The 54,905-nt window shown below is 71.1% G+C and carries 55 protein-coding genes and 1 pseudogene (2 of these 56 only partly in view); 27 read left to right on the top strand and 29 right to left on the bottom strand.

Annotated features, from left to right (window positions below):
• Positions 1-697 carry the 3' portion of an SIS domain-containing protein gene (locus tag ACFYW5_RS02065; protein ID WP_389415001.1) on the top strand. It extends 377 nt beyond the left edge of the window, so the window shows 697 of its 1,074 coding nt (coding positions 378-1,074); its start codon lies beyond the left edge, outside the window; the stop codon is at positions 695-697.
• 178 nt (positions 698-875) lie between these two features.
• Here the strand turns inward: ACFYW5_RS02065 and ACFYW5_RS02060 are convergent, their stop codons facing one another.
• Entirely contained in the window at positions 876-1,628 is a 753-nt protein-coding gene (locus tag ACFYW5_RS02060) for an SDR family oxidoreductase (protein ID WP_389415000.1), read from the bottom strand.
• A gap of 97 nt (positions 1,629-1,725) precedes the next feature.
• Here ACFYW5_RS02060 and ACFYW5_RS02055 point away from each other — a divergent pair, with 97 nt between their 5' ends.
• Together ACFYW5_RS02055 and ACFYW5_RS02050 are read left to right on the top strand one after the other, a co-directional pair.
• Entirely contained in the window at positions 1,726-2,355 is a 630-nt protein-coding gene (locus ACFYW5_RS02055) for a TetR/AcrR family transcriptional regulator (RefSeq protein WP_389414999.1), read from the top strand.
• A gap of 409 nt (positions 2,356-2,764) precedes the next feature.
• A complete protein-coding gene (locus ACFYW5_RS02050; protein WP_389415619.1) occupies positions 2,765-4,231 on the top strand; it encodes a sensor histidine kinase in 1,467 nt (488 codons plus the stop codon).
• 200 nt (positions 4,232-4,431) lie between these two features.
• On the opposite strand, the gene ACFYW5_RS02045 is transcribed toward ACFYW5_RS02050, so the two are convergent.
• Together ACFYW5_RS02045 and ACFYW5_RS02040 are read right to left on the bottom strand one after the other, a co-directional pair.
• Complete coding sequence (locus ACFYW5_RS02045; protein ID WP_003992873.1) at positions 4,432-4,689, bottom strand: WhiB family transcriptional regulator; 258 nt, start codon at positions 4,687-4,689, stop codon at positions 4,432-4,434.
• Between the two features lie 318 nt (positions 4,690-5,007).
• Positions 5,008-5,976 (bottom strand): diacylglycerol/lipid kinase family protein, encoded by a 969-nt coding sequence (locus tag ACFYW5_RS02040; RefSeq protein ID WP_389414998.1) that lies wholly within the window; start codon positions 5,974-5,976, stop codon positions 5,008-5,010.
• Between the two features lie 146 nt (positions 5,977-6,122).
• Here ACFYW5_RS02040 and ACFYW5_RS02035 point away from each other — a divergent pair, with 146 nt between their 5' ends.
• Complete coding sequence (locus ACFYW5_RS02035) at positions 6,123-6,563, top strand: hypothetical protein (protein WP_389414997.1); 441 nt, start codon at positions 6,123-6,125, stop codon at positions 6,561-6,563.
• A gap of 2 nt (positions 6,564-6,565) precedes the next feature.
• Here ACFYW5_RS02035 and ACFYW5_RS02030 read toward each other — a convergent pair whose 3' ends face one another.
• The 3 genes from ACFYW5_RS02030 to ACFYW5_RS02020 form a co-directional block, all read right to left on the bottom strand.
• A complete protein-coding gene (locus ACFYW5_RS02030) occupies positions 6,566-7,651 on the bottom strand; it encodes an RNA polymerase sigma factor SigF (RefSeq protein ID WP_389414996.1) in 1,086 nt (361 codons plus the stop codon).
• A 17-nt stretch (positions 7,652-7,668) separates the two neighbouring features.
• A complete protein-coding gene (locus tag ACFYW5_RS02025) occupies positions 7,669-8,082 on the bottom strand; it encodes an anti-sigma regulatory factor (RefSeq protein WP_020130755.1) in 414 nt (137 codons plus the stop codon).
• A 258-nt stretch (positions 8,083-8,340) separates the two neighbouring features.
• Positions 8,341-8,601 (bottom strand): UBP-type zinc finger domain-containing protein, encoded by a 261-nt coding sequence (locus tag ACFYW5_RS02020; protein ID WP_389414995.1) that lies wholly within the window; start codon positions 8,599-8,601, stop codon positions 8,341-8,343.
• 86 nt (positions 8,602-8,687) lie between these two features.
• On the opposite strand from ACFYW5_RS02020, the gene ACFYW5_RS02015 reads away from it, so the two are divergent.
• On the top strand, positions 8,688-10,283 hold the full coding sequence (locus ACFYW5_RS02015; RefSeq protein ID WP_389414994.1) for a Na+/H+ antiporter: 1,596 nt from the start codon (positions 8,688-8,690) through the stop codon (positions 10,281-10,283).
• 6 nt (positions 10,284-10,289) lie between these two features.
• Here the strand turns inward: ACFYW5_RS02015 and ACFYW5_RS02010 are convergent, their stop codons facing one another.
• A complete protein-coding gene (locus ACFYW5_RS02010; RefSeq protein WP_389414993.1) occupies positions 10,290-11,183 on the bottom strand; it encodes a 1-aminocyclopropane-1-carboxylate deaminase/D-cysteine desulfhydrase in 894 nt (297 codons plus the stop codon).
• Between the two features lie 239 nt (positions 11,184-11,422).
• Here ACFYW5_RS02010 and ACFYW5_RS02005 point away from each other — a divergent pair, with 239 nt between their 5' ends.
• The 3 genes from ACFYW5_RS02005 (at position 11,423) to ACFYW5_RS01995 (ending at position 15,365) form a co-directional block, all read left to right on the top strand.
• Complete coding sequence (locus ACFYW5_RS02005; RefSeq protein ID WP_389414992.1) at positions 11,423-12,829, top strand: family 2B encapsulin nanocompartment shell protein; 1,407 nt, start codon at positions 11,423-11,425, stop codon at positions 12,827-12,829.
• 117 nt (positions 12,830-12,946) lie between these two features.
• Entirely contained in the window at positions 12,947-14,092 is a 1,146-nt protein-coding gene (locus ACFYW5_RS02000; protein ID WP_389414991.1) for a family 2 encapsulin nanocompartment cargo protein polyprenyl transferase, read from the top strand.
• Between the two features lie 682 nt (positions 14,093-14,774).
• Positions 14,775-15,365, top strand: a complete 591-nt coding sequence (locus tag ACFYW5_RS01995) for a GNAT family N-acetyltransferase (RefSeq protein ID WP_389414990.1) — start codon at positions 14,775-14,777, stop codon at positions 15,363-15,365.
• A 6-nt stretch (positions 15,366-15,371) separates the two neighbouring features.
• Here ACFYW5_RS01995 and ACFYW5_RS01990 read toward each other — a convergent pair whose 3' ends face one another.
• Complete coding sequence (locus ACFYW5_RS01990; RefSeq protein ID WP_389414989.1) at positions 15,372-15,974, bottom strand: TetR/AcrR family transcriptional regulator; 603 nt, start codon at positions 15,972-15,974, stop codon at positions 15,372-15,374.
• Positions 15,975-16,086: 112 nt separating this feature from the next.
• Between ACFYW5_RS01990 and ACFYW5_RS01985 the strand changes: the two genes are divergently transcribed.
• From ACFYW5_RS01985 to ACFYW5_RS01970, 4 genes and pseudogenes are all read left to right on the top strand, one after another.
• Entirely contained in the window at positions 16,087-16,674 is a 588-nt protein-coding gene (locus ACFYW5_RS01985; RefSeq protein ID WP_389414988.1) for a dihydrofolate reductase family protein, read from the top strand.
• A gap of 18 nt (positions 16,675-16,692) precedes the next feature.
• On the top strand, positions 16,693-16,896 hold the full coding sequence (locus tag ACFYW5_RS01980) for a hypothetical protein (protein ID WP_389414987.1): 204 nt from the start codon (positions 16,693-16,695) through the stop codon (positions 16,894-16,896).
• A gap of 411 nt (positions 16,897-17,307) precedes the next feature.
• Positions 17,308-17,931: pseudogene (locus ACFYW5_RS01975) on the top strand (DUF6596 domain-containing protein); the annotation flags it as partial.
• 9 nt (positions 17,932-17,940) lie between these two features.
• Positions 17,941-18,264: a DUF952 domain-containing protein gene (locus ACFYW5_RS01970; RefSeq protein WP_389414986.1), complete on the top strand. Its 324-nt coding sequence runs from the start codon at positions 17,941-17,943 to the stop codon at positions 18,262-18,264.
• Here ACFYW5_RS01970 and ACFYW5_RS01965 read toward each other — a convergent pair.
• The 4 genes from ACFYW5_RS01965 to sodN form a co-directional block, all read right to left on the bottom strand.
• Positions 18,261-18,995: a VOC family protein gene (locus tag ACFYW5_RS01965; protein WP_389414985.1), complete on the bottom strand. Its 735-nt coding sequence runs from the start codon at positions 18,993-18,995 to the stop codon at positions 18,261-18,263. The genes ACFYW5_RS01970 and ACFYW5_RS01965 overlap by 4 nt on opposite strands.
• Before the next feature lie 15 nt (positions 18,996-19,010).
• On the bottom strand, positions 19,011-19,424 hold the full coding sequence (locus tag ACFYW5_RS01960) for a VOC family protein (RefSeq protein ID WP_389414984.1): 414 nt from the start codon (positions 19,422-19,424) through the stop codon (positions 19,011-19,013).
• A 17-nt stretch (positions 19,425-19,441) separates the two neighbouring features.
• Positions 19,442-19,834, bottom strand: a complete 393-nt coding sequence (locus ACFYW5_RS01955) for a helix-turn-helix transcriptional regulator (protein WP_389414983.1) — start codon at positions 19,832-19,834, stop codon at positions 19,442-19,444.
• A gap of 127 nt (positions 19,835-19,961) precedes the next feature.
• Positions 19,962-20,357, bottom strand: a complete 396-nt coding sequence (sodN, locus tag ACFYW5_RS01950; protein WP_020123534.1) for a superoxide dismutase, Ni — start codon at positions 20,355-20,357, stop codon at positions 19,962-19,964.
• Positions 20,358-20,502: 145 nt separating this feature from the next.
• On the opposite strand from sodN, the gene sodX reads away from it, so the two are divergent.
• A complete protein-coding gene (sodX, locus tag ACFYW5_RS01945; protein WP_389415618.1) occupies positions 20,503-20,937 on the top strand; it encodes a nickel-type superoxide dismutase maturation protease in 435 nt (144 codons plus the stop codon).
• Here sodX and ACFYW5_RS01940 read toward each other — a convergent pair.
• Positions 20,841-21,470: a CGNR zinc finger domain-containing protein gene (locus ACFYW5_RS01940; protein WP_389414982.1), complete on the bottom strand. Its 630-nt coding sequence runs from the start codon at positions 21,468-21,470 to the stop codon at positions 20,841-20,843. The genes sodX and ACFYW5_RS01940 overlap by 97 nt on opposite strands.
• 100 nt (positions 21,471-21,570) lie before the next feature.
• Here ACFYW5_RS01940 and ACFYW5_RS01935 point away from each other — a divergent pair, with 100 nt between their 5' ends.
• Complete coding sequence (locus ACFYW5_RS01935) at positions 21,571-22,329, top strand: class I SAM-dependent methyltransferase (protein WP_389414981.1); 759 nt, start codon at positions 21,571-21,573, stop codon at positions 22,327-22,329.
• A gap of 95 nt (positions 22,330-22,424) precedes the next feature.
• On the opposite strand, the gene ACFYW5_RS01930 is transcribed toward ACFYW5_RS01935, so the two are convergent.
• Genes ACFYW5_RS01930 through ACFYW5_RS01920 form a run of 3 tightly spaced genes read right to left on the bottom strand, consistent with a single transcriptional unit; the run spans position 22,425 to position 25,164 of the window.
• Positions 22,425-23,228, bottom strand: a complete 804-nt coding sequence (locus ACFYW5_RS01930; RefSeq protein WP_389414980.1) for an amino acid ABC transporter ATP-binding protein — start codon at positions 23,226-23,228, stop codon at positions 22,425-22,427.
• The gene (locus tag ACFYW5_RS01925; RefSeq protein WP_389414979.1) at positions 23,225-24,166 is read right to left on the bottom strand and encodes an amino acid ABC transporter permease; all 942 of its coding nucleotides are present in this window, start codon (positions 24,164-24,166) and stop codon (positions 23,225-23,227) included. Before ACFYW5_RS01925 ends, ACFYW5_RS01930 begins: the two co-directional genes overlap by 4 nt.
• 38 nt (positions 24,167-24,204) lie before the next feature.
• Positions 24,205-25,164 carry an ABC transporter substrate-binding protein gene (locus tag ACFYW5_RS01920; RefSeq protein WP_389414978.1) on the bottom strand — a complete coding sequence of 320 codons (960 nt, stop codon included), beginning with the start codon at positions 25,162-25,164 and terminating at the stop codon, positions 24,205-24,207.
• Between the two features lie 607 nt (positions 25,165-25,771).
• Between ACFYW5_RS01920 and ACFYW5_RS01915 the strand changes: the two genes are divergently transcribed.
• The 4 genes from ACFYW5_RS01915 (at position 25,772) to ACFYW5_RS01900 (ending at position 29,039) form a co-directional block, all read left to right on the top strand.
• Positions 25,772-26,995 carry an NADP-dependent malic enzyme gene (locus ACFYW5_RS01915; RefSeq protein ID WP_389414977.1) on the top strand — a complete coding sequence of 408 codons (1,224 nt, stop codon included), beginning with the start codon at positions 25,772-25,774 and terminating at the stop codon, positions 26,993-26,995.
• A gap of 190 nt (positions 26,996-27,185) precedes the next feature.
• Entirely contained in the window at positions 27,186-28,151 is a 966-nt protein-coding gene (locus ACFYW5_RS01910) for a zinc-binding dehydrogenase (RefSeq protein WP_389414976.1), read from the top strand.
• A gap of 115 nt (positions 28,152-28,266) precedes the next feature.
• Entirely contained in the window at positions 28,267-28,476 is a 210-nt protein-coding gene (locus tag ACFYW5_RS01905) for an HTH domain-containing protein (protein WP_250075886.1), read from the top strand.
• Entirely contained in the window at positions 28,476-29,039 is a 564-nt protein-coding gene (locus ACFYW5_RS01900; protein WP_389414975.1) for a Clp protease N-terminal domain-containing protein, read from the top strand. The genes ACFYW5_RS01905 and ACFYW5_RS01900 overlap by 1 nt, the downstream gene beginning before the upstream one ends.
• A gap of 221 nt (positions 29,040-29,260) precedes the next feature.
• On the opposite strand, the gene ACFYW5_RS01895 is transcribed toward ACFYW5_RS01900, so the two are convergent.
• Entirely contained in the window at positions 29,261-30,304 is a 1,044-nt protein-coding gene (locus tag ACFYW5_RS01895) for a helix-turn-helix transcriptional regulator (RefSeq protein WP_389414974.1), read from the bottom strand.
• Between the two features lies 1 nt (position 30,305).
• Entirely contained in the window at positions 30,306-31,271 is a 966-nt protein-coding gene (locus tag ACFYW5_RS01890) for a DUF4097 domain-containing protein (RefSeq protein ID WP_389415617.1), read from the bottom strand.
• Positions 31,272-31,420: 149 nt separating this feature from the next.
• Between ACFYW5_RS01890 and ACFYW5_RS01885 the strand changes: the two genes are divergently transcribed.
• Positions 31,421-32,269 carry a hypothetical protein gene (locus ACFYW5_RS01885; RefSeq protein ID WP_389414973.1) on the top strand — a complete coding sequence of 283 codons (849 nt, stop codon included), beginning with the start codon at positions 31,421-31,423 and terminating at the stop codon, positions 32,267-32,269.
• Between the two features lie 328 nt (positions 32,270-32,597).
• Here the strand turns inward: ACFYW5_RS01885 and ACFYW5_RS01880 are convergent, their stop codons facing one another.
• The 5 genes from ACFYW5_RS01880 to ACFYW5_RS01860 all read right to left on the bottom strand — a co-directional run bounded on the left by ACFYW5_RS01880 (position 32,598) and on the right by ACFYW5_RS01860 (position 39,567).
• Positions 32,598-32,777, bottom strand: coding sequence for a DUF6104 family protein (locus ACFYW5_RS01880; protein WP_018544467.1), 180 nt, complete (start codon positions 32,775-32,777; stop codon positions 32,598-32,600).
• A 67-nt stretch (positions 32,778-32,844) separates the two neighbouring features.
• The gene (locus ACFYW5_RS01875; protein WP_389414972.1) at positions 32,845-36,633 is read right to left on the bottom strand and encodes a multifunctional oxoglutarate decarboxylase/oxoglutarate dehydrogenase thiamine pyrophosphate-binding subunit/dihydrolipoyllysine-residue succinyltransferase subunit; all 3,789 of its coding nucleotides are present in this window, start codon (positions 36,631-36,633) and stop codon (positions 32,845-32,847) included.
• Between the two features lie 281 nt (positions 36,634-36,914).
• Complete coding sequence (locus ACFYW5_RS01870; RefSeq protein ID WP_389414971.1) at positions 36,915-38,021, bottom strand: sensor histidine kinase; 1,107 nt, start codon at positions 38,019-38,021, stop codon at positions 36,915-36,917.
• Complete coding sequence (locus ACFYW5_RS01865) at positions 38,018-38,755, bottom strand: response regulator transcription factor (protein WP_389414970.1); 738 nt, start codon at positions 38,753-38,755, stop codon at positions 38,018-38,020. Before ACFYW5_RS01865 ends, ACFYW5_RS01870 begins: the two co-directional genes overlap by 4 nt.
• A gap of 134 nt (positions 38,756-38,889) precedes the next feature.
• Positions 38,890-39,567: a spermidine synthase gene (locus ACFYW5_RS01860; RefSeq protein WP_389414969.1), complete on the bottom strand. Its 678-nt coding sequence runs from the start codon at positions 39,565-39,567 to the stop codon at positions 38,890-38,892.
• Between the two features lie 126 nt (positions 39,568-39,693).
• On the opposite strand from ACFYW5_RS01860, the gene lon reads away from it, so the two are divergent.
• Positions 39,694-42,108: an endopeptidase La gene (gene lon, locus ACFYW5_RS01855; RefSeq protein ID WP_389414968.1), complete on the top strand. Its 2,415-nt coding sequence runs from the start codon at positions 39,694-39,696 to the stop codon at positions 42,106-42,108.
• Positions 42,109-42,174: 66 nt separating this feature from the next.
• On the opposite strand, the gene ACFYW5_RS01850 is transcribed toward lon, so the two are convergent.
• Positions 42,175-43,005: a lysozyme gene (locus tag ACFYW5_RS01850; RefSeq protein ID WP_389414967.1), complete on the bottom strand. Its 831-nt coding sequence runs from the start codon at positions 43,003-43,005 to the stop codon at positions 42,175-42,177.
• A gap of 241 nt (positions 43,006-43,246) precedes the next feature.
• On the opposite strand from ACFYW5_RS01850, the gene ACFYW5_RS01845 reads away from it, so the two are divergent.
• Positions 43,247-43,759 (top strand): MarR family winged helix-turn-helix transcriptional regulator, encoded by a 513-nt coding sequence (locus ACFYW5_RS01845; RefSeq protein ID WP_389414966.1) that lies wholly within the window; start codon positions 43,247-43,249, stop codon positions 43,757-43,759.
• Between the two features lie 1,091 nt (positions 43,760-44,850).
• Here ACFYW5_RS01845 and ACFYW5_RS01840 read toward each other — a convergent pair.
• Positions 44,851-45,636 (bottom strand): protein phosphatase 2C domain-containing protein, encoded by a 786-nt coding sequence (locus ACFYW5_RS01840; protein WP_389414965.1) that lies wholly within the window; start codon positions 45,634-45,636, stop codon positions 44,851-44,853.
• A 370-nt stretch (positions 45,637-46,006) separates the two neighbouring features.
• On the opposite strand from ACFYW5_RS01840, the gene ACFYW5_RS01835 reads away from it, so the two are divergent.
• From ACFYW5_RS01835 to ACFYW5_RS01815, 5 genes are read left to right on the top strand one after another with little or no spacing between them, the layout of a single operon-like run.
• Positions 46,007-48,739 carry a nitrate- and nitrite sensing domain-containing protein gene (locus ACFYW5_RS01835; RefSeq protein WP_389414964.1) on the top strand — a complete coding sequence of 911 codons (2,733 nt, stop codon included), beginning with the start codon at positions 46,007-46,009 and terminating at the stop codon, positions 48,737-48,739.
• On the top strand, positions 48,736-49,233 hold the full coding sequence (locus tag ACFYW5_RS01830; protein ID WP_250075916.1) for a roadblock/LC7 domain-containing protein: 498 nt from the start codon (positions 48,736-48,738) through the stop codon (positions 49,231-49,233). Before ACFYW5_RS01835 ends, ACFYW5_RS01830 begins: the two co-directional genes overlap by 4 nt.
• Positions 49,230-49,652 carry a DUF742 domain-containing protein gene (locus ACFYW5_RS01825; RefSeq protein ID WP_250075918.1) on the top strand — a complete coding sequence of 141 codons (423 nt, stop codon included), beginning with the start codon at positions 49,230-49,232 and terminating at the stop codon, positions 49,650-49,652. Before ACFYW5_RS01830 ends, ACFYW5_RS01825 begins: the two co-directional genes overlap by 4 nt.
• Positions 49,633-50,244 (top strand): ATP/GTP-binding protein, encoded by a 612-nt coding sequence (locus ACFYW5_RS01820; RefSeq protein WP_389414963.1) that lies wholly within the window; start codon positions 49,633-49,635, stop codon positions 50,242-50,244. Before ACFYW5_RS01825 ends, ACFYW5_RS01820 begins: the two co-directional genes overlap by 20 nt.
• Before the next feature lie 14 nt (positions 50,245-50,258).
• Positions 50,259-51,506: a styrene monooxygenase/indole monooxygenase family protein gene (locus ACFYW5_RS01815; protein ID WP_389414962.1), complete on the top strand. Its 1,248-nt coding sequence runs from the start codon at positions 50,259-50,261 to the stop codon at positions 51,504-51,506.
• A 1-nt stretch (position 51,507) separates the two neighbouring features.
• Here the strand turns inward: ACFYW5_RS01815 and ACFYW5_RS01810 are convergent, their stop codons facing one another.
• From ACFYW5_RS01810 to ACFYW5_RS01800, 3 genes are all read right to left on the bottom strand, one after another.
• On the bottom strand, positions 51,508-52,536 hold the full coding sequence (locus ACFYW5_RS01810; RefSeq protein WP_389414961.1) for a C40 family peptidase: 1,029 nt from the start codon (positions 52,534-52,536) through the stop codon (positions 51,508-51,510).
• A gap of 103 nt (positions 52,537-52,639) precedes the next feature.
• Positions 52,640-52,942 carry a hypothetical protein gene (locus tag ACFYW5_RS01805; protein WP_389414960.1) on the bottom strand — a complete coding sequence of 101 codons (303 nt, stop codon included), beginning with the start codon at positions 52,940-52,942 and terminating at the stop codon, positions 52,640-52,642.
• 10 nt (positions 52,943-52,952) lie between these two features.
• Positions 52,953-53,606, bottom strand: coding sequence for a TetR/AcrR family transcriptional regulator (locus ACFYW5_RS01800; protein WP_389414959.1), 654 nt, complete (start codon positions 53,604-53,606; stop codon positions 52,953-52,955).
• A gap of 132 nt (positions 53,607-53,738) precedes the next feature.
• Between ACFYW5_RS01800 and ACFYW5_RS01795 the strand changes: the two genes are divergently transcribed.
• Positions 53,739-53,885, top strand: a complete 147-nt coding sequence (locus tag ACFYW5_RS01795) for a hypothetical protein (RefSeq protein ID WP_389414958.1) — start codon at positions 53,739-53,741, stop codon at positions 53,883-53,885.
• A gap of 182 nt (positions 53,886-54,067) precedes the next feature.
• On the opposite strand, the gene ACFYW5_RS01790 is transcribed toward ACFYW5_RS01795, so the two are convergent.
• Positions 54,068-54,905 carry the 3' portion of a diiron oxygenase gene (locus tag ACFYW5_RS01790; RefSeq protein WP_389414957.1) on the bottom strand. It continues 101 nt past the right edge of the window, so only the last 838 of its 939 coding nucleotides appear in the window; its start codon lies beyond the right edge, outside the window; it ends in the stop codon at positions 54,068-54,070.

Raw genomic sequence — 54,905 nt, 5'->3', positions numbered from 1 at the left:
CGGCGCCCTCACCCTCGCCGTGACCAACAACCCCGACTCCCCGCTGGCCGGAGTGTCCGAGTACCACATCGACATCATGGCGGGACCCGAGAAGGCCCTGCCCGCGACCAAGACCTACACGGCCTCCCTTCTCGCCCTCTATCTCTTCGTCGAAGGACTGCGCGGCGGTGACGGGGCCGCCGCCAAGCCGCTCCCGGACCTCGCGGAACAACTGCTCGCCCGCCGGGACGAGGTCCGCGCCCTCGCCGCCCGCTACCGCTTCGCCGAGCGCATGGTGATCACCTCCCGCGGCTACGGCTACCCCACGGCCAAGGAAGCCGCCCTCAAACTGATGGAGACCAGCTACATCCCGGCCCTCGCCTACTCCGGCGCCGACCTGCTGCACGGCCCGCTCGCCATGGTCGACAACGTCTCCCCGGTCATCGCGGTCGTCACCGACGGCAAGGGTGGCGAGGCCCTGCAGCCCGTCCTCGACCGCCTCCGCGGCCGGGGCGCCGACCTGGTCGTCATCGGCCCGGCGGCCCAGGTCGAACGCGCCTCGGCAGGCTTCGTCCTGCCCACCGAGGGCGTCGCCGAGGAGCTCCAGCCGGTGCTGGAGATCATCCCGCTCCAGCTCCTGGCCCACGAGGTCACCATCGCCCGCGGCCAGGACCCGGACGCCCCGCGGGCCCTGGCGAAGGTGACGGAGACGCGCTGAGGTCGCGAGGAGACGGGGGTGCGGGGATCGAGGCCCACCGGGAACGGGCCTAGGGGGATCCATGCCCACCAGGAACCGGCGTACGGGGAGGCACACCCAGACCCACCGGGAACCGGGACACGGGGATACAGGCCCACCGGGAACCGGGGCGCAGGGCCACCGCCCCCTGGTCCGGCGGCTACTGCAAGCTCAGCAGCGAACCCCCCGTCGCGTCGACGTGCTGCCCCGTCACCCACCGGGAGTCCGGTGACGCCAGGAACGCCACCACATCGGCGACCTCGGCCGCCGTGCCCACCCGCCGGAAGACCGAGACCGCCTCCGCGTGGGCCCGTACGCCGGGGTCGGCCAGGACCGCGCTGGTGAGATCGGTGTCGATGAAGCCGGGTGCGACGGAGTTGGCGGTGATGCCGCGCGGCGCCAGTTCGACCGCGAGGGAGCGGGTCAGAGCGGTGACCGCGCCCTTGGCCATGTGGGTGGCGGCGATGCCGGGTATGCCGGCGTCCGTGGCCGCCGTGACATTGATGATCCGGCCGTGGTCGCGCAGCCGGCCGAGGCCCTGCCGGACGATGAAGAACGGCGCCTTGGCGTTGAGGGCGTGGGCCCGCTCGTAGAGATCCTCGTCCGTGTCGCCGATGGTCGCGAAGAGCGCCGCTCCCGCGTTGTTGACCAGGATGTCCACCTCGTCCGCGTGCCGGTCGAAGGCTGCCCAGAGAGTCCCCGCGTCCCCCGGCACCCCCAGCTCGGCGCGGATCGCGAACGCGCTGCCGCCGGCCGCCTCGATCCCGGCGACGGTGTCCTTCGCCGCCGCCTCATTGCTGCCGTAGTGCACGGCGACCCGGGCGCCGTCGCGCGCCAGCCGCTCGGCCACCGCCCGCCCGATCCCCCTGCTCGCCCCCGTGACCAGCGCTGTCCTGCCTGTGAGCACGCCCATGCCACACCCCCATGTCCCACCGTCGGAATTACCTAGCGGTCGCTACAGAAAAGACTGTACGGCAGTGCGGACCCACTTCTCTAGTGCCCGCTATAAAATGCACTCCATGGTGAGCACCAAGGGTTCAGAGCCGGCCGCGGCCCGCCGCGGCCGCCCCCGCTCCTTCGACCGGGAGACCGCGCTGGAGAAGGCGATCATGGCCTTCTGGGAGTACGGGTACGAGGCGACCTCCGTCTCCGACCTCACCCGGGTCATGGGTATCGGCGCCCCCAGCCTGTACGCGGCCTTCGGGGACAAGCGGGCGCTGTTCGACGAGGTCGTGGTGGAGTACGGCAAGCGGTACGCGGCCTTCGGAGAGCGCGCCCTGGCCGAGGAGCCCACCGCCCGGGCCGCCGTGGACCGCATCCTGCGCGAGGCCGCCGAGCGGTACACCACCCCGGGTCTCCCTCAAGGCTGCCTCTACATCCACGCGGCCACCAACTGCGCGAGCCCCGAGGTGGAGCAGACCCTCCGGGACCGGCGCAACGCCACCATCGCCGCCGTGGAGAGCCGTATCCGCGCCGGCGTCGCCGCAGGTGAACTCCCCGTCGGCACCGATGCCGGCACCCTCGCCCGGTACACCGGCGCGATGATCCAGGGCATGTCCCAGCAGGCGCGCGACGGCGCGAGCCGGGCGGAGTTGGCGGCGCTCGCGGAAATTGCCCTGTCCATCTGGCCCCGCACATGAACCCGCAAGGGTTAGGCTGCGTGATGCATGCTGGGACGTCCGACCATCTGGCGTGACCGCATCGAACGGCACAACAACAAACAGCCTCAGACGCATGGACACGCCGAGTGGTCTAGTCCACAATGGCGGTAAGAGTCCATGTGATACGAGGACGCGCACTTCCGTCTTCCCCGCACAGGAAGACGGACCGAGGAACCGGTGCTCTCTGCCCTGACTGCTCCGGATCCTCATCCTTCGGCCGACCGGGACCGCACACCCCACGGCCGATATTGCTCCGGGCTGCGGTGCCGGGAGGGTTGAGGGTCCCTCTCAGGCGCCGCGGCCCGCGGGTGTCTTCGGGCCCGGTCGGCGGCGGCCGCCCATTTCGGAGCCGTACAAACCGCCAGGTACGCTCGCACCCGTGCCCTCCATGAACGAGCTGGTCCACCAGCACACCGCCCTCGACGAGTCCGACCTCGAGTGGCTCCATCTGCTGGTCTCGGAGTGGCAGCTGCTCTCCGACCTCTCCTTCGCCGACCTCGTCCTGTGGGTCCCCACCCGCGACGGCACCCGCTATGTGTCCGTCGCCCAGATGCGCCCCAACACCGGCCCCACCTCCTACCAGGACGACATGGTCGGCCACCTCGTCCCGCGCGGCCGCCGCCCCATGCTGGACGCCGCCCTCGACGAGGGCCGCATCGTGCGCGAGGGCGACCCCGAGTGGCGCGAGGAGGTCCCGGTCCGGGTCGAGTCGATTCCGGTACGGCGGGAGGGGCGCGTCCTCGGTGTCATCGCCCGCAACACCAACCTGCTGACCGTGCGCACCCCGAGCCGGCTCGAACTGACGTATCTGCAAAGCGCCTCGGACCTCGCGCAGATGATCGCGGCCGGTTCCTTCCCGTTCGCGAACCAGCAGGTCGACATGGATGCCTCGCCCCGCGTCGGCGACGGCCTGATCCGGCTCGACGCGGACGGCATCGTCCAGTACGCCTCCCCGAACGCGCTCTCCGCGTACCACCGCCTCGGCCTCGCCGCCGATCTGGTCGGCCACCACCTGGGCAAGACCACCGCCGAACTCGCCCCGACCCACGGGCCGGTGGACGAGGCGCTCGCCAAGGTCGCCAGCGGCTGGGCGCCCCGGGAGTTCGAGATCGAGTCGGAGGACGGGGTCATCCAGTTCCGGGCGATCCCGCTCAAGCCCAAGGGCACCCGCATCGGTTCCCTCGTCCTGCTCCGCGACGTCACCGAACTGCGTCGCCGCGAGCGCGAGTTGATCACCAAGGACGCCACCATCCGGGAGATCCACCACCGGGTGAAGAACAACCTCCAGACGGTGGCGGCCCTGCTCCGCCTCCAGGCCCGGCGCATCGAGTCCGACCGCGGCCGGGAAGCGCTCGAGGAGGCGGTGCGACGGGTCGGCTCGATTGCGATCGTGCATGAGACGCTCTCCCAGAACCTGGACGAGCGCGTGGAGTTCGACGAGATCGCCGACCGGGTCCTCGCGATGGTCGCCGAGATCTCACCCGGCAAGGTCACCGGCCGGCGCACCGGCCGCTTCGGCATCCTGGACGCCGAGATCGCCACCCCGCTGTCGATGGTCCTGACCGAGGTGCTCCAGAACGCCCTGGAGCACGGCTTCCGTCAGGGCGAGACCGGAACCGTCGAGGTGTCCGCGGTCCGCGGCGGCACCACCAAGGAGGTCCGGCTGCTGGTCACCGTCCAGGACGACGGCGTGGGGCTGCCCGAGGGCTTCGACCCTCACACCGCCGGCAACCTCGGCCTCCAGATCGTACGAACCCTGGTGGAGGGGGAGTTGGGCGGAACGTTCGACATGGTCCCGGCACCGGAGCGGGGGACCCAGGTGATCCTGGACATTCCGGTACGGCCGCACAAGTAGCGGCCCGCGCGAGGAGCTGCCCGCGTACACAGCGCCCCACGCGCATCGCGTCCGGACAAGCAAAGAGCCCCGGACCGGTTCGGTCCGAGGCCAGTGCTCGTGCTATGCGCATCGGGAGTACTGCGCGCTGCGGCTCGGGGGCGGGAGATGCGTACTCGCTGCACGCGCCGCCAAGCTGAGGCCGTTGTGGGGCGGGAGTATCAGGCGGAGGCCTGACGGGCCCGGTTGCGGGCGGCACGGCGCTTCATCGCGCGACGCTCGTCCTCGCTGAGACCACCCCAGACGCCGGAGTCCTGACCGGACTCGAGCGCCCACTGCAGGCACTGCTCGATAACCGGGCAGCGACGGCAGACGGCCTTGGCTTCCTCGATCTGCAGCAGCGCAGGACCGGTGTTGCCGATGGGGAAGAAGAGCTCGGGGTCTTCCTCGCGGCAAACGGCGTTGTGACGCCAGTCCATGGCTGCTACCTCTCCTTGGTATTACATGCTGTTGCTTGTGAATGTGAACGCTTTCACGAATCCCTCAACAAGTGAAGGGCCGACCGTCAGGTTTCCCTGCCGTGGTCCTTTGAGTGGAGAGGGGTTCCGGTGATCTGTGGATGCCGGTCTTGCGGGCCGTCCCGATCGCCACGTAGAGACTCGCAAACCTCAGCGGCGGATACAACCCCTTCTGGAAAGTTTTTTTTGATTCCTCGGTGTCGACTAGGTCACAGCCGTACTTCCATGGGGTGGATCCTGGCCTAAACGTTCGAGTGAAAGGACTTTCGCGTCTTCTGCTCACACAATCACACGCAGTGCACGGCGTACGCCTGTGAACGTCACGCTCGTTCGCAGCCCCAGGTGGTCGCCGTCCATCTGAAGGGGCAGCGGGACCTTCGAATGCAAGGTGAACTGGTCCAGGTCGTGCAGTGAGGCGGCGTGCTTTCCATGGGGTCCCCGCTCGGGGGACGAAGTAAGCAACTGGGTCGCATACCGGGCAACCGCGACCGTGGACATCCGGCTGAGACCGAGTACGTCCAGCCCTGTATCGAACGACGCCTTAGGCGCCGCGTACACCGGGCGATTGCCCAGATACGTCCACGGAGCGGTATTGCAGACTATGGAAAGCACCAAATCGGTCACCGGGTCGGCGCCGGGCCGCTCCAGGGTGATCGTGCCGTGCCGCCGGTTGGGCTCCTGGAGGAACTGGCGCACCACCTGGCGAAGGTAGAGCGCGTGCGTGGACCGCTTGCCCCGCTCGCGCTGCTGTTCGACCCGGCCGACCACGCCCGCGTCGAAGCCCAGTCCCGCGCAGAAGGTGAACCAGCGTGCCGGTACCCCTTCGTCCTCGGTGCCCGGTGTCCCCGCGGCGATACCCATGCCGACGGTCTGCTCACTGCCCTCGCGCAACGCGTCCAGCAGCGCGCCGGTCGCCTCCACTGCGTCGTTGGGCAGGCCCAGCGCACGCGCGAAGACATTGGTGGAGCCGCCCGGGACCACCGCCAGACGCGGCAGGCGCTCGGGATCGGGGCCCGCGTGCAGCAGGCCGTTGACGACCTCGTTGACCGTGCCGTCGCCGCCGAGGGCCACCACCAGGTCGACGTCCTGGCTCTCCGCCGCCTGCCGACCCAGGTCGCGCGCGTGGCCGCGATATTCGGTGGTGACCGCTTCCAGCTTCATCTCGCTGGCCAATGCATGGATCAGCACGTCGCGCGTACGTGCGCTTGTGGTGGTTGCCGCCGGATTGACCACGAGAAGTGCACGCATGGATTGCAGAGTACCTACTGGGGGGTACCGGGCCCACACCGAATAGTGATCCAGTAGGAGAATCGGTGCGTGAACCTCGCCACGGGGGCGCGTTCCGCGCCCCGGGCGCCCCAGGGGGCGGGCGCCGCGACGGCTACCCTTCAGGGGTGAGTGCTGAGCAGAACCCCGCCCCGGACACCGGACCCCTCCCGCGGCGGCTGATCTACGCCGCGGCCCTCGCCGCGCTGGAGGGGCTCGCCCTGGTGGTCGGCGGGGTCTGGATCCTCGTCATGGGTCTCACGGGCGACGCGGGCGATCGTCAGCAGGCCGTGACCGGGGGAGTGACGCTGATCGTGCTCGCGCTGCTGCCGCTGCTGGCCGCCCGCGGACTGCTGGCCCGGCGCGGCTGGGCGCGCGGCCCCGCCGTGATCACCCAGATCATGGCGCTGCCGGTGGCCTACAACCTGCTCCAGGCCGACAGCATCGCCATCCCGGCCGGGATCGCCCTCGCGGTGGTGGCCGTCACCGCGCTGGTTCTGCTGGTGAACGCCGAGACCACCCGGGCCCTCGGGATCCGAGGACCCGGCAGCGTGCAGGACCAGAAGTAGGGTCACTCCTCCACGAGGAGCTTCTCCCGCAGCTGCGCCAGCGTGCGCGCCAGCAGGCGCGACACATGCATCTGCGAGATGCCGACCTCCTGCGCGATCTGCGACTGGGTCATGTTGCCGAAGAACCGCAGCAACAGGATGCGCTTCTCGCGCGGCGGCAGATCCTCCAGCAGCGGCTTGAGGGACTCGCGGTACTCCACGCCCTCCAGCGCCTCGTCCTCGGCGCCCAGGGTGTCCGCCACGGCCGGTGACTCGTCGTCGGTGTCGGGGACGTCCAGGGACAGCGTGGAGTACGCGTTCGCGGACTCCAGGCCCTCCAGCACCTCCTCCTCCGAGATGCCCAGCTTCTCGGCCAGCTCATGGACCGTGGGGGAGCGGCCGTGCAGCTGGGAGAGCTCCGCCGTCGCCGTGGTCAGCGACAGCCGCAGCTCCTGGAGCCGGCGCGGAACGCGCACCGCCCAGCCCTTGTCGCGGAAGTGGCGCTTGATCTCGCCGACGACCGTCGGGGTCGCGTACGTGGAGAACTCCACGCCGCGGTCCGGGTCGAAGCGGTCGACCGACTTGATCAGGCCGATGGTGGCGACCTGGGTGAGGTCGTCCAGCGGCTCGCCGCGGTTGCGGAAGCGGCGGGCGAGGTGCTCGACGAGCGGCAGGTGCATCCGGACCAGCTGGTTGCGCAGCTCCGCGTACTCCGGGCTGCTGTCGTTCATCTTGCGCAGCTCGATGAACAGGGCGCGCGCTCCGCTGCGGTCCTGCGGCTCACGGTGCTGTACCTCGTGCCGCGTGGCCGGCGCGCCCTGATCGTCGTCTCGCTCGTGCTCGCTCATCGTCCCGCCCGTCGCCCTCTGTCGAGCTCTCGTCTCAGCCCGGCCGGGGGTGCCCCCGATCCGCCTCTCTTGAGGCGAGCCCTGCACGGCGGTGTCCGGCAAACCCGCGCGCACGGCGGACGCATTGTCCTCCGGATGCGGCCTGGCCTGCTCGGGAATGCCGTCAATGCCGTCCGCCAAGTGTCGGGAACTGCCCGGAGCGACTGCGTCGTCGGCGTTCTCGGCCGGCAGCTCCCGTGTGCCGCGCTCTTCGTCCCGCACCGGTCCGTCCCCGTCCCTCACGCCGGCCCGGGTCCCGCGCCGCGCTGTTTGTAGAGGCTGATCGTCACGGTCTTGTCCTCGTCCACGGCGGAGGAGACCTTGCCCGCGAGGGCGGACAGCACGGTCCACGCGAAGGTGTCCCGTGACGGTGCGTGACCATCGGTGGTCGGCGCCGAGACGGTGACCTCCAGCGAGTCGTCGACGAGCCGGAAGACACAGCTGAGCACCGAGCCCGGCACGGCCTGCTGGAGCAGGATCGCGCACGCCTCGTCCACCGCGATGCGCAGGTCCTCGATCTCGTCGAGGGTGAAGTCCAAACGCGCCGCGAGACCGGCAGTAGCCGTACGCAGCACCGACAGATAGGCACCCGCAGCCGGCAGTCGGACTTCCACGAAGTCCTGGGTCGCGGGCTCGCCTGCGATCTGGGACACCCTCACCTCCAAGGTGGTACAAGCTTTACGGGGCCGAGGGTCGCCCCCCGGGGTAACGCGATGTGTGGTTCAGCGGTGACGCTATCGCGCTCCGAACATTCTGTCCCCGGGACCCCAACCCCCCGCTGTCACTCATAGTAAACCTTCGGATACGCTCCGTGGCTAGGGGTCCGGCGGGCCCAAATGGGAAGAGCGCGCGCCGGGTTGACGTACCCAGAGGTCAGACGGTCGAACCGTCCCGATCCGGAGTCGTGCGCCTCACACCAGGACGTGGTCCACGAAGCACCACCGCCAGTCCTCCCCCGGCTCGAACGTCCGCATGATCGGATGTCCGGAATCCTTGTGGTGCCCGGTCGCGTGCCGTCCCGGTGAGGAGTCGCAGCAGCCGACGTGACCGCAGGTGAGGCACAGCCGCAGCTGTACCGGGTGGGTGCCGTCCGCCAGGCACTCGGCACACGTCTCGCTCAGCGGGCCGGGTTCCGGGTGCGGCAGCCCGTCGGCATGCGTGCACTGTTTCATGATTGCCAGATTACGACGGGCGCGCGGAAGGCCGCGCGGAGAACCGAGGGCGGGCGAACGGCGATGGGTGAGGGCGGGCGAGGTTCATGGACGTGATGCCGCTGCTGTTGTTGGTGGCGGGCAGCGCCGCGGTCGCGGCGGCGGCCCGGCGCACCCCGATTCCGGCGCCGCTGCTGCTGGTGGCGGCGGGCCTCGCGGTGTCGTACCTGCCCGGCGTGCCCGACTACACGCTCGACCCGCACATCGTGCTGCCGCTCATCCTGCCGCCGCTGCTGCACACGGCCGCCACGGACAGCTCCTATCTGGATCTGCGGGCCCAACTGCGGCCCGTGGCGCTGCTGTCGGTCGGGTACGTGCTCTTCGCCACCTTCGCGGTCGGCTGGGCGGCGTACCTGATCGTTCCCGGTCTGCCGCTCACGGCGGCCCTGGTGCTGGGCGCGGTGGTGGCGCCGCCCGACGCGGTCGCGGCGACGGCCGTCGCCCGCCGGGTGGGGCTGCCGTCGAGGATCACCACGATCCTCCAGGGCGAGTCCCTGGTGAACGACGCGACCGCGATCACCGCCTACCGGGTGGCGCTCGCTGCCGCGGTCGGCGAGGGCGCCACCTGGGCCGGCGGCATCGGCGAGTTCCTGCTCGCGGCGTTCGGCGGCATCGGCATCGGCCTGGTGCTCATGGTGCCGATCCACTGGCTGCGCACCCATGTGAAGGAAGCGCTGTTTCAGAACACGCTGTCGCTGTTGATCCCGTTCGTCGCCTACGCCGTGGCCGAGCAGGTGCACGCCTCCGGGGTGCTCGCCGTGGTGGTCGTCGCGCTGTGGCTGGGACACCGCGCGTGGGAGGTCGATTTCGCCACCCGCCTCCAGGAGGAGGCCGTGTGGAAGATGGTCGCCTTCGTCCTGGAGTCGGCGGTCTTCGCGCTGATCGGACTCCAACTGCCGGTCGTCCTCAAGGGACTCGGGGAGTACGAGGGAGGTCGCGCCGCCTGGTACGCGATCGCCGTCTTCCTCGTGGTCGTCGTCTCACGGTTCGTGTGGGTGTACCCGGCGACCTTCCTGCCGCGCATGATGTCGGCGCGGATCCGGGAGCGGGAGGAGAACCCGACCTGGAAGGGGCCGTTCGTCATCGCCTGGGCGGGGATGCGGGGCGTGGTCTCGCTCGCCATCGCCTTCTCCATCCCGCTGACGGTGCACGGCGGCGAGGACTTCCCCGAGCGCAATCTGATCCTGTTCCTGACCTTCACCACGGTCATCGGCACCCTGGTCGTCCAGGGCGTCACACTGCCCCCGCTGATCCGCCTGCTGAAACTGCCCGGCCGCGACATGCGGGCCGAAACCCTCGCCGAGGCCAACGCCCAGGCGCAGGCGTCCCGGGCCGCCGAGCGACGCCTCGACGAGCTCCTCTCGGACGAGCGCAACGCCCTCCCGCCCCCGCTCGCGGACCGACTGCGCACCGTCCTGGAGCGCCGCCGCAACGCCGTCTGGGAACGCCTCGGCCAGGTCAACCCGGTCACCGGCGAAACGGTCGACGACACCTACCGGCGCCTCTCTCGGGAAATGATCAGCGCCGAGCGAGCGGTCTTCGTGAAGCTCCGGGACGGCCGCTACATCGACGACGAAATGCTCCGCACGCTGCTGCGCAGGCTGGACCTGGAGGAGGCGGCGGCGTTCCGGGAAGCGGCGTGAGGGGGCCTACGGGAACGGGCGGCCGGTGATCACCGCCGCGATCGTCGTCCCGCGCGGGAAGGCGCCTTCCCCGGCGAGGGTGACCAGCGCGTACAGCAGCTTCGCCACGTACAGGCGTTCCACCGGGACGCCGTGGCGCTGCTCGAAGTCCGCGGCGAAGGCGTCCAGTTCGGGGGTGGTACGGGCGTAGCCGCCGAAGTGGAAGCGGTCGTCGAGGGTCCAGCTGCCGCGGGGGCCGCCGAAGGCGCGGTGCTGCAGGGCGCGTATGTCGTCGCCGAGGAAGCCGCCCTTCAGGACGGGGATGCCGAGGGCCCGCTGGCCGGGGGCGAGGCCGGCGGCCAGCCCGGCGAGGGTGCCGCCGGTGCCGCAGGCGAGGGCGACGAGGTCGGCGTGGCCGCGGAGTTCGTGGCCGAGGGACTGGCAGCCGAGCACGGCGAGGGCGTTGCTGCCGCCTTCCGGGACGACGTACGCGTCCTCGGCGTGCGCCGTGCGGAGGATCGCCGCCAGGGCGTCCGGTTCCGCTTTTTGACGGTACGTCGATCTGTCGATGAAGTGCAGGCGCATGCCGTCCGCCGCGCAGCGGGCCAGGGAGGGGTTCAGAGCGCGGTCGGACAGTTCCTGGCCCCGGACCACGCCGATCGTGCGGAGACCCAGCAGACGGCCGGCGGCGGCCGTCGCCCGCAGGTGGTTGGAGTACGCGCCGCCGAAGGTGAGAACGGTCCGGCCGGCCGCCGCGGCGAGGTTGGGGGCGAGTTTCCGCCACTTGTTGCCGACGAGGTCCGGGTGGATCAGATCGTCCCGCTTGAGGAGGAGACGGGTGCCGGAGCGGGCGAGGCGGTCGTCGACGAGCTCCTGGAGCGGCGAGGGAAGCCGGGGGCGGAGGGCGTCGGGACTGGTCACCGGACCATTCTCGCCCCGCGTCGGCGGCACCCCGGCCGTAGCCGCGGCAACCGGCTGGTTTCGGACAGCAAACGGAAGCGGGCCGCTGGACAGGAACCGCTCACGTGCCCAGTCACCCCGTGATCCATTCCCGCTCGTTCGTGTAATAGCACCGGCACGCTCCGTGAGGAAGGCTTGGCCCTGCGATTCGATGCCCGGCGCACAACGGCGCCGGTGCATGACCGGGAGGGCAATTCCTTATGTCGGTAGGCGAAGAGATCCGCACTGATGAGGGCAGGCCGCAGCAGAGTCTCGGCACCAGCGCCGCGCGGAACCTGGCCACCACGACCAAGTCCGCGCCGCAGATGCAGGAGATCAGCTCCCGCTGGCTGCTGCGCATGCTGCCGTGGGTGAACGTCCAGGGCGGTACGTACCGAGTGAACCGCCGCCTGACCTACGCCGTGGGGGACGGCAGGGTCACCTTTGTGAAGACCGGCGACCGGGTCGAGGTCATCCCCGGGGAGCTGTGCGAACTGCCCGCGCTGCGCGACTACGAGGACCAGGAGGTGCTCACCGAGCTCGCCCGGCGCTGCGAGCAGCGGGAGCTGGCCGCGGGCGAGGTGCTTGTCTCCTTCGGCAGCCCCGCCGACGAGGTGTACCTGCTGGCGCACGGGCGGGTGGAGAAGGTCGGCACCGGTCCCTACGGCGAGGACGAGTCCCTCGGCGTGCTGGCCGACGGTGCCTACGTCGGCGACCAGGCGCTGCTCGCCACGGACGCCATCTGGGAGTACACGGTCCGCACGGTCACCGCGTGCACCGTGCTCGTCCTGTCCCGCGAGGATGTGGAGCAGGTCGCCGAGCGCTCCGACTCCCTGCGCGAGCATTTCGACCGGCAGCGCTCGATCCCGGCCCAGCGCACCAACAGGCACGGCGAGAAGGAGATCGACCTCGCGTCCGGTCACAGCGGGGAGCCGGACATCCCGCACACCTTCGTCGATTACGAGGCCAAGCCCCGCGAGTACGAACTGAGCATCGCCCAGACCGTCCTGCGCATCCACTCCCGGGTGGCCGACCTCTACAACCAGCCGATGAACCAGACCGAGCAGCAGCTCCGGCTGACCGTCGAGGCGCTCAAGGAGCGTCAGGAGCACGAACTCATCAACAACCGCGAGTTCGGGCTGCTCAACAACTGCGAGTACGACCAGCGGATCCAGCCGCACGACGGCGTGCCCGGGCCCGACGACATGGACGAGCTGCTCAGCAGGCGCCGCGGCACCAAGCTGTTCCTCGCCCACCCGCGCGCGATCGCCGCGTTCGGCCGCGAGCTCAACAAGCGCGGACTGGTGACCGAGAGCATCGACATGGCCGGCAACCGGCTGCCCACCTGGCGCGGGGTGCCGATCTTCCCGTGCAACAAGATCCCGGTCAGCGAGGCTCGCACGACCTCGATCATCGCCATGCGTACCGGTGAGGCCGAGCAGGGGGTCATCGGGCTCCAGCAGGCGGGTATCCCGGACGAGATCGAGCCGAGCCTGTCGGTGCGGTTCATGGGCATCAACGAACAGGCGATCATCAAGTACCTGGTGACCGCCTACTACTCGGCCGCGGTCCTCGTGCCGGACGCGCTCGGTGTACTGGAGAACGTCGAGATCGGGCGCTGGCAGTGAGCCTCCCGCCGGCAACCGGTGTCCCCGCCCTCCGGGGCGGGTACATCCTCGGAGTACGCGCCCGGCCGCGGGACCAGTGCCAGCGTCGGCCAACTGGGGTGATCGGTGGGTGAGTTCATGACCGATACGCAGCAACACCCCGCCGGAGGGCGGCTACCGACCGAGACGCGGGAAAGGCGGAGGCCCATCGGGACCCAGACACACGCCGGGCCGGAAGCGCTCGACGGACAGGAGGCGATGGCCATCCTGGAACGCGCACGGGGGTCCGTCGACCCCGAACTGCGCGCCGCCATCGACTCATTGCCCAAGGCCATGCGCCGGGTCGCGCTCTACCACTTCGGCTGGGAGCACGCGGACGGCACACCCGCCGCGGGCAACGCGGGCAAGGCGATCCGTCCCGCGCTCGTCCTCACCGCGGCGGAGGCGCTCGGCGGGCCGGCCGCCCGCAAGGCCGCCGTACGGGCCGCCGCGGCGGTGGAGCTGATCCACAACTTCACGTTGCTGCACGACGACGTGATGGACCGGGACTCCACCCGACGGCACCGGCCGACCGCCTGGACGGTGTTCGGGGACGCCGACGCGATCCTCGCCGGGGACGCCCTCCAGGCCCTCGCCCTCGGACTACTCGCCGGCGACCCGCATCCGGCGTCCACCGGGGCCGCCGCCCGGCTCGCCGCCTGTGTGGTCGAGCTGTGCGAGGGGCAGCACGCGGACACGGCCCTGGAGAAGCGGGCCTGCGCCGAGATCGGCCTCGACGAGGCGCTCGCGATGGCCGAGGCCAAGACGGGAGCCCTGCTGGGCTGCGCCTGTGCCCTCGGCGCGCTGTATGCCGGCGCGCCGCGGGAGGACGTGGAGGCGATGGACGCGTTCGGCCGTGAGGCCGGGCTCGCCTTCCAGCTCATCGACGACGTCATCGGCATATGGGGCGACCCCCGGCGCACCGGCAAGCCGGCCGGCGCGGACCTGGCCGCCCGCAAGAAGTCGCTGCCGGTCGTCGCCGCGCTCACCTCCGGCACCCCGGCGGCGCGGGAGCTCGCCGAGCTGTACGAAGTGCCGTACGGCAAGGGCGGTCTGGCGGGGGAGGAGGAGACCGCCCGCACCGCGCTGGCCGTGGAACAGGCGGGCGGCCGTGACTGGGCGCAGGTCCAGGCGGCCGACCGGATGGCCCGCGCGATGCAGGAGCTGGCCCGCGCGGTGCCCGAACCGGAGGCGGCGGGCGGGCTGCTGGCGCTGGCCGAGTTCGTCACCCGGCGCAGCACCTGAAGACCCCGGACCGGCGGTCGCGCGGCTCCTGACCCCGCACGACCGCCGGCCCGGCCAGGTCCCGCGCATCCCCACGGTGCGCGGGGCCTGTTCATGCACCGGCCGAGCGTTCTTCCGTCGGGTCGTGCGGCCTCGTACGACGCCCGCCTCGGCCGCCGGGGTCACGCGCGCATTCTCACGGTGTGCGGGGCCTGTTCATTCACCGGGTGAGCGGTATCCCGTCGGGTCGTGCGGGCTCCTACGACGCCGCCCCGGCCGCCGGGGTCACCTGCGCACATCAGGGTGTGCGGGGCCTGTTCATTCACCAGGCATGCCCGGGGTTCGTTCACCAGGCATGCCCGGGCGCCGGGGCAGCGGTATCCCGTCGGGTCGTGCGGGCTCGTCCGACCGTCGCGCCGGGGTGCCGTGCATCCTCGCCGCGAGCGGTTCACCGGGGCCGCCAGGGTGCCGGGGGAGCCGTAGGCCGGTGGGTCGGGCGGCCGTGCAGCCCCCGTCCCGGCCACCCGGAACCCGAGCAACCCCCTGGCGTGCGGCGCCTGTTCGCTCGCCAGGCTCTTCCCGGCGCCGATGACCGCGCAGTGCTGAGTCGAATTCCGTCAATCTTTGGCCATGACCGCCCCGCGTGGCCCGACCGCCATACGATCAAGGCCGATCACGGCCGATCGAGATGAAGGGGCGGGACATGGGTGTGGTGATCCGGGCGGCGAGTGAGGCGGACCGGGACCTGGTGGTGCGGCTGCTGGACGAGGCGTTCCAGGACGACCCGGTCAGCGGCTGGGTGTTTCCCGGTGCCGAGTACCGCCGGGCGACCCATCACCGGCTGATGGCGGCCTTCACCGACATCGTGCTCGCCGAGGGGCGGATCGACCTGACCCAGGACGGCTCGGCCTGCGCCCTGTGGCTGCCGACGCCCGCCGGGGAGCACGACCCCGACGACGACGGGCCCGTGCAACTGCGGAACGCCGTGGACCCGGAGAACGAGCGCGTCGAGCTGATCGCCCGCCTGACCGCCGACATCCACCCCGCCGACCGCGCCCACGAATACCTGTGGATGATCGGCGTCGCCCCCGGCCGGCAGGGCGACGGCCTCGGCTCCGCCCTGATCGGCGCCGTACTCGACCGCTGCGACAGCGACGGCGTCCCCGCCTACCTGGAGGCGAGCAGCGCCCGCAGCCGCAAGCTGTACGAACGCCTCGGCTTCGAACTCCTCGGCACCCCGCTCACCCTGCCCGGCGGCCCCCAGATGTTCCCCATGTGGCGCGAACCGCGCTGAGCCCGCCTACGCCCCCGCCTCCGGCCCCGGCACCACCATCTCCACGATCCGCTCGATCAGCCCCTCCGGAACCCCCACCCCCGGCAGCACACCCTCCAGCACCCCCGGCAGCGTCAGATGCTCCAGGATCAGGCCGAGCATGGCGAGATAGAGCACCGTGACGGTCTCGTCGCCGCCGGGGAGCCCGGCGGCGCGGTGGAACTCCATGCCCTCCGTGAGGTCCCCGCGCACCGACTCCGTGTAGGAAGCCCGCAGTTCCGGGCGCCGGGTCGCCTCCAGGCGCATCTCCAGCAGCGCCAGATAGCCGGTGCGGTCGCGGACGGCCCGGCCCATCAGGTCGTGCATGAACGCCGTCACCAGTGACCGGTCCTTCGGCCGTTCGAGCAGCTCGGCGATCACCTCGGGGTCGGGGGCCAGCCGTACGTGCAGCCGGGCGTCGATCTGCCGCAGCAGGTCGTCGCGCCCGGTGAAGTAGTTGGAGGCTGTGCCCACCGGCACCCCCGCCTCGGCGTCCACCGCGCGGAACGTCAGCCCGCGCGCCCCTTCCCGCGCGAGCACCGCCACCCCGGCGTCCACCAGCGCCGCCCGCCGTTCCGGATTCCTGGCCAATGCGGAATCTCCTCTCCCACTTAAATCCCGTCCCCGAAAACACTTGCAACCACTACGAGCGAAGTACTACAAATGCAGTTGTTCAACGACACCCTACGGAAAGAGCCCCGGCTTGCGAAAGCTCACGTACTTCATCGCCTGCTCCATCGACGGGTTCATCGGCGACCCGAAGGGCGACGCCTCCTCGATGTTCGCGTTCCTGGACGAGGAGTTCCTCGGCTACCTCGCCTCGACCTGGCCGGAGACGGTCGCGGTGCAGGGCCGCGAGCACCTCGGCCTCCAGGGCGCCGAGAACCTCCGCTTCGACACGGTGATCCAGGGCCGCGCCAGCTACCAGCTCGCCCTCGATCTCGGCATCACCAGCCCCTACGGCCATCTGCGCGAATACGTCGCCTCGCGCACCCTCGGCGCCTCCCCGGACCCGAACGTCACCGTGATCGACGGCGACCTGGTCGCCCGCGTCCGTGAGCTCAAGGCCGAGGACAGCGAACTGGACATCTGGCTGTGCGGCGGCTCCCAGATCGCGGGCCAACTGCTCGACGAGATCGACGAACTCGTGATCAAGACGTACCCGCAGGTCTACGGCGCGGGCCTGCCCATGTTCGGCGGCACCGGGTTCGCCGTCAGCGACTTCACCCTGGAAGGCGTCCGCACGTTCGGTAACGGAGTGCTGGTCCGCACCTACGCACGGAAGCGCTGACCGGCCTACCCTTGGGACATGGACAGCAGCGACGAACATGCCTGTCCCGTCTGCGGACAGTCCGTCGAAACGGTCGTCCGGCGCCACAAGACGCTGGGCGCATGGGTACCGCGCTGGGTGGCCGGCCCCTGCCGTAACCCCACGTGCGCGGCAGGCCACGAGCACCCCGAAGATCCCGAGCGCCGGGAGGAGCCCGAGGAACCCGCCTCGAGCAGTTCCTGAAAAGGTCGGCCCGCACCATGTCGAGAACCCGGGCCCGGCTCCGACGTCCCCCGTGAGAGCCGCCCCGACGGGCGGCGCGAGACAAAGGAGCGAGTCATGAAGTACCTGGTCATGGTGCAGGGAAGCCAGGCGGACTACGAGGCGATGAAGGGCGGCGCGTCGGAGACACCGGGGCGCCCGCCGGCTGCGGGCACTCCAGGATTCGGGCGGCGACCTCGGTGACCCGCTCCAGGCTCGCGCACTCCAGGACCCGTACCCGGTGGTGATCCGGCCCGTCGACGAGGGCACCGGAGACGTCTGAACCGCATGAGCGACACCTCGAGGACCTGCTGCGCCACCACGCGCCGCAGGTCCTCGGTGCGCTCGTGCGGCGGTACGGCCTTTTCCTGGGGGTGCCCCCACTGGGGGAGCATCAGCCGTGCCAAGCAGAAGGTGCGCGGGGCCGGCTTCGGGCGCCCCGACAACTGGGCGGAACGGCTCCCCGCCGTCCTGCACACCCTCTGTCTGATCTTCAACGAGGGTTACGCGGCGACCTCGGGCCGCGACGCCCGCACCGGCCCGGGCGGCGACCTCGTGCCGCTCGACGAGCAGGACTGCGAGCGCTGGGACAAGGCGGCGATCGAGGAGGGCGTCGCGCTGGTCACCGGGGCGCTGAGCGCGGGCCCGGCGGGGCCGTACCAGCTCCGCGCGGCCATCGCCGCCATCCACGACGAGGCACCGTCCGCGGACGCCACGGACTGGCGGGAGATCCTCGGCCTGTACGACGTGCTGGTGCGCCTGGTCCCCGGCCCCGTCGAGCGCCTGAACCGCGCGGTCGCCGTCGCCATGGTGCGCGGTCCGGAGGCGGGACGTGAGGAAGTGGAGGCGCTGAAGGGGGAGTTGGAGCACCGGCGGGATGCCGTACGGGGGCATCCGCTGGAGCGCGCCGGGGATCACGCCGCCGCCCGGGCCGCCCACGAGTCGGCGGCGGCGCAGACCATGAGCCTGCCCGAGCAGCGCTGTCTGCGGGGGCGGGCGGCGCGGCTGGCGCCGTAACGTGACCGCATGAGCGAACCCATCCTGCACCTCACCCAGCGGTCCCTGTGGGACGAGGCCCGGGCGGCGGGCACGTACGAGATCTCGACGCGCGGGAAGACCCTCCAGGACGAGGGGTTCATCCACTGCTCCACGCGCGTCCAACTCCCGCGCATCGCCGAGGCGATGTTCGCGGACCTCAGTGATCTGGTGGTCCTGGTGGTGGACCCCGGCCGCCTCGGCGCGCCCGTGCGGTACGAGGCGGCCGAGCCCGGCGGCGAGGAGTTCCCGCACATCTACGGGCCGCTGCCGGTGGCCGCGGTGGTCGGGGTGGAGCCCTGGGTGTGGCGTTAGGCGGGCAGGCCGCCGGTGTGCGGGTCCCGGCCCGTCAGGCAGTACGTGCCGCCCGCCGGGTCGCGCAGCACACGCCAGTGGGTGCCGCGGTGCACGAGCCGCGCGCCGAGCCGTTCATGGGCGGCCCGGCTCGCCTCGATGTCCGCGCAGGCCAGGTCGAGATGGGTCGAGGCGGGGCGTTCCTCGCCGAGGCGTTGCAGCAGGATGCGGACCGGCAGGCCCGCCGGGGGCCGGACCACGTGGAACTCCGGAAGGGAACCCGGCGCCGACGTCCACTCGGGCAACAGGGCGCTGAAGAAGGCGACTTCGGCGTCGTAGCGGGAGGGCGGGGTGTCCAGGCAGACCTGGTCGAGGCGCGTCCCCCGGACCACCGGCGGCCGGGTCGCCTCCTCGTGCCAGGGCACCGCGCAGAAGAACTGCCCTGCCGGGGACCGCAGTACGGCCCAGTCGCCGTGGTCGGCGACGAGTTCCGCCCCGGTGCGCAGCGCCGTCCGCACGAAGCCCGGCACCTCCTCGACGGCGAAGTCCAGGTGCGCGCCGCCGGGTCCGTCCACGACCCCCTGCACCTTGACGCAGGCGTCTCCCGACTCGGGCAGCAGGGTCACGAACTCGCCCTGTTCGCCCCGGAGTTCGGACAGCCGGGTGCCGGTGACGGCGGTCCAGAAGTCACAGGCGGCGGCGAAGCCGGCGGCGGGCCGGTCGACGAAGGCGTACGTCCAGCGGATGGTCATGGACGCGATCGTAGGTCAGCTGTTCGGCTGCATGAACCGCAGCATGTTCCCGGCCGGGTCCCGGAACGCGCAGTCGCGCACCCCGTACGGCTGGTCCATCGGCTCCTGGATGACATCGCCGCCGGCTTCCCGCACCCGGGCGAACAGGGCGTCGCAGTCGTCGGTGGTGAAGTTGACCCCGTGCAGCACGCCCTTGGCGAGCAGGCCGGCCATCGTCTCCCGGTCGGCGGGGGAGATGTCCGGGTCGGCACCGGGCGGCTCCAGCACGATGTCCACGTCGGGCTGCGCCGGCGATCCGACGGTCACCCAGCGCATCCCCTCGAAGCCGACGTCGTTACGGACCTCCATGCCCAGGACGTCCCGGTAGAAGGCGATCGCCTTGTCATGGTCGTCCACGGCCAGGAAACAGTTCTTGAGTCTGATCTCCATGACAGCAGGCTAGGCCGCTACGAGCGTTTCGGCCGGGTGAAGCGGCGGGCCACGCAGGCCGGGATCACGGCGCCGTCCTCGTGCGAGCGGGCCCGGTAGGCGCTCGGGGTCTCGCCGACCAGCTCGGTGAAGCGCGCGCTGAAGGAGCCGAGGGAGGTGCAGCCGACCGCCATGCAGACCTCCGTGACGCTCAGGTCCCCGCGGCGCAGCAGCGCCTTGGCGCGCTCGATCCGGCGGGTCATGAGATAGCCGTACGGCGTCTCGCCGTAGGCGGCGCGGAAGCTGCGCTGGAAGTGGCCCGGGGACATCAGCGCGGTCCGGGCCAGCTCGGTGATGTCGAGGGGCTCGGTGTACTCGCGGTCCATGCGGTCGCGGGCCCGCCGCAGCCGGACCAGATCCTCGGTGTGCACCCCGCCAGCATGGCACGGACGGCCGAAGGGGCCCGGCCGCGAGCTGCGGCCGGGCCCCTCCGGGGATGCCCGTCGACCTGCGATGGTGCACCGACCGCCGGTCCGGGCGATCCCAAAAGGTCCTGGATCAGGCCTTCTTGGTCTCCCAGAAGATCTTGTCGATCTGGGCGATGTAGTCCAGCGCCTTCTGGCCGGTGGCCGGGTCGGTGGACGCCTTCGCGGCCGACAGGGCCTTGAGCGCGTCGTTGACCAGCTGGTGCAGCTCCGGGTACTTCTCGAAGTGCGGGGGCTTGAAGTAGTCGCTCCACAGGACCGACACGTGGTGCTTGGCGAGCTCGGCGCGCTGCTCCTTGATGACGGTCGCACGGGCCTGGAAGTGCGGGTCGTCGTTGGCGGCCATCTTCTCCTGCACGGCCTTGACCGACTCCGCCTCGATGCGGGCCTGGGCCGGGTCGTACACACCGCAGGGCAGGTCACAGTGCGCGCTGACCTTCACCTTGGGGGCAAACAGGCGGGAAAGCATGGAGCATTCCTTCCTCGTGATCGTCTTCTCAGGTGGGACATTACTCCCTGCGGGACGGGTTTTCGCGAGTGCCCCCATGGGCTTAGGACAAAAGTCCAGGGTCAGACTGAGACTGGTGGAGGATAGGACCGGGGAGGTGCCGGTGATGCCGGAACTGTCGCAGGAGACCGAGCGCGGGCGGTCGTTGCTGCCCTTCGGGCCGGCCGAGGTGACCGGGCCGTCGATGGTGCCCACGCTGCACCACGGGGACCGGCTGCTGGTGCAGTACGGGGCCCGGATCCGGCCCGGTGACGTGGTCGTGCTCCGTCATCCCTTCCAGCAGGACCTGCTGGTCGTCAAGCGGGCCGCGGAGCGCCGCGAGGGCGGCTGGTGGGTGCTCGGGGACAACGCCTACGCGGGCGGGGACAGTACCGACTACGGCACGGTCCCGGCGGAGCTGGTGCTGGGCAAGGTGCGGGCCCGGTTCCGGCCGCGCGGGACCGGTCAGCGCTCGCCGTTCGCGCTGGTGCGCTGGGCGCTGTCCGCGGTGCGGCCCGTGCTGTCCGACCGGTCGGCCGCCAGGCGCTTGCGGGCCCGGTAGGCGGCCACGTTCGCGCGGGTGGCGCAGCGGTCGGAGCAGTAGCGCCGGGAGCGGTTGGTCGAGGTGTCTAGGTAGGCGTTGCGGCACGGCGCCGCCTCGCACAGGCCGAGCCGGTCCACGCCGTACTCCGTGAGATGGAAGGCCAGGCCCATCGCCGCGATGGCCGCGTAGCCCGCGGTGGCGTTCGACGGGTGGTCGGCGAGGTGCATGTGCCACAGCGGGCGGCCGTCGTCGTCCCGGAAGTCGTGCCCGGAGATCTGCGGGCTGACCGGGAACTCCAGCAGCAGTGAGTTCAGCAGGTCCACGGCGAGCGTCTCGTCGCCGCCGTCGGCCGCCTCGAACACCGAACGCAGCCGGCCCCGGACCGAGCGGAACCGGGTGACGTCGGCGTCCGTGGCACGGCGGGCCGCCGACTGGTTCCCGCCGAACAGATCGCGGACGGCCTCGACGGACGTCAGCGAGTCCTTGCCCCGGGCCGGGTCCTCGCTGTTGACGAGACGCACAGCGTAGTCCGAGTAATAGGCCAGTTCCACTTGTAGTCCTTACGAAGGCGCTCTATGGTCGGGGTGCGGTCGGGGTAACAGACGATCGTGCTTCCAGGGTATTACGCATACGTCCGAGGAGGGGGCTCCCATGACGACCGGTACCGGAACCGACTGGCACGCCTGGCAGGAGAGCTGGGACCGGCAGCAGGAGTGGTACATGCCCGACCGGGAGGAGCGCTTCCGGATCATGCTGGACATGGTGGAGGCGCTCGTCGGGCCCGAGCCCCGGGTCCTCGACCTGGCCTGCGGCACAGGCTCCATGACGGCACGCCTGTTCGCCCGGCTCCCCGGCGCCACCAGCACCGGCGTGGACCTGGACCCGGCGCTGCTCGCCATTGCGGAGGGCACCTTCGCGGGCGACGAGCGGGTCGCCTTCGTCACCGCCGACCTCAAGGACCCCGACTGGCCGGCGAAGCTGCCGTACGACTCCTACGACGCCGTGCTGACCGCCACGGCCCTGCACTGGTTGCACAGCGAACCCCTCGCGGCCCTCTACGGCCAGGTCGCCGGTCTGGTCCGCGAAGGCGGTGTCTTCATGAACGCGGACCACATGATCGACGACACCACCCCCCGGATCAACGCCGCCGAGCGGGCGCAGCGGCACGCGCGCATGGAACGGGCCAAGGCCGACGGCGCCCTGGACTGGGCCGAGTGGTGGCAGGTCGCGGCCAAGGACCCCGTCCTCGCCGAGCCCACGGCGCGCCGCTTCGAGATCTACGGCGAGCACGCCGACGGCGACACCCCGTCCGCGCAGTGGCACGCGCGCGTGCTGCGCGAGAAGGGCTTCGCCGAGGCCCGGCCGGTGTGGTGCTCACCGTCGGACGCCCTGGTGCTGGCGCTGAAGTAGACCCGCTCTGTCGGCTGCGGCCGTAGCGGCAGTGCACGAAGGGGCGGTACGGGAGTCCCGTACCGCCCCTTCGTTCCGCCGGGGTCCTGCCAGGGTCAGAGGACCTTGGACAGGAACGCCTTCGTCCGCTCGTGCTGCGGGTCCGTCAGGACCTCGCGCGGGTCGCCCGACTCGACGACCACGCCGTCGTCCATGAAGACGAGGTTGTCGCCCACCTCGCGGGCGAAGCCCATCTCGTGGGTGACGACGACCATCGTCATGCCGGACTCGGCGAGGTCGCGCATGACGTCGAGGACGTCACCGACCAGCTCCGGGTCGAGGGCCGAGGTCGGCTCGTCGAACAGCATCAGCTTCGGGTCCATCGCCAGCGCCCGGGCGATCGCCACCCGCTGCTGCTGGCCGCCGGAGAGCTGCGAGGGATAGTTGGCGGCCTTGTCGCCGAGGCCGACCTTCTCCAGCAGCTCCCGCGCCCGCTCCCGGGCCTGGCTCCTGCTGACGCCCTTGACCTGGATGGGCGCCTCCATGACGTTCTCCGCGGCGGTCATGTGCGGGAACAGGTTGAAGCGCTGGAACACCATGCCGATGTCCCGTCGCTGCTGCGCGACCTCGCTGTCCTTGAGCTCGTACAGCTTGTCGCCCTTCTGGCGGTAGCCGACCAGCTGGCCGTCGACGTACAGCCGGCCGGCGTTGATCTTCTCCAGGTGGTTGATGCACCGCAGGAACGTCGACTTGCCGGAGCCGGAGGGGCCGATGAGGCAGAACACCTCGCCGGTCCGCACCTCCAGGTCGATGCCCTTGAGGACCTCGATACTGCCGAAGGACTTGTGGACGCCCTCGGCCTTCACCATGGCCCGGGCGGACGCCGAGTCCTGGGAGGGCTGCTTCGTCACGTCGGTCATACCGTGACTCCCTTCGGGCGGCGAGCGGGCAGGACGGCCGCCTTGATGCGCTGCATGGGCGTCGGGGGCAGGCTTCGGGACGAGCCGCGCGCGTAGTGCCGCTCGATGTAGTACTGGCCGACGCTCAGGATCGAGGTCATGATCAGGTACCAGGCGGCGGCGAGGAAGTACATCTCCACGGTGGAGCCCGCGTTCTGGCCGATGTCCTGGGCCTGCTTGAACAGGTCCGCATACTGCACCGCCGCCACCAGTGACGTGGTCTTCAGCATGTTGATGACCTCGTTGCCCGTGGGCGGCACGATGACGCGCATCGCCTGCGGGATGACGATGCGGCGCAGCGTCTTGGTGTGGCTCATGCCGAGCGCCTGGGACGCCTCGCTCTGGCCCTCGTCGACCGAGAGCAGGCCGGCGCGGCAGATCTCCGCCATGTACGCGGCCTCGTTGAGGCCGAGCCCGAGCAGCGCCGTCAGCAGCGGCGTCATGAAGGACGACCAGTAGTCCTTGTAGATCGGGCCGAGATTGATGTACTCGAAGACCAGGCCGAGGTTGAACCAGACGAACAGCTGGACCAGGACCGGGGTACCCCGGAAGAACCAGATGTAGAGCCAGGCGATCGACGAGGTCACCGGGTTCTTCGACAGGCGCATGACGGCGAGCAGGATGCCGCCGGCGATGCCGATCACCATGGAGAGCACGGTGAGCAGGAGGGTCTTCCAGACGCCGTCCATGATGCGGTCGTCGAAGAAGTACTCGGGGATCGCGTCCCAGTTGATGTTGCCTTGCGCGAAGGCGTAGACGATCACACCGAAGATGGCGAGAGCGAGGGCCGCGGACACGTAGCGCCCCGGGTGCCGGACCGGGATGGCCTTGATGGCCTCCGGCCCGGCTGAGGGCGTCGGGTCGGCGGGACCGTCCGTCTTGTTGACGTCAACAGTCACGGGTGGTGCCTTTCAGAACGAGCGGTGCCGAGACGGGATCAGGAACCGCCATTGATCTTGGCCTCGGTGATCGCGCCGTCCTCGACGCCCCACTTCTTGATGATCTTCTCGTACTCGCCGTTGTCGATGATGGCCTGCACGGCGGCCTGGAGCGCGTCACGCAGCTCGGTGTCCTCCTTGGACACGGCGACGCCGTACGGACCTGCCTCGACCTGGTCGCCGACGATCTCGAAGTTCTTGCCCCCGCCCGCGTTCTTCACCGAGTAGGCGGCGATCGGGAAGTCGGCGGAGACGACGTCGGCGCCCTTGGAGCGCATCCGGGTCTCGGCCTCCGGGTTGGTGGCGAAGTCCTCGACCTTGAGTTCCTTCTTGCCGTCGTCCTTGCACTTCTTCGCCTGCTCCTTGGCGAGGTCGTGCGAGAAGGTGTTGCGCTGCACGGCCATGGTCTTGCCGCACAGGTCGTCCCAGGTCTTGATCCCCTGGGTGTCGCCCTTGTTGGTGTAGAGGGAGACACCGGCGGTGAAGTAGTCGACGAAGTCGACGCCCTCGCCGACCTTCTTGCCCGTGTCCGAGTCGACGCCCTCCTGGCGGTCCTTGGTGTCGGTCATGGCCGACATGGCGATGTCGTACCGGTTGGAGGCGAGACCACCGATGAGGGTGTCGAACGTGGCGTTCTGGAACTCGAACTTCACGCCGAGCTGCTTGCCCATCGCCGCGGCGATGTCGGGGTCGATCCCGACCACCTTGCCGGAATCGTCCTTGAACTCCACCGGCGCATACGCGATGTCGGAGCCGACCTTGATGACACCCTTGCTGGCGATGGATGCCGGAAGCTTGTCGGCCAGGGGCGCCGAGGTCTTCGTTTCGGTCTCGCTGCTGTCGTCCTTCGTCTGGTCACCGCAGCCGGTGAGCATCAGGGCGCCTGCGACCGCGATCGAGCCGACCGCTGCCAGCCGGGAGCGCGTGGCGGTCGTACGACGGGTGGTGCGTGCGGTCATGGTGGGTTCCTCCGGCGGATGGGTGGAGTTGCCGATGGGTCGACGAGAGCACACGTCTTCGAGTGTCGCGACCTCGTGTGATTACGGCATCTTGCCATTCGGACTGAGCCATTCAGGGGGCCAGCTATGTCAAAATCGGATAACGGGTTACCCCCGAACCGCACCAGGTCGGTACATCCCGACCGCATCTTCTGCGGGAATCCCTCCTTCCGGCCGGAAGATCTTCGGTGCATCTCATGATGCGGATGGCCGTGGGGCCTCGCCACCGTTGCGCTTGAGCGCCGGTCGGGCCCTCGTCAAGGGCGTTGGGCTACTTGTCGGTATGCCGCCGCATGATTCATGTCACCGGAATGCGGTGATCGATGATCGTTCTTCGTTCCGCCATGTGAGCTTGCACGTATTGGACTCGTCCTCGACGCCGTCCGTCCGGTAAGAAGGTGCTTTACACCCCTCATCCGGGGCTCCAGGGCGCGTGTGCGGCGCGCCCGTCGCGTATGTGCCCTCAAGTGACCGTACGTATCGGTAACTGGGCTGTGCGCGGTGCCCGCCCACCCCTCACCTGGGAGTGGCCACCCTCAAACCATGAATATTTAAGGGGTCAGACAAAGTGGCAGCGGAGATCGTCAATCCTCGCAGCGACAGCGATACGGGTCAGGACGGAGGGGCGGAGCCCCTCGATTCCTTCGACCCCGCGTTCGCGCTGCACCGCGGCGGCAAGATGGCTGTGCAAGCCACCGTGCCGGTCCGCGACAAGGACGACCTGTCCCTCGCGTACACACCCGGCGTGGCGAAAGTGTGCAGCGCCATCGCCGAGCAGCCGGATCTCGTCCACGACTACACGTGGAAGTCGTCGGTCGTCGCCGTCGTGACGGACGGTACGGCCGTGCTCGGGCTCGGCGACATCGGTCCTGAGGCCTCCCTTCCGGTGATGGAAGGCAAGGCGATTCTGTTCAAGCAGTTCGGCGGCGTGGACGCGGTGCCGATCGCGCTGGACTGCACCGGCGTCGACGAGATCGTCGAGACCGTGGTGCGCCTCGCACCCTCCTTCGGGGGCGTCAACCTCGAGGACATCTCGGCGCCGCGGTGCTTCGAGATCGAGCGCAAGCTCCAGGAGCGCCTCGACATCCCGATCTTCCACGACGACCAGCACGGTACGGCGGTCGTGACGCTGGCGGCGCTGCGGAACGCGGCGCGGCTGAGCCGGCGGGAGATCGGGCAACTGCGGGCGGTCATCTCGGGCGCCGGCGCGGCCGGGGTCGCCATCGCCAAGATGCTGGTCGAGGCCGGCATCGGTGATGTCGCGCTCGCCGACCGCAAGGGCATCATCTCGGCGGATCGTGCGGATCTGACCGACGTGAAGCGCGAGGTCGCCTCCTTCACCAACAAGGCGGGGCTGACCGGCTCCCTGGAGAACGCCCTCGCCGGTGCCGACGTCTTCATCGGCGTCTCCGGCGGTACGGTCGCGGAGGCCGCGGTCGCCTCGATGGCGCCGGGTGCCTTCGTGTTCGCGATGGCCAACCCGAACCCCGAGGTGCACCCCGACGTCGCGCACAAGTACGCGGCGGTCGTGGCGACGGGCCGTTCGGACTTCCCGAACCAGATCAACAACGTCCTGGCGTTCCCCGGCATCTTCGCGGGCGCCCTTCAGGTCCGGGCCTCCCGGATCACCGAGGGCATGAAGATCGCGGCCGCGGAGGCGCTGGCCTCGGTGGTCGGGGACGACCTGGCCGCGGACTACGTGATCCCGTCGCCGTTCGACGAGCGGGTCGCCCCGGCGGTCACGGCGGCGGTCGCCGCCGCGGCCCGCGCGGAGGGCGTGGCTCGGCGGTGAGCTGAGTCGTAGGCGAGATGACCCCGGCCGGGCTGTTGTCCGGCCGGGGTCATTTTTTACCTTGGCGGTGGGCCGGGCGGGTGGTTCCGGCCCGCGCACCCGGATGCGCGGTGGCTACTGCTGGCAAGAGGGCATGTGTCACAGCCGCCCCCGGTTCCCGAGCCGGGCGTGCGGGCCTATCGTCAAGGTCATGTTCGCCGTCTATGCCGCCCGAATCGACCGCGACCAGCCGCTCACCGGCCTTGAGTTGGGGGAGCGTCCCGCCCCCGAGGCCCGTCCCGGCTGGAGCGTCGTCCATGTCAAGGCCGCCTCCCTCAACCACCATGACCTGTGGTCCCTGCGTGGCGTGGGCCTCGCAGAGGACAAGCTGCCGATGATCCTCGGCTGCGACGCCGCCGGCGTCGACGAGGACGGCAACGAGGTCGTCCTGCACTCCGTCATCGGCCAGAGCGGCCATGGCGTGGGCCCCAAGGAGCCGCGCTCCATCCTCACCGAGCGCTACCAGGGCACCTTCGCGGACCAGGTCGCCGTGCCGACCTGGAACATCCTCCCCAAGCCGAAGGAGCTCTCCTTCGCGGAGGCCGCCTGTCTGCCCACGGCCTGGCTGACGGCGTACCGGATGCTCTTCACCAACGCGGGGGTACGCCCCGGCGACTCCGTCCTCGTCCAGGGCGCGGGCGGCGGTGTCGCCACGGCGGCGATCGTCCTCGGCAAAGCCGCGGGGCTGCGGGTCTTCGCCACCAGCCGGGACGAGGCCAAGCGCAAGCGGGCGCTGGAGCTCGGCGCGGTGGAGGCCGTGGAGTCGGGGGCGCGGCTGCCGGAGCGGGTCGACGCCGTCATCGAGACCGTGGGCGCCGCGACCTGGTCGCACTCGGTCAAGTCGCTGAAGCCCGGTGGCACGCTGGTCATCTCCGGTGCCACCAGCGGTGACCGGCCCTCGCACGCCGAGCTGACCCGGATCTTCTTCCTGGAGCTGAAGGTCGTCGGCTCCACGATGGGTACCAAGGACGAGCTGGAGGACCTCCTCTCCTTCTGCGCCGCCACCGGTGTGCGGCCCGTCATCGACGAGGTGCTGCCGATGGACCGGGCCCGGGAGGGCTTCGAACGGCTGGCGTCGGGGGAGCAGTTCGGCAAGATCGTGCTCACCAACTCTTGAGCCTCTCCCAGCATGTCGGTCAGGCGGGTCCGGGCGGTTGCCGGGCCCGCCTTTCCCGTGCGCGAGATGTCAACCGAGGTTGACAACGTGGGGGATGTCAACCTAGATTGACGGCATGAGTGAGGCAACGGATCTCGCCGAGCGCGCGGGCGACCGCGACCCGAGGGTCGGACTGCGTGCCGTCGCCGCGCTGCGCCGGCTGCTGGAGCAGCTGGAGGCGGTGCAGGTGCGCAATGCGCGCAATCAGGGGTGGTCGTGGCAGGAGATCGCCGCGGAGCTCGGTGTCAGCAGGCAGGCCGTGCACAAGAAGTACGGGAGGCATTGATGTTCGAGCGGTTCACCAAGGATGCCCGGGCAGTTGTGACGGGCGCGGTCGAGCACGCGGAGGGGGCGGGGGCCGGGAGGGTGGATGCCGAGCATCTGCTGCTCGCCCTGCTGGACCGGCAGGGCAGCCGCGCCTCCTTCGCGCTGGCCGCGCTGGGGCTCGCGGAGCGCAGGGAGTCGGTACGGGAGGCGCTCGGCGAGGCCCGACGGCGGGCCGGGCTGTCCCAGGCGGAGACCGACGCCCTCGCGGGACTCGGCATCGACGTCGCGGAGATCGTCGCCCGGGTCGAGGAGGTGCACGGCGCCGGCGCGATGTCCGGCAACCGCAAGGGCAAGGGCTGGTGGTCCGGACGCATTCCCTTCGGCAGGGAGGCCAAGGACACGCTGGTGTGCTCCCTGCGCATCGCGATGGCCCACCGCGACCGGCACATCGGCGACGAGCACCTCCTCCTCGCCCTGACGGCCCGCCCCGGCGTCTCCGCCGAGGTCCTGGCCGACCACGGCGTGACCAACGCGTCCCTCACCCGGGTCCTCTACGGGGCGGGTGAGGCCCAGGCCGGGTGATCCCGGTGCCTGCTCGGCCGGTCCACGAGGTGCTGCGGCGCCTCAGGGCTGCGGCGTCCGCAGGACCACCCCTATGTGCGCCGCCGCCGTCGACAGATGGCGACGGGCGTCGCGGGCGTCGCGGGCGATGCGTCTTTGACCCGGGTCCTCTACGGGGCGGCGAGGCCAAGGCCGGGTGATCCCGGTGCCTGCTCGGTCGGTCCACGAGGTGCTGCGGCGCCTCAGGGCTGCGGCGTCCGGAGGACCACCCCTATGTGCGCCGCCGCCGTCGACAGATGGCGACGGGCGTCGCGGAGCTGGTCCGCGGTGACGCCGTGGTCCCGGGCCGCGTCCCGGATGTCGTCGCGGAAGCGGTCCAGGAGGCGGTCCAGATCGCGGGCCGGGTCCCCGGTCGGGGCCTCATGGGCCCAGGCCGGTTCGTACGCGGCGGGGAAGTCCTCGGGGGTGTCGGTGTACTCGGGGGCGGGCCCGGACTCCGTACCGGCGCGGCCGAAGCCGAAGCCCCGGCCGAACTCCTTGCCGTAGTCCTTCCCGAACTCGCCGAACTCCTTGGCCAGTTCGGTCAGGCCCTCGCGCACCCCGGCCGGCCAGTCGCCCCGCGCGAAGTGGTCCTGCACATGGTCCTGGACGCGCTTGGCGATGCGCTGCACCTCCTCCTGGGCCTGGACCCGGGCCCGGTCCTGGGCCTCCTTGGCCTGGCGCCGGGCGCGCTGGGCCTCGTCGCGGGCACGCCGGCTCTCGTCCTTGGCGCGCCGGGCCTGTTCCTTCCACTCCTGCTTGGCGCGGCGCATCTCCTCCTTGGCGGCGCGCCAGGCCTCCTTGTCGGTGAAGTCCGCGAAGTCACCGAAGGCGGCGTCCGCCTGGGCGCCGTTGCCCTGGCGGGCCTCGGACGCCGCCGCCCGCATCTCGCGCCGCAGATCACCGGCGGCGCCGCGCACATCGGCCCGGATCTCGGCGGCGAGCTCCGCGACCGACTCCCGGATCTCCAGCTCCAGATCGGCCAGTTCGCCACTGCGGTCGGCCAGCTCGGCCCGCCCCGCGTCCGTGATGGCGTACACCTTGCGGCCGCCCTCGGTGGTGTGGGTGACCAGGCCCTCGCTCTCCAGCTTCGCCAGCCGGGGGTAGACGGTGCCCGCCGAGGGTGCGTACAGGCCCTGGAAGCGCTCCTCCAGGAGGCGGATCACCTCGTAGCCGTGGCGCGGGGCCTCGTCCAGCAGCTTCAGCAGGTACAGGCGCAGGCGGCCGTGGGCGAAGACGGGAGGCATGTCAGAGCACCTTCTTGTCGGTCGTGCCGTCGGCCGGGTCGCCCGGTTCGGCGTCGGTGGGGGCGGTGGTCTCCCGGCCGGAACCGGAATTCTCCCCCGAGGCGGCCGGGGCGCTGTCCGCCGGGGCCTCCTCCCATGCCTCCGCCTCCCAGGGCTCCTCCTCGCGGGGTGGCCTGCGCAGCAGGGCGATGGAACCGGAGACCGTGGTCGCCCGCAGCTTGCCGTTGCCCGCGCCCAGCCGGCCGGTGATCTTGTGGGCGCCCCACTGGCCGTGCACCCGGAGCCCGTCGAAGGCGTTGGAGATGGTGCCGCTCGCGGTGTTGGCCTCGACGTCGGCATCGGCCGGCTGCGGAAGCCGGATGGCGATCTCGCCGGAGACGCTGGTCAGCCGTACGTCCGTTGGGCCCTCCGGGTCGAGGTCGACGATCATCGAGCCGCTGACCGAGTCCGCCCGCACGGAGGGGCCCGAGCCCTCCACGACCGTCAGATCCCCCGAGACGGAGTTGAAGCGCAGATCTCCGGTGACGGCCTGGGCCTCCAGATTCCCGGAGACCGTGTCGGCGCGCACCGGGCCGGAGAGCCCGACCAGGGTCGTGTCGCCGGTGACGCCCTTCACCACCGCGGGGCCGCGCACCCCGGAGATGACCGCGCCCGCGCCGACCACGCCCACCTCGATCCGGGTGTCGGCGGGCACCGCCAGCGAGACCACGGCGCTGCGCCGCCAGCCCTTGCGGTCGAGCCACTTCAGGAAGCCCTTCCAGGGCAGGTCCTCGTAGGCGACCGTGAGGGTGCCGTCCTCCTGGGTGACCAGCAGGGGAGGGCCCTCGATCTCGGAGATCTCCAGGCGGGCGGAACCTTCGTCCGTGCCCACCACGTTCACCGTGCCGTTGACGATCCGTACGTGGAGATCTCGCACGGGCTCGTCGAAGGTGAGCTTGGTCGGCTCCGCGACGGACCACTCGGACATGGTGACGACCTCCCCGAAGGCGACGCGCCATATCGCGTCTCTTGTCATTCACGATATATCGCGCTCACGGAAAGTCAAGACACTCTTTTTGGGGACGATCGTGGCCCGGAAATACGCCCAACCATCAGAAATCGCCCTAGCGTGTGACCATGTCGCCGGATTCTCCCCGCACCGGTCCCGTTTCCGGGGCGCCCGCTCCCGGAGCCCTGCTGCTCTGCCGGGCGGACCCCGATGCCGTCGCCCTTCCCGCCCGGCTGCTGGGCACCCGCATGCTGGTCCGCCCCGCGGGCGGGGAGTGGAGCGTGCTGGTGCCCGAGGGCAGGCCCTGGGCGGACGGCGACGAGTCCGTCGACCGCGTGCTGACCGGCTGGGCCACCGCCCTCGCCGTCGCCGCCCCCTGGCCCGTGCTCGCGCTGTGGTGGGACGAGGACCGCGCCGGCTACACCCTCGCGTCCGGCTTCCGCCGCCCCGTCGGATATATCTGGCTCACCAACGGCACCCCGGTCGGCGAGGACGAGGCCATGCGCACCTTCGCCGCCCGCCTCGGCCTCGATCCCGTCCTCGACATGGAGTCCCTGGACCGGCTCACCCGGCCGGACCCCGACGCCGACGCGCGTGCCCGGCTGCTCGGCCTGCTCGCGGTCCTCACGCGGGCGGGCGTCTCCCTCCCCGCCGGTCTCACCCCCGGCAAACCGGCCGACCGCCTCCACGCGACGGCCCGCGCCCAGCCGTACGCCCGCCCCGGCCGGCGGCCCGGCCCGCACCGCACCCTCCGCGCGGAACTCGACGCGATCGACGTCGGCCGCCTGGCCCCCTGGCTCCCCTGGTCCGGCACCCCCAAGGCCCGCGCACTCGCCGCCGCCCAGCTCGCCGCCGGCCTCCCGCTCACCGCCCTCGGACTGCGGCGGCGCAGCGGCGGCTGGACCGCGGCGGGGGCGCTGCTGCTGGCGCACGGCGCGCTGGGACTGGCGTACGACGTGACCCGGCCGCGCGACTGACGACGTGTCCCTGGCGCGTGACTGGCGACGCGGCGGCCCGCCCCCACTGACGACGGGGCGCCCTCTGGGCACCCCGCTCCTCACCGCTGTAGCGCTGACGGCGGCTGAACCGTGGCGGGGGCGCTGCTGGCGCACGGCGCGTTGGGACTGGCGTACGACGTGACCCGGCCGCGACCGACGGCGTGACCCGGCCGTGCGACTGACGGCGGGACCCGGGGCGTGACTGACGGCGTGACCCCGCCGTGCGACTGGCGACGCGGCGGCCCGCCCCCACTGACGACGGGGCGCCCTCTGGGCACCCCTCTTCTCACCGACGTGGCGTGGACGGCTACTCGTCGTCCTCGTCGTCCAGTCGGGCCAGCCAGGTGGCGAGCCGCTCCACCGGCACCTCGAAGTCCGGGTTCAGGTCGACGAACGTGCGCAGCTGCTCGGCGAGCCACTCGAAGGAGACCTCCTCCTCGCCCCGCCGCTTCTCCAGTTCTTCGATGCCTCGGTCGGTGAAGTACATGCCCACCAGGATAAACGGCAGGGCCGCACCCCAAATGGGGTGCGGCCCTGCCGGGTACGCAGCGGGCTTACGCCTCGAACACCTCGCGCACCAGCTGCTCCTGCTCGGCCTGGTGACGCTTGGCCGAACCCACCGCCGGCGACGAGCCGTGCGGGCGGGAGATGCGGCGCAGCCGCTCGCCGTGCGGGACCTCCGCGCCGACCGCCAGGTCCAGATGGTCGATGAGGTTCAGGGCGATGAACGGCCACGCGCCCTGGTTCGCCGGCTCCTCCTGGGCCCACAGGTACTTCTCGGCGTTCGGGTACTTGGCGATCTCGGCCTGGAGCTCAGTACCCGGCAGCGGGTACAGGCGCTCGATGCGGATGATCGCCGTGTCCGTGACGCCGCGCTTCTGCCGCTCGGCCTCCAGGTCGTAGTAGACCTTGCCGGCGCAGAAGACGACCTTCTTCACCGCGGCCGGGTCGACCGAGGCGTCCCCGATCACCGGGCGGAACTGGCCCGTGGTGAACTCCTCCGCCTTCGACGCCGCGGCCTTCAGACGCAGCATCGACTTCGGGGTGAAGACGATCAGCGGCTTGTGGTGCGGGTTGTGCACCTGCCAGCGCAGGAGGTGGAAGTAGTTCGACGGGGACGTCGGCATCGCGACCGTCATGTTGTCCTGGGCGCACATCTGCAGGAAGCGCTCCGGACGGGCCGAGGAGTGGTCCGGGCCCTGGCCCTCGTAGCCGTGCGGCAGCAGCAGGGTGACGCCGGAGGTCTGGCCCCACTTCTGCTCGGCCGACGAGATGAACTCGTCCACGACCGTCTGCGCGCCGTTGACGAAGTCGCCGAACTGCGCCTCCCACATCACCAGCGACTCGGGACGGGCCAGCGAGTAGCCGTACTCGAAGCCCATCGCCGCGTACTCGGAGAGCAGGGAGTTGTAGACGTTCAGGCGCGCCTGGTCCTCGGAGAGGTACATCAGCGGCGTGAACTCGTCACCCGTCTCACGGTCGATGATCACCGCGTGCCGCTGGCCGAAGGTGCCGCGCTGGGAGTCCTGGCCGGCGAGGCGGACCGGGACGCCCTCCAGGAGCAGCGAGCCGATCGCGAGCGTCTCGCCCATGCCCCAGTCGATCGTGCCGTCCTCGACCATCGACGCCCGGCGCTGCAGCTGCGGCAGCAGCCGTGGGTGGACGGTGATGTTGTCGGGGACGTTGACCTGGGACTCGGCGATCCGCTTGACGACCTCGGCGGTGACCGCGGTGTTCACCGCGACCGGGAACTCGGCCTGCGGGTCCGACGGCTCGGCCGCGGACGGCTGCGAGGTGGCCTCACGGACCTCCGTGAAGACCTTCTCCAGCTGGCCCTGGTAGTCCTGGAGCGCCTGCTCGGCCTCTTCCAGGGTGATGTCGCCGCGACCGATCAGGGACTCGGTGTACAGCTTGCGCACCGAGCGCTTCTTGTCGATCAGGTCGTACATCAGCGGCTGGGTGAAGGCCGGGTTGTCCGACTCGTTGTGACCGCGGCGGCGGTAGCAGATGAGGTCGATCACCACGTCCTTGTTGAACGCCTGGCGGAACTCGAAGGCCAGCCGGGCCACGCGGACGACGGCCTCGGGGTCGTCGCCGTTGACGTGGAAGATCGGCGCCTCGATCATGCGGGCCACGTCGGTGGCGTACATCGAGGAGCGCGACGACTCGGGAGCCGCCGTGAAGCCGACCTGGTTGTTGATGACGATGTGGACCGTGCCGCCGGTGCGGTAGCCGCGCAGCTGCGACATGTTCAGAGTCTCGGCCACCACGCCCTGGCCCGCGAAGGCCGCGTCGCCGTGCAGGGCCACCGGCAGGACGGTGAAGTCCGTGCCGCCCTTGTTGATGATGTCCTGCTTGGCGCGGGCGACGCCCTCCAGGACCGGGTCGACGGCTTCGAGGTGCGAGGGGTTCGCGACCAGCGACACCTTGATCTGCTCGCCGTCCAGGCCGGTGAAGGTGCCCTCGGCGCCCAGGTGGTACTTCACGTCGCCGGAGCCGTGCATCGACTTCGGGTCGAGGTTGCCCTCGAACTCGCGGAAGATCTGGGCGTACGACTTGCCGACGATGTTCGCCAGCACGTTCAGGCGGCCGCGGTGGGCCATGCCGATGACGACCTCGTCCAGCCGCGACTCCGCCGCGCTGTCGATGACCGCGTCCAGCAGCGGGATGACCGACTCGCCGCCCTCCAGGGAGAAGCGCTTCTGGCCGACGTACTTCGTCTGCAGGAAGGTCTCGAAGGCCTCCGCGGCGTTCAGCCGGCGCAGGATGCGCAGCTGCTCCTCGCGCTCCGGCTTGGTGTGCGCCCGCTCGATGCGGTCCTGGATCCACTTGCGCTGCTTGGGGTCCTGGATGTGCATGAACTCGACGCCGGTGGTGCGGCAGTACGAGTCGCGCAGCACGCCGAGGATGTCGCGCAGCTTCATCAGGGACTTGCCCGCGAAACCGCCGACCGCGAACTCGCGCTCCAGGTCCCACAGGGTCAGGCCGTGCTCGGTGATGTCCAGGTCGGGGTGCTTGCGCTGGCGGTACTCCAGCGGGTCGGTGTCGGCCATGACGTGGCCGCGGACCCGGTAGGAGTGGATCAGCTCGAAGACCCGGGCGGCCTTGGTGACGTCGTCGTCGTGGCTGGCGTCGATGTCCTTGAGCCAGCGGACCGGCTCGTACGGGATCCGCAGCGCCTCGAAGATGTCGTCGTAGAAGCCGTTCTCGCCGAGGAGCAGGTTGGCGACCTGGCGCAGGAACTCGCCGGAGGCGGCGCCCTGGATGACCCGGTGGTCGTAGGTCGACGTGAGCGTCATGACCTTCGAGATGCCGAGCTTGTTCAGCGTGTCCTGGGAGGTGCCCTGGAACTCCGCCGGGTAGTCCATGGAGCCGACGCCCATGATGACCGACTGGCCGGGCATCAGACGCGGGACCGAGTGGACGGTGCCGAGGCCGCCGGGGTTGGTCAGGGAGACCGTGACGCCGGAGAAGTCGTCCATCGTCAGCTTGCCGTCGCGGGCGCGGCGGACGATGTCCTCGTAGGCCTGCCAGAACTCGAAGAAGTTCAGCGTCTCGGCCTTCTTGATCGCCGCGACGACCAGCTGGCGGTCGCCGTTGGGCTTGACCAGGTCGATGGCGAGGCCGAGGTTGACGTGCGCCGGCTTGATCAGCGTCGGCTTGCCGTCCTTCTCGCCGAACGCGTAGTTCATCGCCGGCATGGCCTTGATGGCCTGCACCATCGCGTAGCCGATCAGGTGCGTGAAGGAGATCTTCCCGCCCCGGGCCCGCTTGAGGTGGTTGTTGATGACGATGCGGTTGTCGAAGAGCAGCTTCACCGGGACCGCGCGCACGGACGTGGCCGTGGGCAGCTCCAGCGAGGCGTTCATGTTCTTCACGACCGCGGCGGCCGGTCCGCGCAGCGGCACCAGCTCGGGGCCCTCCGGGGCCGCGGCGGCCGGAGCGGCCTTCGCGGCGGCCGGCTTGGCGGCGGCGGGCTTGGCGGCAGCCGGAGCCGGAGCTGGGGCCTGGGCGGGCGCGGCGGGCGCCGGCGCGGCAGGCGCGGCGGCGGCCGGCTGCGGGGCCGCTGGAGCCGGAGCCGCGGGAGCGGCCGGAGCGGATGCGGCGGGCGCGGCGGTCTCCGCGACCGCGTTGCCCGCCGGAGCCGGGGCGGCAGGCGACCCCGGCTTGTAGTCGGCGAAGAAGTCCCACCAGGCGCGGTCTACCGAATTCGGGTCCTGGAGGTACTGCTGATAGATCTCGTCGACGAGCCACTCATTGGGACCGAACGCGGCAGCGGGGTTCTTGCCCGCTTGGTCGGTGTCGGTCGAGATGCTCGAGTTACTGGGGGACTGTGGCGACACGGCGGCAACCGCCCTCTTCCGCTTCACAAGGTGATGGACAGCGGGAATAAAGGCTACGCCTCCCTGGCGGGGAAGGTCAGTCCGGGCCCGTTCATCGTCGCGTAAGTCACATCGGAGAGCGTGTTTCGCGCTGGGAAATGGCGGGAAACAAGCGTGGTTCCGCTTGCTCGGGGATGCGTCGATACCGGCCTGACGCGCCGACGGCGCGGGCCTCTGCCTGATCACACGTGTCCGGCTGCCCGAACGCCCGTGGATCTTGTGGCTCCGGTTCGAACCCTACGTCAACTCGACGCGGATGGCAGTCCCGGAAGAGTGACAAGAATCCGGCAACCCCGCTCGGATTCGGCCACTCCGATCCGGCCGCCGTGCAGATCCACCGCCCAGCGGGCGATGGCCAGGCCCAGACCCGTACCGCCGTCGCTGCCCGGACCGTGCGGCGCGGACACCGCGCCGCGGTTGAACCGCTCGAACACCCGGTGCCACTCCGACTTCGGGATGCCGGGGCCCTCGTCCAGCACCTCCAGCTCCAGCGACTCGGGCCATTGCCCGCGCCGGGCCTTCACCGTCACACGCCCGTGCGCGGGGCTGTGCTTGACCGCGTTGTCGATGAGATTCGCCACCACCTGGTGGATGCGCTCGGGGTCCGCGTGCGCGGTCAGCTCCGGCGGCGAGACGTCGAGGTGCAGATGGACGTCCGTACGGGTGTGGCCGCCCGAGCCCGAGGCGATCCCCGCGCGCGTGGAGGCGACCATGTTGGCCTCCTTCAGCACCCCGGACAGATAGGGCCACACCTCGAACCGGCGCTTCTTCAGCGGTACGACGCCGTTGTCGAGGCGGGACAGGTCCATCAGCGTCTCGACCAGGCGGCCCAGGCGCTCCGTCTGCTTCAGCGCGGTGCGCATGGTCTCGGGGTCGGCCTCGGTGACCCCGTCGACGATGTTCTCCAGCACCGCGCGCAGGCCCGCGATGGGGGTGCGCAGCTCGTGCGAGACGTTCGCCACCAGCTCCTTGCGCTGCTGGTCCTGGGCCTCCAGCTCGTCGGCCATGACATTGATCGTCTCGGCCAGGTCACCCAGCTCGTCCCGGCGGTTCTCGCGCACCCGGCGGGAGTAGTCGCCGTGCGAGATCGAACGGGCCACCGTGTTCATCTCGTCCAGCGGCGCGGTGAGCGAGTGCGCCACGAACTGGGTGATGAGCAGGGTGGCGATCATCGAGAAGACGGTGATGAAGCGCAGCTCCGTCTTGGTCTGCACCGCGATCATCGACAGACCGGTGGTGATCAGCACCGAGATGACGACCAGCGCGCCCAGCTTGGTCTTGATCGAGAACGGACGTACGCCGCCCCAGGGCTCCCTGGGGCCTCTCCGCGCGGCCGACCCGTCGCTCATGGCGTCGGGGTCTCCAGGGCGTAGCCCACGCCGTGCACGGTACGGATGCGCTCGGCGCCGATCTTCCGGCGCAGCGCCTTGATGTGGCTGTCGACGGTCCGGGTGCCGGAGGCGTCCGCCCAGTCCCACACCTCCGCGAGCAGCTGCTCACGGGAGAGCACCGCGCGCGGGGTGTTCGCCAGGCACACCAGGAGGTCGAACTCGGTGGGCGTCAGGTGGACGTCCTCGCTGCGCACCCGCACCCGGCGCTGCGCGTGGTCGATCTCCAGCTCGCCGAGGCGCAGGATGCCGCTGCGCGGGGTGGAGGCGGCGATCGCGGCCCGCTCCACGCGGCGCAGCAGCACATGGACGCGGGCGGCCAGCTCGCGCATCGAGAACGGCTTGGTCATGTAGTCGTCGGCGCCGACGCCGAGTCCGACCAGCATGTCGGTCTCGTCGTCGCGCGCGGTGAGCATCAGCACCGGGACCGGGCGCTGCGCCTGGACGCGACGGCAGACCTCCAGGCCGTCGAAGCCCGGCAGCATGATGTCGAGGATCAGCAGGTCGGGCTGCCAGGCCTCCGCCGTGTCGACGGCCGAGGGCCCGTCGCCCGCGGTCTGCACGAGGAATCCCTCGGCGCGCAGGCGGGCCGCGATGGCGTCCACGATGGTCGGATCGTCCTCTACCACCAGCACCCGGCGCTGTGCGCCGGGTGTCGCCGTCGTGCCGTTGTGGGAGGTGTGTGTCTGCTCCATCGCCCGCCCCTGAAGTTGCTTTCCGGAATCCGTGGGGTGATCCGTTTGTCTGGCACATGCCTGCGCATGCTTGCGATTGACGCTTGAATGATCCGCGCCAGGGCAGCAGCGTACGGGGAGTCGCCGCAGCTCGGCTATCCAGGTCCGACGGCGAGGTGCACGACGTCGGGAACGCCCCGGGCAACGGGGATCTCTTCGGTACGCACCTGATTGAACCCGGCATTCCGCAAGGTTTCTTCGAATTCCGGAGAGGGCTGCGCGGACCACACGGCCAGCACCCCGCCGGGGCTCAAAACCCTTGCACAGCTTGCCAGTCCGGCCACCGAGTACAGGCCCTGGTTGCCCTCCGTGACCGTCCAGCCGGGGCCGTTGTCGATGTCGAGACACAGCGCGTCGAACGTGTCGGATGTCTCATTGACGTAGGGGAGGAGATCCGTTTCGAGGATCTCGGTCCGCGGGTCCGCGCAGGCCTGTGCGGTGAGGTCGCGGAGAGGCCCGGTGTGGTGCCAGTCGATGACGGCGGGCTCGCGTTCGACGACCGTGATCCGCCCCCAGCGGGGATCGGCGGCGGCGTGTGCGAGCGAGAACCCCACGCCGAGACCTCCGATCAGCACCCTCGGCCGAGGTCTGCCGTCGAGGGCGTCCCGGGCCGCGTCCACGAGCAGCCGCTCGGAGCGGCCGTCGGAAGTGTCCATGAGGAAACAGCCGTTGGCGATGATCTGCAGCAGGTCACCGTGCCGCCGCAACACGACCTCGCCATGCGGGCCTTCGCGACGGTCCAGGATTTCGGGGATGTCGTACGAAGCGGACATCTCCTCATCTTGGCAGCTCCGGCCTCGTCGGCGGTGATCGCTCACAGCGAACGGAGGTCGGGGAACATTCAAGCTTTCCCGAGCATTGAGTCGGCATAGCTCAACTTGACTGCCGAAGGGGAGATCATGGCATCGACGTCCACACCGCTCACCCTGCCTGTGCTGCCGCTCGATGACGAGGTCGTGCTGCCCGGAATGGTGGTCCCGCTGGATCTGAACGACGCCGATGTACGCGCCGCCGTGGAGGCGGCCCAAGCGGCCGCCGGATCCGAGCCGGGCAAGCCACGGGTGCTGCTGGTTCCGCGCATCGACGGCACGTACGCGAGCACCGGCGTGCTCGGCACGGTGGAGCAGGTGGGCCGGCTCGCCGACGGTGACCCGGGGGCCCTGATCCGCGGCCGCGACCGCGTGCGGATCGGCGCCGGGACCACCGGTCCCGGCGCCGCCCTGTGGGTCGAGGGCACCCGGATCGACGACAGCGCCCCCGACCCGCTGCCGGGGCAGGTCACCGAATTGGTGAAGGAGTACAAGGCGCTCGCCACCGCATGGCTGCGCAAGCGCGGCGCCTGGCAGGTCGTGGACCGGGTCCAGGCCATCGACGACGTGTCCGCGCTCGCCGACAACTCCGGGTACTCGCCGTTCCTCACCACCGAACAGAAGGTGGCGCTGCTGGAGACCGCCGACCCGGTCGCCCGCCTCAAGCTCGCCACCCAGCAACTGCGTGACCACCTCGCCGAGCAGGACGTCGCCGAGACCATCGCCAAGGACGTCCAGGAAGGCGTCGACAAGCAGCAGCGCGAGTTCCTGCTGCGGCGCCAGCTGGAGGCCGTGCGCAAGGAGCTGCGCGAGCTGAACGGCGAGGCGGAGGGCGAGGAGTCCGACGACTACCGCGCCCGCGTCGAGGCCGCCGACCTGCCGGAGAAGGTCCGCGAGGCGGCCCTGAAGGAGGTCGACAAGCTGGAGCGGTCCAGCGACCAGTCGCCCGAGGGCTCCTGGATCCGGACCTGGCTCGACACGGTCCTCGAACTGCCCTGGAACGAACGGACCGAGGACGCCTACGACATCCAGGGCGCGAAGTCCGTCCTGGACGCCGAGCACGCGGGCCTGGAGGACGTGAAGGAGCGGATCACCGAGTACCTCGCGGTGCGCAAGCGCCGCAACGACCGGGGGCTCGGTGTCGTCGGCGGCCGGCGCGGCGGTGCCGTACTGGCTCTCGTCGGCCCGCCCGGCGTCGGCAAGACCTCGCTCGGGGAGTCGGTCGCCCACGCCATGGGGCGCAAGTTCGTGCGCGTGGCCCTCGGCGGTGTCCGGGACGAGGCGGAGATCCGCGGTCACCGGCGTACGTACGTCGGCGCGCTGCCCGGCCGGATCGTGCGGGCGATCAAGGAGGCCGGGTCGATGAACCCGGTGGTCCTGCTCGACGAGATCGACAAGGTGGGCTCCGACTTCCGCGGCGACCCGGCGGCGGCGCTGCTGGAGGTCCTGGACCCGGCGCAGAACCACACCTTCCGCGACCACTACCTGGAGGTCGAACTCGACCTCAGCGACGTGGTGTTCCTCGCCACGGCCAACGTCCTGGAGGCCATCCCGGAGGCCCTGCTCGACCGTATGGAGCTGGTCCGCCTCGACGGCTACACCGAGGACGAGAAGGTCGTCATCGCCCGCGACCACCTGTTGCCGCGCCAGCTGGAGCGGGCCGGTCTGGACCGGGACGAGGTGACCCTGGACGAGAGCGCGCTGCGCCGGCTCGCCGGTGAGTACACGCGCGAGGCGGGCGTGCGCAACCTGGAGCGCTCGGTCGCGAGGCTGCTGCGCAAGGTCGCGGCCCAGCACGAACTGGGCGAGCGGGAGCTGCCGTTCACCGTGACGGACGGCGATCTGCGCGGTCTGATCGGGCGCCCGCACCACGTGCCCGAGTCGGCCCAGGACCCGGCGGAACGCCGTACGGCGGTCCCCGGTGTGGCGACCGGCCTCGCGGTGACCGGTGCCGGCGGTGACGTGCTGTTCGTGGAGGCGTCCCTGGCCGACCCGGAGACGGGCGCGGCGGGGCTGACGCTGACCGGGCAGCTCGGTGACGTGATGAAGGAGAGCGCCCAGATCGCCCTGTCCTTCCTCCGCTCGCACGGCGCCGAGCTGGAACTGCCGGTGGCCGATCTGAAGGACCGGGGTGTGCACATCCACTTCCCGGCGGGCGCGGTCCCGAAGGACGGGCCCAGCGCGGGCATCACGATGACGACGGCGCTCGCCTCGCTGCTGTCGGGCCGGCTGGTCCGCACGGACGTGGCGATGACGGGGGAGGTGTCCCTGACCGGGCGGGTCCTGCCGATCGGCGGGGTGAAGCAGAAGCTGCTGGCCGCGCACCGGGCGGGCGTCACGACGGTGATCATCCCCAAGCGCAACGAGCCGGACCTGGACGACGTGCCCGCCGAGGTCCTCGACAAGCTCGACGTGCACGCCGTCACGGACGTACGGCAGGTGCTCGACCTGGCCCTGTCCCCGGCCACGGCCGGAGCGCGGGCGGAGGTTCCGGCGGCGGCGTGACGGACGCTGCCGGACGAAGGCGAGGGCCCGGCTCCTGAGAGGGAGGCCCGGGCCTTCGTCGTGCGCTCAGCCGTGGGCGAGGGCCTGGACCCGGTCCAGGGCCCCGTTGAACCTGTCGTGGTCGCCGACCGTCGGGCCGGTCGAGGTGTACTGCCACATGGTGTGGTGGCTCCAGCCGGCCGGCAGCGTCCCCACCGTCGCCGCGTACCGCGCGATCCACAGCGGGTTGCTGGCGCCGAAACCGGCGTAGTTGCCCGTGCACTGGGTCCACCAGCTCGTCGCCGTGTAGATGACCGCGTTCCGGCCCGTGCGCGCCTTGTACTGGTTCAGGAAGTCGCGGATCCAGGTGACCATGGCGCTCGGGGTCTTGCCGTAGCAGGCCGCGCCGTACGGGTTCCACTCGATGTCGAGGGCGCCGGGGAGGGTCCTGCCGTCGCGGGACCAGCCGCCGCCGTGGTCGACGAAGTAGTCGGCCTGGGTTGCGCCGGACGTGGTGTCCGGGGTGGCGAAGTGGTAGGCGCCGCGGATCATGCCGACGGTGTGGGAGCCGTTGTACTGCTGGGCGTAGTAGGGGTTCGTGTAGTACGTGCCTTCCGTGGCCTTCGCGTAGGCCCACTTCACGCCGCTGCTCCAGAGGGTCGACCAGGCCACGTCGCCCTGGTGGGAGGAGACGTCGACGCCTTCCGTCTGGCTGGCGCGGGTGTCCCCGGGCAGGCCGTGGACGCCGTCGTGGGCCGGGACGCCCATGCCCATGTGGGCGGAGCCCCGGGCAGGAGTGTCGGGGCCGGCCGGGGAGCCGGGCTCGGCGGCGGTGGGGGCGGCGCATGTCAGGGACAGCGCGGTGAGCAGGAGGGCCGTGAGGCTGAGGCGGAGCAGTCCGGGTCTGTGCACACGCACAGCCTGCCTCCGAAGGCTCGGTGGCGCTCGGCGGAGAGACCTGGGACGCGGCGGCACGCGACGCCTCGGCGTTGGCCTGTTGTTGGTCCGCCGTCGGACAATGCTGGCGTGGGCATGCCAGTCGGATGTCCGGGGGCTGGGGGCTGCCGTTGGTCCACGCCTGAGAAATACTGACGGAGCTGCGGCGATGACGGCATGTGACGGAAACTTTCAGAACTGGGAAACCGAGGCAGGGGCTGACGTGCGCGAAGACGGAAACGGCGACGGACGTCGAGTCGGATCCGGGGTGTCCGCGGGGATGCCGGGGCGTGGCGTGGACCAACCCGAGTTCCTTTCCCTGGAGCGGGAGTTGACCGTACTGCTGCGGCGGGCACGGGCCAGCCAGGGCGAGATGGCCCGCGAGGTCCATCCGGACCTGGAGTCGGCGGCCTACGGGCTGCTGATCCGCCTCGACGAGTGCGGGCAGCAACGGGCGACGGAACTCGCGGCGTACATCGGCGTCGGCAAGGCCACCATGTCCCGCCAGCTGCGCGCCCTGGAGGACCTCGGCCTGGTCGCCCGCGAGCCCGACCCCGCGGACGGGCGGGCCTGGCTGGTCCACCTCACCGAGGAGGGCCGCGGCCGGGTGAGCAAGGTACGCAACGCCCGCCGAGCCCGCTACGCCCGCCGTCTCTCCGGCTGGGACCCCAAAGAGGTCGCGGAACTGGCCCGCCTGCTGAACCAGCTGAACGAGGAAATGGAGGGCCAGGGCTGACACCCCGGCACGCCTGCGCCCCGCGCCGAGACCCGGGCCCGCCTCGCGCCTCCGACGTGGGGCAGACCCGCCCGCGGCGTCGCTTCCAGACCCGGCCGCGCCTTCGGCACCAGACCACAGGCCCTGGCCCGCCGCCCGTATCGAGGCTCCCTCTGGCGTCGTGTCGAGGGTCTGCTGCCACCGGTGTCGAGGCTCGCCCCGGCGTTGGATCTGCCTCGCTGCCGGTATCGGGGCTCGCCTCCCGGCGTCGGGTCCGCCTCCCGGCGTTGTGTCGAGTGCCTGCTCACCGGAAGGGGCTTGCCCTGCTGTCGGTGTCGCCGCTCGCCCCCGCGTCGGGTCTGCCCCGCCTCCGGCGTCGTGTCGAGGTGCCTGCTGCCCGGAAGGGGCCCGGCCCGCTGCCGGTGTCGAGGCTTGCCCCCCGGTGTCGGGTCCGCCTCGCCTCCGGCGTGTTGCTGAGGGCCTGCCCTCGGAAGGGTCTGGCCTGCTGCTGGCGTCGAGGCTTGCCCCCCGGCGTCGGGTCCGCCTCGCCTCCGGCGTGTTGCTGAGGGCCTGCCCCCGGAAGGGTCTGGCCTGCTGCTGGCGTCGAGGGCGCCTCCCGGCGTCGGGTCCGCCTCCCGGCGTCGTGTCGAGGTGCCTGCTCGCCGGAAGGGGCTTGCCCTGCTGTCGGTGTCGGGGCTTGCCCCCGCCGTCGGGTCTGCCCCGCCTCCGGCGTCGTGTCGAGGTGCCTGCTGCCCGGAAGGGGCCCGGCCCGCTGCTGGTGTCGAGGCTTGCCCCCCGGTGCCGGGTCCGCCTCGCCTCCGGCGTGTTGTTGAGGGCCTGCCCTCGGAAGGGTCTGGCCTGCTGCTGGCGTCGAGGGCCGCCTCCCGGTGTCGGGTCTGCCCCGCCTCCGGCGTCCGGTCGAGGGCCTGCTCGCCGGAAGGGCCCCGGCCCGCCGTCGGTGTCGAGGCTCACCCCCCGCGTCGCCTCCGGCGTCCCGTCGAGGGCCCGCCCCCGGTCGGGCCCTGGCCCCCCGTCCGCATCGGGGCCCGACCGGTGTCCGTCGCGGGACGCGCGGGGGCCGACGCGGCCAGGGAGGGCGCGCGTGGGGTGGGTCAGAGCTCGATGAAGACCACCGTCGCGTCGTCGTGGGTCTTGCTTCGCCGGAGGAAGGCCCGGTCCTCGTCGGCGAGTTCCAGTGCGCGGACCTGGTCGATGAGGGACTGGGCGCCTTCCTTGCGGACCACGTCGAACAGGTCGGGCCATTCTCCGGCGCCGAAGGTGTCCACCCAGCGGGTCGCCCCGTCCGTGAGGGCGGCCAGGGCGCGTACCTCGGTGCGGGGCAGGGTTCCGGTCACCGCCCTGGCGGCCACCGAGGGATCCGCCGCGGCGGTGAAGAAGCCGCCTTCCTTGTTCCGCAGACCGGCGTCGACCATCTCGTCCGTGGCCAGGGCGGACCGGGGCAGCAGGGAGAGGCGGTCGTCGAGGTACGGCGTCAGGGTGCCGTCCGGCGACTCGACCAGCAGGGCCGAGTCCGACAGGATCAGGTACTCCACGGTCTCCGGTGACCAGCGGGCCAGGACGACCGTCGCCTGAGGTGTGCGCGGGTGAGAAAGGTCACATGTTCCCCGGTGCGCCTCGGCGGTACGCGCGAGGGCGAGCGACAGGGCGTCGGTGAGAGGAACATCCGGGAGTGAAACGGTCAGTTCGGTCAGGGCCCCGCCGAGCCGCGCGGTGAACCAGGGAACGGAATGCAGACAGCCCGTTGCACCCCTCGGCGGAGTCACCCCGTCGAGGACCACCACCGCGCCGCCCTGTCCGGAGGCGGGCAGCCCGACGCTTGCGAAGTCCTCGTTGGGGCGGGCGGCATCGCCGGGCTCCGACACAAGTTCAGTACGCATCCAGCCAGTCTGCACGAGCCCTTCACAAGGTTCGCCAAAGGCTGGCAACGATCGCGCAATTGGCGCCCGCACGCAGGTCAGGCGCCAGATTTGGGAGGGAATGATTCACTCCGCGCAGACGTGGCGGCGAATCCTGCCATCGCCCGCCGCGGACGTCCAACCGGCCCGCCGGGAACGGCCGTCGCAAGCGTCACCGGAACTTGCCCGCCAACTCCCCTCCGGGGTTCACTCCTTCGGGTGGCGGGTCAGATGATGCGGGACCCCCGCCCACCGGCACTGGGAGGGTCGGGAAGCGTACCGGGCGTATGCGCCAGTTGACGGAGCGTCACCCGGGCCCATGAGTACCACGAGTTCAGGAATGCGAGCACCGGTGCAGAAGACGCGGCCTCGTCGCTCAGGCAAGCAGAAGGTCCCCGCAGGGGGCCCGGAGCACACGCCCGGCAGCACGGCAGGGACCGGCGCCACCTCGGCAGGCAAAGGCCGGCCCACCCATGTACGCAACCGGCTCTTCGTCGCCGTGGCCGTGGTCGCCGCCGCCATCGCGGCAGCCGGCGCCCCCTCGATCGTCACCGCCTCCGCCCAGGTGCACGACACCCAGGAGCTGGTGACCCTCTCCGAGCGCACCGAGGACGCCCTGGCCCTCGCCCATTCGCTCGCCGACGAACGCGACGAGGTCACCTCCTACGTCGCCGCCGGGCGCCCCAAGTCCAAGGCGCCCTCCGAGCAGCGCAGCGCCCGGGTCGACCGCCTCGTCGAGGAGCTGCGCGCGAACCCCGACACCCCCGCCTCCCTGCGGGCGGACCTGGACGACATCGCGGCCCTGCGCAGAGCGGCGCTCACCGGCAAGAGCACCGCTCTGGACACGCACAAGGCGTACTCCGCCTCCCTCGCCGAACTCCACCGGCTCGCCGAACAGCTGGCCGAGGACATGCCGCCCCGCGCGGGCTCCGGCGCCCACGCCCTCGTCGAGCTCGACACCGCCGTACAGCAGGCCGCCTCCGCCCGCGGCCTGCTGCTCGCGGCCCTCAGCGTCCCGCGCACCACCCAGACCGTCATCGACCCTGTCACGGGCCTGCCGGACACGGTCAGCTCCTCCTCCGACGCCGACACCAAGCAGCGCGACGCGCTCACCGCCGCCGCCCAGGAGGCCCGGCTGCGCTCCGACGCGGCCCTCGCCGACTTCCGCGAGACCGCGCCGAAGGCATCGGTGACGTCCTACGACTCCACGGTCACCGGACCGGAGGCCGAGGCCGCCGAGAAGTACCTCGCCGCCCTGACCGACCAGCCGACCCTGACCGACGCCGAACTCGCCACCGGCGTGAAGAAGCTGGACGCCGCGCTCTCCGCCCGCGTCGAGATGATGCGCGGCGCCGAGTCCGCCCTGCACGACCGCCGCACCAAGGACCTCGCCCTCCTGCGCGACGACGACGTCACCGAGCTGGAGATCCGCATCGCGGTCCTCGGCGTCCTGGTGCTGCTCGCGATCGGCGTCGCCACCGGCATGGCCCGCGGCCTCACCCGCCCGCTGGCCGTGGTGCGCCTGGGCTCGGCCCGGCTCGCGGGCGCCGCGGACCCGACGGCGGAGGAGCCGGTCCGGTTCACCGGCCGCAAGGACGAGTTCGCCCAGGTCGTCGACTCCGTCAACACCCTGCACGCGCAGGCGGTCGCCCTCCACGAGCGCATCGCCACGCTGGAGTCCGACCGCAAGCACCTGGTGGGCCAGCGCCAGAAGATGGCCGACGCCCGCGAGGACCTCCGCGCCGAACTCGCCGAGTCCTCTGCCCAGTTGGAGCGGCTGCGCACCAGCATCGGCTCGACCTTCGTGAACCTCGCCCTGCGCACCCTGGGCCTGGTGGAACGCCAACTGGCGGTCATCGAGGGCTTGGAGGAGCGCGAGCAGGACCCGGACCGCCTGGCCACCCTCTTCAAGCTCGACCACTTCGCCACCGTGATGCGCCGCCACAGCGAGAACCTCCTGGTCCTCGCCGGCACGGAACACGTCCAGCACAGCGCGGGCCCGGTCCCGCTGGTGGACGTGGTCCGGGCGGCGGTCAGCGAGATCGAGCGCTACGAACGCGTCCGGATCGCCGCGCTCCCGCCGCACGCCCACCTCGCGGGCTTCGCGGCGGACGACCTCTCCCACCTGCTCGCCGAACTGATGGAGAACGCCACCGCGTTCTCCCCGCCCGACATGCCCGTCGAGGTGTCCGGCTGGCTGCTGGAGAACGGCGAGGTGATGCTCTCCGTCCAGGACGAGGGCATCGGCATGACGGACGACCGCATGACCCGCCTCAACAACCGCCTGGCCGACTTCGACCCCGAGGCCTCCTACGACCAGGAGGGCGAGGAGGGCCTGGGCCTCGGCCTCTACGTGGTGGCCCGGCTGGCCCACCGCCACGGAGTCCGGGTCCAGCTCCGGGAGCAGAAGCAGGGCGGAGTGGCGGCGGTCGTCGTCCTCCCGAAGGCGCTGCTGGCCCAGGCGGCCCCCACGGCGGTCCCGGCCCCGTCCGGCGCCCCGGCCCCCGGCGCCACTCAGAGCTTCTCCCTGCCCGGCGCCGACGCCGAGGCCAACTCCAACGTCCTGCACGGCCGGGCCGGCCAGGGTGACCGCCTGGTGGAGCTGGCCGAGCGGGCCGTACGCAAGGCGGAGGAGGCCCCGGCACAGACCCCGCCGAGGACTCCGGCACAGCTCCCGCCGGAGACCCCGGCAGAGACCACGATGGAGCTCCTGGCACCCGTACCGCCGGAGCCCGCACAGCCGGACCCCGCACCGGACGCACCGGCCCCCGCCACCGGCGAGGACCCCCCAGGGGAAGCCGAGACGGAACACGGCCGTGCCGACGACGACGAGGACCAGCTCACCGCGAAGGGGCTGCCCAAGCGCACCCCGAAGATCACCGCGCCCGCGGAACCGCCCCGCATGCGCAGCGCCTCCGTCGACGCGGACGCCCTGCGCAGGAGGCTGGGCGGGTTCCGTCAGGGGGCGGCGGCCGGTTATCGCGACGTAGAAGCAGAGATCGCGGAAGGGACGGGCCGTGGGGGAGCGGCCGTCAGCGAATCCGAAGAAGCCACGGGGGGCACTGTCGAGGAGGCAAGCAGTTGACCGCGCCCAGTACCTTCGGACTGAGCAGTGAGGCCCGCAACCTGCACTGGCTGCTGACGAACCTGGTCGAGGAGGTGCCGGGCATCGAGTCGGTCGCCGTGGTCTCCTCGGACGGCCTGCTCCTGCTGTCCTCGGACCCGGACCGCAACGAGCAGGCCAAGGCGAAGCGCACCCGCACCGGCCCCAGGGGCTCCGCGGCGGACCTCGCCACCATCGTCTCCGGCATCGGCAGCCTCACCATCGGCGCCGCCCGGCTCATGGAGTTCGGCGGGGTGAAGCACACGATGGTCGCCATGGACGAGGGCAGCCTGTTCGTGATGTCGATCAGCGACGGCTCGCTGCTCGGCGTGCACGGCTCCGCGGAGTGCGACATGAGTGTGGTCGCCTACCACATGGCCCTGTTCGTCGGCCGCGCCGGCCACGTCCTGACGCCCGAACTCCGCAGCGAGCTACGAAAATCCCTGGAAGCCGAGTCGACCGGGAGTCCCCGATGAGCAGCAGCGCGCCGAAGAAGCTCCCCGTCCGCGGCGGCGACCGCAAGCCCGCCCGCGTACGCCCCTACTCGCTCACCGGCGGGCGCACCCGCTTCGGACACGTCCTCCTCGTGGAGACGTTCGTCGCGAGCACCGCGGCGCTCGAAGCCGCGCCGGAGCGCCGGGAGCTGACGAATGGTTCCCTCAACACCCGGGTGATGCCGGAGATGCGGGCCATCGTCGAACTGTGCCGCCGTATGCGCACGGTGGCCGAGATCGCCGCGCTGCTCAAGATGCCGCTCGGCGTGGTCCGCGTGCTCCTGAGCGATCTCGCGGACCAGGGAAAGATCCGTGTGTACGGCACCGGAACCGGTCACGGCACCGGCCGTCCGGACCGCGCTCTGCTCGAAAGGGTGCTGAGTGGACTCCGTCGTCTTTGAAGACACCGATGAGGACCTGAAGTCCTGGCAGACGGACCGCACCCGCGCCCCCGTCGCCACGAAGATCGTCGTGGCGGGCGGGTTCGGCGTCGGCAAGACCACCCTGGTCACCGCGGTCTCGGAGATCACGCCGCTGCAGACCGAGGCGCTGATGACCGAGGCGAGCGAGGAGACCGACGACCTCACCGCCACGCCGGAGAAGCTGACCACCACCGTGGCCATGGACTTCGGCCGTCTCACGCTCGACGACGACCTGGTGCTCTACCTGTTCGGCACACCGGGCCAGCAGCGGTTCTGGTTCATGTGGGACGACCTGGTGCGCGGCGCGATCGGCGCGGTCGTGATGGCCGACACCCGCCGGCTGAAGGACTGTTTCCCGGCGCTGGACTACTTCGAGAGCTGCGGGCTGCCGTACGTCGTCGCGGTCAACCACTTCGACGGCAGTGAGCGGTTCGAGCCGGAGGACGTGCGGGAGGCGCTGACGATCCCCGCGCACATACCTGTCATGATCATGGATGCGCGGCGCCGGATCTCGGTGATCGAGACCCTCCTGGCCCTGGTGGGCCACGCGCTGGACGAAACCCCCGAGTAGGAGAACTGCCCCGCATGCGGAAGATACTCGTCGTCGGAGCCGGTCAGTCCGGTCTCCAGCTCGCCCTCGGACTGCAGTCGAACGGGTACGAGGTCACTCTCATGTCCAACCGGACCGCGGACGAGATCCGCACCGGCCGGGTCATGTCGACGCAGTGCATGTTCCACACGGCCCTCCAGCACGAGCGCGACCTCCAGCTGAACTTCTGGGAGTCCCAGGCCCCGAAGATCGAGGGCCTCGGCGTCTCGGTGGCGGCACCGGGCTCCTGGGCCGAGGGCCCCGCGGCCCGCGCCATCGACTGGGTGGGCCGGCTCGACGGGTTCGCCCAGTCCGTCGACCAGCGGGTGAAGATGGCCGGCTGGATGGAGACCTTCGCCCAGCGCGGCGGCCAGCTGGTCATCCACGGCGCGGCGGTCGGCGACCTCGACTACTTCTCCCGTACGTACGACCTGGTGCTGGTGTCGGCCGGCAAGGGCGAGCTGGTCTCCATGTTCGCCCGCGACCCGGAGCGCTCCCCGTACAGCGAGCCGCAGCGCGCCCTCGCGGTGGCCTACGTGCACGGCCTCGGCCCGCGTCCGGAGCACCCGGAGTTCGACGCGGTCCGCTGCAACCTCGTGCCCGGCGTCGGCGAGCTGTTCATCATGCCGACGTTCACCACCTCCGGCCGCGCCGACATCCTGTTCTGGGAGGGCATCCCCGGCGGCCCGCTGGACGTCTTCAACGGCGTCAAGGACCCGGCGGAACACCTCTCCCTGACCCTGGAACTCATGGAGAAGTACACGCCGTGGGAGTACGCGCGAGCGACGAAGGTCGAACTGACCGACGCCGGCGGCACACTGGCCGGCCGCTACGCGCCCACCGTCCGCAACCCGATCGGCCGGCTCCCCGGCGGCGGCCTGGTCCTCGGCGTCGCCGACGTGGTCGTGGCCAACGACCCGATCACCGGACAGGGCTCCAACTCCGCGTCCAAGTGCGCGGCGGCGTACCTGGCGTCCATCCTCGAACACGGTGACAAGCCGTTCGACGAGGAGTGGATGCAGGCCACCTTCGACCGCTACTGGGCGACCGCGCAGCACGTCACCAAGTGGACCAACGCGATGCTGGCCCCGCCGCCGGAGCACGTCCTGAACCTGATCGGCGCGGCCGGTCAGCTCCAGCCCGCGGCGGACCGTTTCGCCAACGCGTTCAACGACCCGGCCGACTTCGAGAACTTCTTCTACGAGCCGGAGAAGACCGAGGCGTACCTCGCGTCCCTGGCCTGATTCAGCCGGGACGCACCGCGCCGAGGACCGGGTGGGCAGCCATCGGGGAGACCTTGATCTTCTCGCCCGTCCTCGGCGCCTCGATCACCTTGCCCTTGCCCAGGTAGAGGGCGACGTGGGTGGCGTCGCGGTGGTAGATCACCAGGTCGCCGGGGCGCAGCTCCTTCAGCGGCACCCTCGGCAACCGCGCCCACTGTTCCTGGCTGGTGCGCGGGATGGCGGTGCCGGCATGGCTCCAGGCCCGGGACGTGAGCCCGGAGCAGTCGAACGTCCGCGGCCCCTCCGCGCCCCACTGGTACGGCTTGCCCAGCTGCCGCAGGGCATAGCGCACCGCCCGGTCGCCCGCCCTCGACGCCTTCCGCTCGCTGCTGAGCGCCCCGGACGTCACCAGGCTCCGCTGCGCCTTGCTGATGCCCTTCCGCTCCAGCGCGGCGACCTCCGAGAGCTGTTCGGGAGTGAGGGAGACGAGCAGTTCCTCGACGTCCTCCAGCCGCCCCTCGACCGCGTCCCGGTCCCTCTTGTGCCGCTCGGCGAGGGCGAGCTGCCGGTCGAGCGCCGTGCGCGCCTTGCGCGCCAGCGCGTCGGCCTTGCGCTCGCTCCCGGTCAGCCGCCCCACCGTCTCGGCTCGCTCCCGCGCCAACTGCCCGATCACATGCCCCTGGTCGAGCGCGTGCTGCGGATCCCGGGCGAGCAGCAGCCGTACGTAGGAGGAGATCTCGCTGCTGTCCTGGTACTGCTGCCGGGCCAGCCGCCCCGCCGCGCCCCGGCTGTCGTGCAGGGAGAGCCGGACCCGGGCGAGTTCCGCGTCCAGGCGCCTGACCTCGGCGCGCTGCTTCCTGAGCTTCTCCTCGGTGGCGTTGTAGGTCTCGGTGGCCCGCTCGGCGTCCCGGTACAGCCGCTGAAGATCCGTCAGCAGCCGGGAGACGGACCGCTCGCCAGGCTCGGGGACGGCCGTGGCGGGCACCGGTGCGAGGACGGCACCGGCCACCGTCGCCGCCGTGCACACCAGAAGCGGAAGCCTTCCTGACACGTCATCACCTCCGGTGCGGAGCAGTCCTTCTGCCCCGCACCGCGAGCATCAGGCGGACGCTCGTGGGGCGCGCGCCGGATGTGCGCGGTTCGGCGCAACCGGGTCACCCGTGCGCGTCGTCCGGCTTGCCGCCCGGCGTGGCGTCTGGCTTCGACCAGGGCCACTTCAACCGGCTCTCCGGGCGCCCCTCGGGGTCGTACGCGTACTTCCAGCGCCGGGTGAGCCCGACGGGGCGGCCCTCGACGCGGGGCACGCGCCGGTAGACCAGCACGGTGGGCGGACCGCCGGCGGTGTCGGGGACGGGGATGCGGTACGTCTTGGGCGGGTGCCCGGTGATCCCCAGCAGCACGGGCAGCACGCGCCCGTCCAGGGGCCCGCCCTCGAAGGGGGTGTCTTCGCTTCTCACGGCACCAGTGTCAGCCATCCTCGGCGAGCGCCCGGACCAGCTCGGCGGTCTGCGGGTCGCGGGCGCCGGTCACGGAGAGCACGGCGACGAACTGGTCGACGAGCCAGTCGCGCATCTCGTCGAGGGGGATCTGCTTGTCCTCGTCGAGCCACAGCAGCGAGGCCGCCTCGACGGCGGTGATCCACACCTTGACGGTCGTCCGGAGCCGGACTCCGGGCGCGGTGACCCGAAGATGGCTGAGGATGTGCTGCGCGGCGGCCCGGCGCACGCCGTCCACGATGGCGGTGGTCCGGGAGGTCTCGACGACGCTGCCGCCCTGGAGCAGCGCGCTGAACCCGGCGTCGTGCTGGTCGACGAAGGCCAGATACCGGTCGAGCGCCCGTCCGAGCCGGGACAGCAACGGCCCCTCACGGGGCTCGTCGAAGCACTGCTCCAGCTCCTCGGCGGCGGACCGCAGGGCGGCCTCGTACAGCTGCTGCTTGCCGCCGGGGAAGTACCGGTACACCAGCGGCCGCGACACCCCGGCGGCCTCCGCCACGTCGTCGAGCGAGACCTCTTCGGGCGCCCGGTGGGCGAAGAGCGACAGAGCGGCGGCGAGCAACTGACTGCGCCGCTCCTCGACGCTGAGACGTCGATACGCGGGAGTGGGTGCCGGGGGCCTCATGACGTGCAGCGTAACCGCTACCCCCGCGCCGGGCGGCGGTCAGCCGCGCAGCGCGGCCACCCCCCGCCCGGCAGGGGTAGCGGGGTGGGGCCGCTGCCCGCCACCCCCGCCGGGCGGGCGGACAGCCGTGGCGTGAGGCTGCCGTCGGCCGACTCCGGCTGGTCGGGCAGCGGCGGGGCGCGGCTGCCCTCGATCGGCTCCACCCGGTCCCGGCTGGGCCGGCAGCCCGCCGAGCGCTGCCATTTCCGCCTGTCCCCGGCTGAGTCGGCAGCCCGCTGAGCGCTGTCACCCCCGCCGGGCCGAGGTTGGGTCGGCAGCCGCTGAGCGCTGTCACCCCCGCCCGGCCGAGATCTGGGTCGGCAGCCCGCCGAGCGCTGCCACCGCCGCCCGTCCCCGACTGGGCCTGCAGCCCGCTGAGCGCTGTCACCCCCGCCCGTCCCCGACCAGGCCTGCGGCCCCGACTAGGCCAGCAACCCCGACGACTTCCACAGCCGCCGCCCCACGCCGCGCAGCACTCCGATGTCGTCCAGGAAGTCCGTCAGCCGCTTCGAGCCGGTCTGCATGACCTCGCGCCGGTGCCCGCTCGCCCGCACCTGCGCCATCGCCTCCCGCTTGTCCAGGCCCACGTTCGTGTAGACCTCGGGGTTCACGAACGCCACCGAGAACACCCGGGCGAACTCCCCGGAGGTGACCCGCGTGAACTCCTGCGACCACTTCGGCGCCGTCAGCATCTGCCGCCGCAGCTCCTCACGGGCGTACCGGACATGGCGGGCCTCCTCGACCACATGGATCCGCGTGACGCCCCGGACCAGCGGCTGCACCCGCTCGTCCGGGAAGGTCAGCCTCTGCATCCAGTCCAGGACCTCCTCGCCGAGCAGCGTCGCCGTGAAGGAGCCCGGAGTCGTGGAGATCGTCTTGAACAGGCGGCCCAGGTTCTGGTGCACCCGGCTCACCGGGTACCAGGGCGTCTCCCCGCGCGAGATGAGCCGCGCGAACATCTTCGAGTGCCGGCACTCGTCCTCGATCTCGGTGAGCGCGTACCGCACATGCGCGCTCGTCGCGGCCTTGTCGTAGATGTGCCGCACCAGCAGCTGCATCAGGATCAGCTCGAACCAGATGCCGAGCGAGGCCAGCGCCGCCGACTCGTGCTGCGAGAGCAGGATCCGCTGCTCCTCGCTCATCCGCTTCCACATCGGGGTGTCGTACAGCGACACCAGCTCCGGCGGCCAGAACCACTTGCCCTCCTCGAAGGGCGCGTCCCAGTCCAGCTCCTTGTCGGGATCGAAGGAGTGTTTGGCG

It is taken from the genome of Streptomyces sp. NPDC002779 (assembly GCF_042888685.1).
In the GTDB taxonomy this organism is placed as follows: Bacteria; Actinomycetota; Actinomycetes; order Streptomycetales; family Streptomycetaceae; genus Streptomyces.
This window is presented reverse-complemented; position numbering and strand designations above follow the sequence as displayed.

Coding starts and splice junctions, on each gene's coding strand:
- ACFYW5_RS01860 (WP_389414969.1), bottom strand. CDS start 39,567: ATGTCCGCTTCGTACGACATCCCCGAAATCCTGGACCGTCGCGAAGGC.
- ACFYW5_RS01935 (WP_389414981.1), top strand. CDS start 21,571: ATGACGACCGGTACCGGAACCGACTGGCACGCCTGGCAGGAGAGCTGG.
- ACFYW5_RS01930 (WP_389414980.1), bottom strand. CDS start 23,228: ATGACCGACGTGACGAAGCAGCCCTCCCAGGACTCGGCGTCCGCCCGG.
- ACFYW5_RS02020 (WP_389414995.1), bottom strand. CDS start 8,601: ATGAAACAGTGCACGCATGCCGACGGGCTGCCGCACCCGGAACCCGGC.
- sodN (WP_020123534.1), bottom strand. CDS start 20,357: ATGCTTTCCCGCCTGTTTGCCCCCAAGGTGAAGGTCAGCGCGCACTGT.
- ACFYW5_RS01965 (WP_389414985.1), bottom strand. CDS start 18,995: ATGACCATCCGCTGGACGTACGCCTTCGTCGACCGGCCCGCCGCCGGC.
- ACFYW5_RS02040 (WP_389414998.1), bottom strand. CDS start 5,976: ATGCGTGCACTTCTCGTGGTCAATCCGGCGGCAACCACCACAAGCGCA.
- ACFYW5_RS01905 (WP_250075886.1), top strand. CDS start 28,267: ATGAGTGAGGCAACGGATCTCGCCGAGCGCGCGGGCGACCGCGACCCG.
- ACFYW5_RS02045 (WP_003992873.1), bottom strand. CDS start 4,689: ATGGACTGGCGTCACAACGCCGTTTGCCGCGAGGAAGACCCCGAGCTC.
- ACFYW5_RS01880 (WP_018544467.1), bottom strand. CDS start 32,777: ATGTACTTCACCGACCGAGGCATCGAAGAACTGGAGAAGCGGCGGGGC.
- ACFYW5_RS01970 (WP_389414986.1), top strand. CDS start 17,941: ATGAGCGAACCCATCCTGCACCTCACCCAGCGGTCCCTGTGGGACGAG.
- ACFYW5_RS01870 (WP_389414971.1), bottom strand. CDS start 38,021: ATGAGCGACGGGTCGGCCGCGCGGAGAGGCCCCAGGGAGCCCTGGGGC.
- ACFYW5_RS02000 (WP_389414991.1), top strand. CDS start 12,947: ATGACCGATACGCAGCAACACCCCGCCGGAGGGCGGCTACCGACCGAG.
- ACFYW5_RS02050 (WP_389415619.1), top strand. CDS start 2,765: ATGAACGAGCTGGTCCACCAGCACACCGCCCTCGACGAGTCCGACCTC.
- ACFYW5_RS02005 (WP_389414992.1), top strand. CDS start 11,423: ATGTCGGTAGGCGAAGAGATCCGCACTGATGAGGGCAGGCCGCAGCAG.
- ACFYW5_RS01815 (WP_389414962.1), top strand. CDS start 50,259: ATGCGGAAGATACTCGTCGTCGGAGCCGGTCAGTCCGGTCTCCAGCTC.
- ACFYW5_RS02060 (WP_389415000.1), bottom strand. CDS start 1,628: ATGGGCGTGCTCACAGGCAGGACAGCGCTGGTCACGGGGGCGAGCAGG.
- ACFYW5_RS01885 (WP_389414973.1), top strand. CDS start 31,421: ATGTCGCCGGATTCTCCCCGCACCGGTCCCGTTTCCGGGGCGCCCGCT.
- ACFYW5_RS01920 (WP_389414978.1), bottom strand. CDS start 25,164: ATGACCGCACGCACCACCCGTCGTACGACCGCCACGCGCTCCCGGCTG.
- ACFYW5_RS01960 (WP_389414984.1), bottom strand. CDS start 19,424: ATGGAGATCAGACTCAAGAACTGTTTCCTGGCCGTGGACGACCATGAC.
- ACFYW5_RS01980 (WP_389414987.1), top strand. CDS start 16,693: ATGGACAGCAGCGACGAACATGCCTGTCCCGTCTGCGGACAGTCCGTC.
- sodX (WP_389415618.1), top strand. CDS start 20,503: ATGCCGGAACTGTCGCAGGAGACCGAGCGCGGGCGGTCGTTGCTGCCC.
- ACFYW5_RS01865 (WP_389414970.1), bottom strand. CDS start 38,755: ATGGAGCAGACACACACCTCCCACAACGGCACGACGGCGACACCCGGC.
- lon (WP_389414968.1), top strand. CDS start 39,694: ATGGCATCGACGTCCACACCGCTCACCCTGCCTGTGCTGCCGCTCGAT.
- ACFYW5_RS02015 (WP_389414994.1), top strand. CDS start 8,688: ATGGACGTGATGCCGCTGCTGTTGTTGGTGGCGGGCAGCGCCGCGGTC.
- ACFYW5_RS01840 (WP_389414965.1), bottom strand. CDS start 45,636: ATGCGTACTGAACTTGTGTCGGAGCCCGGCGATGCCGCCCGCCCCAAC.
- ACFYW5_RS02055 (WP_389414999.1), top strand. CDS start 1,726: ATGCACTCCATGGTGAGCACCAAGGGTTCAGAGCCGGCCGCGGCCCGC.
- ACFYW5_RS01900 (WP_389414975.1), top strand. CDS start 28,476: ATGTTCGAGCGGTTCACCAAGGATGCCCGGGCAGTTGTGACGGGCGCG.
- ACFYW5_RS01895 (WP_389414974.1), bottom strand. CDS start 30,304: ATGCCTCCCGTCTTCGCCCACGGCCGCCTGCGCCTGTACCTGCTGAAG.
- ACFYW5_RS01910 (WP_389414976.1), top strand. CDS start 27,186: ATGTTCGCCGTCTATGCCGCCCGAATCGACCGCGACCAGCCGCTCACC.
- ACFYW5_RS01800 (WP_389414959.1), bottom strand. CDS start 53,606: ATGAGGCCCCCGGCACCCACTCCCGCGTATCGACGTCTCAGCGTCGAG.
- ACFYW5_RS01890 (WP_389415617.1), bottom strand. CDS start 31,271: ATGTCCGAGTGGTCCGTCGCGGAGCCGACCAAGCTCACCTTCGACGAG.
- ACFYW5_RS01995 (WP_389414990.1), top strand. CDS start 14,775: ATGGGTGTGGTGATCCGGGCGGCGAGTGAGGCGGACCGGGACCTGGTG.
- ACFYW5_RS01825 (WP_250075918.1), top strand. CDS start 49,230: ATGAGCAGCAGCGCGCCGAAGAAGCTCCCCGTCCGCGGCGGCGACCGC.